The following is a 56,415-nucleotide window of genomic DNA, read 5'->3' on the forward strand; positions in this document are numbered from 1 at the left end:
CGCGATCGAACGCTAGTGTCGTAGCAGGCGAGGTTTGTTAAGGGCGGCGCGGCTTAGGGCGTGTCCGGTGACTCGCCCATGACCCACCGGACAGCCCCTAGTCGTCATAGTGCCGGTGAAGTGGTACCGCCAGTACCTGTCAGTGGAAGCGGTGACCTTGGCGCTGCGCCAGCTGGCGTGCATCATCCGGGCTCAAGCCCCCCTGTGGGAACCGGCGAAACACAATCGGGCCCGATTGACCATGTGCGCTTGAAGCAACCGTGGTTACCCACGCACTCCCGGTCTTCTGTCCTTGCAGGTTGCCCGCATGGAGCGAACTCCCGCCATAGGGGCGGGCTTGCCGCCGTCTGGTGGGCCCTCCTGGCGGTGTGCCGTCGGCCAGAGCGGCTGTGGCGTGCGTCACAGGGTAGGGCGTCGGCTTATGCCGCACGTTTGCGCAAAGGGATGGTTGATCGTTGTCCTTTCTGGCGCTTCAGCAGCTCAGCTGCCGTGGAGCGGGATTGGCCGCTGGGGGGCGCAGGCAGCGCCCGGGGCGTGAAGCCGTTGCTGTAAAGGCAGTTGGGTAACCGGCGCAGAGCCGCGCCGTCAGATTTTCGGCTTGGTCGTTGCACATTCGGGCCGTGGAAACGGTCTTGGGTATCGGAGGCGCACAACGGCGTACTCCCGAGGCTCCTGGGGGTACAGGCCTCGCCTTGCTCAAGGGAGGACCCGAAGGCCCGTGATGATGGAGCTTGCAGAGGACGTGATCATGACGGCGCTCGCGCTGCGCGTGTTTGGTCATGACGCGGCCAGGCTGGTGCGCCGGCTCGCGGCTGCCGGGGTAAGGGCGGGCATCAACGAGATGCACCGCCATGGCCGAGATGAGGGGCAGGCGTGAATCAGGACCAGGACACTCCGTACCGCTCGCCAGGCGCCAGGCCGATGACGACAAAGCTGCCGGTGGACTTCTCCGCCTTCCATCAGATGCACCGCCCGTCCTACATCGGCTGGGCCGAAATAATGCTCAACAACCGCTCGGATGCAGAGGAGGCGGTCGACGCCACCTTCGAGCAGCTCCTCAAGGTCTGGCCGAGCGTCCTGAGCAAAGAGAACCCGGCCGGCTACGCCTGGCGGGTTCTGCGCAACATCACCATCGACGCGGGCAAGGCGCGCGGTCGGCGGCCACTGCCCCTGGATATGGCCGCCTTCGAGACCGCGGCTCTGGTCCAGGCCGTGGACCCCATCGGCCAGCTGGAAGAGAGCATGAACCTCTTCCACGCCATCGGCGATCTCCCGCCGCGCCAGCTGGACGTCGTGCTGCTGCTCCACCTGCACGATCTCAGTGTCGACCAGGTCGCCACCCACCTGGGCATCAGCCCGGCCGGCGTGCGCTCCAACGCCCGTCACGCCAAACGCCACATGCGTCGGACCCTGGGTCTGGATGCCACCACCAAGGAGGGTCACGCTGATGACGTCGCCCATTGAGGACCTGCTCTCCCGGGCGCGCTTGCTCCACCGGCCGTACACCCAGGCCGAGATCGACGCCGCCGAAGCCCGCCTGGCGGCGCGCGCTTCCGGCGCTTCGACACAGACACCGGCGTCCCATCTGCCGTCGACCGATGCAGTCCCCGCGGCGGCGGAGCGGTGTGCCGCGCGGGATCTGCGGACCCTCTGCGAGACCGTGGTGACACATTCCGGCGCGCTGGCCGATCTGAAGCTCTTCTTCAGCCGGGCCCTACCGGAGCCGTCCGGCGCGCGGGTGCTGGGCTGCCTGCTCCAGATGTCGCACCGGGAGGAGTCGGCCCGGTTCTGGTGGCAGTACGCCGCCGGCGCGGGCGACAGCGCCGCCACCTACTGCCTCTATCTCCACCATCGGGCTCTGGGGGAGGACGGCGAGGCCGACTGGTGGCACCGCCAGACCGCCAAAGTCGCCACCGACCACGAGGACATCAACATCCCCGCCGCGCTGCGCATCCTGCGCCGACTGAAAACCGGCACGCCGTCGGTCCCGGATCCCGTCACCGCCGTGCTGGACTATGTGCCCATCGCGATCAGGTACGTCGACGACGACCTCGACCTGCCTCTGCCCGACCCGGACTTCACCGAACGCATCCAAGCCCTCACCACCACAGCGGCAGCGCACAACACCACATCACGCTCCAGCGACCGCTCCGACGCTCTGCCGGAACGCACCTTCCCACGCCCACCCTCACCAGCCAGCGCGCGGCGTCACCTCACCGCCCACGAAGAACTGCTGCGCTGCTTCCTGGCCAACCCCTGGTAAGCCGCTGCGCTTGCAGGGAGGTTGCCTGGCCTGGCTTCGTTCACTTCAAGCGGCTCTGGCCCAACTTCTGGATGCTGTTGGTGATCTTGTCGGGACCCGTTGGAGCCGTGCTGTTACCCCCCGCGCGGTGTGCCGGGCTTGTAGCCAATGAACGTGCTCTCATGATGTCTTCGGCCAGCGCCCTGGCTTCCCGGGCCGACGGCTGACCAGCGACCACTGGAACGCAACGGCGCTCGCGCCGAAGATCACCAACAGCATCACTTCTGTGGTCCGTGACCGTGGGTCACCAGGGAGGTCAGTGTCAGCCGGCAGGGCCCGCTCTCACTCCGCTCGCGCTGCCCGTCGGCGCCGCCAGGCGAGCGCCGGTGCCGTGATGGCCAGGGCGAAGAGGACGGCCGCCATGATGAGGTGCGGGACCGTGTGGCCCTGCGCGAGCGTGTAGAGCCCGCAGGCCGCGCCGCCGGCAGCGACGCCCAGGGCGGGCGGCCATCGGCCGGCGGTCAGGCCGGTGCCGACCACGAACAGCGTGGGCATCGAAGCGAGGAACAACACCCAGCTGCGCAACTCGTAGCCGTCGGCGGCGACGCAGCCGCCCCTGGGCCCGCGCTTGCAGCCGCCTTCGACGAACCCCAGGAAGCCCCAGGTCGCGGCCGCCAGGACGACGACGACCAGTGGAATCCACCACCCCCGCGACCAGTTCTTCTCATCGAGCGACCACCTGCGCGTCGAACGCCCGCCGTCCATACCCCTACCCCCATGTCGATGACCGCCGAGATCATAGAGCGCTACATCGTGTGGAGTCGGAGAGGACGATCCAGGCGGCCATGGTGGTCGCTGGCGCCGACTACCTGCTGCGGTTCCCGCGGAAAGGCAAGGTAGACCGGCTTGGTCCTCGATCCTCGGGGGTGTCGCCGGACCGTTCACCTCGCCTGCGGCGCACCTCCGTGGTGCGATGGAACGGGGGTAGGAAGGAGAGAGTGATGGTCCCACCAGCAGCGGAGAGCAAGAGTGGCGCGGCCCCGGTATCAGTCCGCCCGCTGGATGAGGCGGACCTGGATCGGGCCGATGAGATCTGCAGGGTCGCCTTCGGGACCTTCCTGGGGGCACCTGATCCGTTCGGGACCGTCGACTACGTCCGCACCCGCTGGGCGGCCGATCCACAGGCGGCGTTCGCGGCGACGGTCGAGGGCGAAGTAGTTGGATCGAACTTCGCCGCCAACTGGGGCAGCGTCGGGTTTTTCGGACCGCTGACCGTACGTCCGGATCTGTGGGACCAGGGCATCGGCAGGCGTCTGATGGAGCCGGTCATTGACTGCTTCGACGCCTGGGGGAATCGCCACCTCGGCCTGTTCACCTTCGCGCACAGTCCCAAGCATCTTGAGCTCTACCGCCGGTACGGTTTCTGGCCTCGATTCCTCACAGCCATCATGAAGAAGCAGGTCACAGACGGTGCCGCAGTCCCCGGCCGGGTGCTCTATGGCGAACTGCCCGCCGCCGAGCGGCCCGACGCGCTTTGCCTCTGTCGCGCACTGACCGGAGCCGTGTACGAGGGCCTGAGCCTGGAACGCGAGATCGTGGCCGCGCACGCGCAGGGACTCGGTGACACCATCCTGCTCCATGGCGCTGGCTCCGAGCTCGACGGCCTGGCCGTCTGCCACTGCGGAGCCGGGTCGGAGGCTGGCGTGGACGTGTGCTTCGTCAAATTCGGCGCCGTACGTCCTGGTCCGGAGGCCGCCGACCGGTTCGAGCGACTGCTCGACGCATGCGAGCGGCTGGCCGCCGAGCGCGGGCTGGGGCAACTGGACGCTGGCATGAACCTGGGTCGCCCGGATGCCTACCGGCGCATGATCGACCGCGGTTTCCGCACCTGGTTGCAGGGCGTGACCATGCACAGGCCCAACGAACCCGGGTACAGCCACCCCGACGCGTATGTGATCGACGACTGGCGTTGACCACCGCCGCGCTCGGCCCGCTAGGAAGGCCCGGTGCTGTCAGAACTCGGGCTCTGGCTCAAGTTCTGGATGCTGTTGGTGATCTTGTCGGGACCCGTTGGAGCCGTGCTGTTACCCCCGCGCGGTGTGCCGGGCTTGTAGCCAATGAACGTGCTCTCATGATGTCTTCGGCCAGCGCCCTGGCTTCCCGGGCCGACGGCTGACCAGCGACCACTGGAACGCAACGGCGCTCGCGCCGAAGATCACCAACAGCATCAGTTCTGTGGAGCGGCACGCTGAGTGACGGCGAGCATCGGGCGAGGCGTCTCAGTCCCTGTCACCGCGCGCCAGGCTGCTGTTTCCCGACGGCAAGTTCCTGTTCGCTGCTCCGATCGAGCGGTGCGGGCCCACTCATGCCGTCAGGTCCCAGTGACCAGCAGAAACGGCGTTACGCTCCCTCTGGTCGCACCGGACGACACGGAGAGCGCGCATGAGGTATGGCCTCTATCGGATGGCCCGCGTCGGCGTGTTCGCGGCGTGCCTTGGGCTTGTCGCAGCCTGCGGTTCGGGAGGGGGACCCGGCGAGGACGACGCATCCCCCACTCCGCCGTCTCCGAGCCTCACCACATCAACTCCGAGCCCCACCAGTTCAAAGACGAGCGCGACACCTTCGCCGTCCGACGGTTCTCGTTCCTATGGCGGCGAGTCGGTCCCTCCGCCTCCGCCTGTTCCAACGCACACCGGACAGTCGAAGAAGACGGATCCCGACATCGCTCCGTCGGCCACGCCTCCTCCTCCCGATTGTCCTGGCGCTCCTGGTTGTCCGCCGTCTCCTGGGAACCGTGAGCCTCAGGAATTGCCTGCGCCGGACGGTACGTGAGCGAAACGGAGCCTCGCCCTGCGCGGTGGGCCAAGCGAGCGGGCCCAGACCTGGCGTCGCCGACCGCGCTGGTCAATATCGTGGTTGCCCAGGCGTCGTTCATCGCCGCATTGATGTTCTACGTGGGCGTGATCTATACGAGCGCGTATTATGGCCATTTCCACCTTTCCCCCTTCTCTCTCGGCTTCGGCTTTGCTGAATTTGTCCTGCAGAGCTTGCAGCTGATGACCTTCCCGGTCCTCGTGGGTGCCGTCGTGCTGCTCATCGCGGTTGCCATTAGTGGGCGCCGACCGCGACAAGCACTACCCAACGGCTTGGTGCGCGGCACGTCGCGGGGCACGCAGGCACTGGCCCGCTACTACTTGGTCATCGTGGCCGCAGGCCTGCTCCTGCTCATCATGTGGTGGCAATGGCAACTGCTGCTGCCGTACCGCTGGGTCGGCCCGCTTCTCATCGCCATCGGCCTGCTGCTCGGTCAAGCGCGGCCAACTGACGTGGATCGCCCGAGGGGCCTGCTGGACACAGCTGTGCCGATTTTCGCCGCCGGAGTGTTCCTGCTCTGGACTGTCACCCTGGCCGCCGGCCAGCTCGGCGAGCAGAACGCCAAGAACGACGCCCGCGATGTGGTCGAGCGCACCGGCCTGGTGGTCTTCAGCGGGCAGCGACTCGGCCTCAGCTCACGATCACCGGATCTCCACTTTGAGGATCTCGGCGAGAACGTCCACCTTCGCTACCGCTACACGGGCCTGCGACTCATCACGGCACGCCAGGGGCGCTACTACGCCGTGCCTATCGGGTGGAGGGCGAAGACCGATCATGTCTACGTCATCCGGGAAGCCGACGATGTGCGCATCGAGTTCACGCCCGGCGTGCAGTAGCCGCAGGATCCGTCGCGACGTCCAAGCAAGCGCCGAGCTACCGCAGGTCAGAAGCGTGACAGACGGCCTGCAGCGGCATGGACTGTGTGGACAGGCCCCGGCCCCCCGTGACGGGAGGCGGTACGGCCAGGGGTCGCACCCGCCGCCGCGCCGCTGCCAGCACCACCGACGTCTCGTTACGGCCGACCGACAACGCCACGGGCCCCAGGGAGACTTGCCACGACCGGGAGAGCCAGCGAGGCCCACCGGCCGCACGAGGCAGCCCCGCAGTTCAACCCGCGACACCTTCACCGGCCCCCCGCTCCGCCTCAGCTGTCACTCAGCGTGCCCGCGCCACGGAAGTGATGCTGTTGGTGATCTTGTCGGGACCCGTTGGAGCCGTGCTGCTACACCCCGCGCGGCGTGCCAGGCTTGTAGCCAATGAACGTGCTCTCATGCTGTCTTCGGCCAGCGCCCTGGCTTCCCGGGCCGACGGCTTACCAGCGACCACTGGAACGCAACGGCGCTCGCGCCGAAGATCACCAACAGCATCCGGAAGTTGAGCCAGAGCCACTACTCGTGAATAAAGCCACCTGGCCTGACGCTCTACTCCGTCGACCTGGGCGAGCAAGGCGGTGAAGACCCATTACCAGTGCCGTCGACTGCCCAGTTCCTCAGCCGCGTGTAGGCGCCCTTCCACGTGCCGTACTTCTCCGGCGGGTGGCCCACTGCAAGTCGGTCTGGAACTTCCAGGCGATCGCGTCGATCACCTCACGGTGACAGCGTCGGTTACCGATGTTCCTCAAGGCCAGTTAACGACGCCATTGGCACGGGTGTCGGGTCGTGGTTGACGAAGAAGTCCGGCCGTGGACCGGTGGGTGCGACGGGGGTGTTGGACGTGGGGTTGTACGTGATCAGGCCGAGCGTTCGGGTGTGCGGGGAGCGGTTGGGGGACGAGCTGTGGACCAGGTTGCTGTGGAAGATGACCACCGTGCCGGCGGGGCCGGTGGCGTGGCGGACGCCGTGGGTGCGGGCCATCTCCTCCGCCGTGGCCTCTGGGATGGCGTGGGACAGGCGCGTCGAGACGATCCAGGACCAGTCGCCGTCAGCCGTCTCGGGTTGGGCGGCAGGCGGCTTGTGATGTGCGCTGAGGGTGTGACTGCCGATGATCAGCCGGAGGGGGCCGTTTTCGGGCGTGATCTCGTCCAGGAAGACGGCCGCAGTGAGCGCCGCCGGCTTCGGCATACCGTCCGCGACCTGCCAGAAGTCGAAGTCCCGGTGCCACTCCCAGCGTTCGCCGAGCCGGGCGGCCTTTGGGTTGATCTTCCACTGGTAGACGTACATCTCCTCGCCCAGGAGTAGTCGCGCCAGGCCCGCCAGCGGCGAGGACTGCGCAAGCTCCCGCCATGGGCCCTCTTTGCGGTGCAGTCCGTAGACGGCCCGTACGGTCTTGCCATCGTCCTCGAAGAACCGCTGCGGGCCGTCCTCGGCGAGGACGGACGGCAGTTCCCTGTGCAGGGCGTCCCAGATCTCGGGGGGTGTCATCGGTGGCACGACGACGAAACCATCGCGCCGGAAGTCCGCCAGCATTTCCTCAGTCTTCATGGCTCCAGGGTTCCTGGCGGTACACCGAGCCGCCAGAGGGCACCCGGACCGGTTCCCCATCTGGTTATGTACACGAGTTGGGGGTTCTGGCACAGATCTTGGGGAGTCGTCGCGGAGTGTCACTGAAGCAGGATCATTTTGCGGAGTAGTTCGAATCCGGCTCGACCGTAGAGCTGCCTCTTGATCTTCTTGATGCGGTTCACGGCGCCCTCGATGCTGCCGGAGCTCCAGTCCAGGGTGAGCCCGGCTGTCACGGCGTCGAGGTCCCGGAGCAGGTGGAGTGCGAAGCTGGTGAGGCCGGGTAGCCCGGCTGGCATCGACTGCGTCGATCCAGGCAGGGAGCGTGGCCCCGAGGCGGCCGGTGAGGATTTCACCGAAGTCGCGGACATGACCGGCGGCCGTGTCCAGTTCGGGGCAGCGGGCCAGGACGTCCTTCAGGGCGGCGCGGTCCTCCGCGGTCAGGGCGGTGGGGTGACGGGTGAGCCAGCCAGCCACCTGCCGCACCGTCGGTGGCCGGGGCGGCGCGCTGGCCGGAGCCCTGCGGAGGGTGGCGATGTGGGCGCGGACCATCTGGTAGGTGACGGGTGCGTTGTCGGCGAGGAGTTCGCGGTGGAGGTGGGTGACGCTGGTGCATCCCGCGGCGAATCGTCGTTCCAGGTAGGGCTTGTAGGGGTCCAGCCTGCTGGGCCGGGGCCGGTTCTCGCGGATGGTGTCCTGCCAGCGTGCGGCGTTCGCGTACCGGAGCACGGTGTTGAGGCCCCAGCCCAGGTGTCGGGCGATTGCCCGGCGTGAGTGGCCTTGGGCGAGCATCTCGTGGACCAGGGCGTGTGCGGCCTTCTTGCGTTCGGCCCGTCGGCCGAGGGGTTCGCAGTCGTCCTGGGGCCGGCTGGACTCTGGGAGGGTCGTCTCCGGCAGTGTGCGGCTGGGCGGCGGGCTGCGCAGACAGTCGCGATGGGAGGCGATGCAGGTCTCCACGGCCCGGCCGAGGCCCTGCCACAGATGAAAGCGGTCAGCGACCTGCAGGGCGTCGGGGGCGCCGCGCCGGGCACCCTCGGCGTAGGCGCCCGCCCGGTCCCGGCAGATGATCTCCACGCCAGGATGACGGATCAGCCACGCGGCCAGCGGCTCGGCTTCGCGCGTCGGGAGCACATCGACCACGCGATGGGGTTCAACGCAGGTCAATACGGTGGAGTAGGTCTGACCGCGGCGGATCGCGAAATCGTCCACGCCCAGCACACGCGGCGTGCTGAACTGCGGATCAGGCAGCGCCATGACCCTGCGTAATAAGGTCATCCTTCCCGCGCCGAAGCTCAGCTGGGCCGCCAGCCGAGCGCCGGCACGCCCGGCCAGCGCGAGCCCCACTCGCTCCAAGGCGTGGTTGAGCCGAGTGGTGAACCGTGCGTACGGAGTCGTCAACCGGGAGAACGGCTCGGCGAACGTCCGACGCGGACAGTCCGCCGCCCCACAGATGAAACGCCGCACCGCCAACCGGATCACGAAGCCCTGCTCAGGGAGCGGAAGATCCTTCAACCTGCGCTGGTAGCGGTCGTGCACCCGATCCGAGAAGCGGCCGCAGTCCGGACACTCCGCCCCGGCCACCCGGCCTCTCGCCACCACCTCGACCGTGCCGAACGCGGCCGTCACTGCCTCGACATCCACGTCGTCGGTCCCGTCGAACACGAGCGAGTCCCAGAACGATGCATCGGTCTGCATGACCAGCACCATCACCGTCCACAGCTGACCATGGCAGAGACGACTGGCCACTTGACGGAGCGTCATTTTCGGATGCCAGACGACAGGCGTACGCGGTCTCACGCGACCCCGACCCTCACAATCGAACATCTTGGCCCTGTCCGGGCGGCTGGGGCAGCGCGTGGCATGCCAGGGTGACGGGCAACGGCACGGGAGCCGCGTCCGCTGCGGATACCGCACCTCACATGGTCAGCGGCTGCGCCGATCGACCTCCTTCATTCGGCCCAAGATTTGTTTGCACCGGCGGAAATCTCAGGCAGGCTAGAGATTCCGATATACCGAATCTCTAGTCTGCCTTCACTTCGACCCCATCCGACGCAATGCCATGAACACGGAACTGATTATCGCTTCCCTATCCGGCGCTGTGGCCCTGGTAAGCGTAGCCTACAGCTCCCAAGCGAACAGGAAGAATTCCTTCCTCAGAGACGATCTGGATCGACAGGCCGCTGAGCGCAATCGCATGCTGGAGCGGCAGGACGCCATGAGCCGCTTTCGCGACCCCCTACTCTGGGCCGCCTTCGATTTCCAGTCACGCCTCTACAATATCGTCGGCCAGGGATTTTTGAGAGTGTACTTCGTGCACCCTCACGACCAGCTGTACGCAGTGCGCAGCACCCTGCACGTGCTCGCCGAGTATCTGGGATGGGTCGAGATCCTCAGGCGCCGTATCTATTTCCTTGATCTCGGCAACAAAGACGCAAACCGGCGAATTGTGGCGCTGCTTGCACGCATCGGTAGTGTTCTGAATGATGACGCCTATCCGGATCAACACTTCCAATTGTTTCGCAGCGATCAGAGGGCCATCGGGGAACTCGTCATCAAGGAGGGAGAAGACGCCGACAGCTGCATCGGATACGCGGAGTTCTGCGCACGACTGGAATCTGACCCAGGGTTCGCCACTTGGTTCACACGTCTGTCCGACAGCATCGCCGCACTGGCTTCACGCGAGGGACGGCACCCACGCCTGATAGAGCTACAGGTAGCCCTGATGGACTTGATCGACTTCCTGGACCCAGAGCAAGAGCGCTTCCCACAGAAACGCCGATTCCGGTTGAACCACTCGTGAAAACCAGCTCACGCCCACACTTCCAACCAGTCAACCGCTTCACGCGGACCAGGTAGGCGGCAACAAGCCCGCCGGGCACTTAATGGATAAAATGGGAATCGCGCAAGCCCCAGCCCAGCGAGGTGGTGACTGATGGAACGCCCTCCGGATCACAGCGGACCGCATGACGGTCGCCCTTCCGCCCCAAGTCGAGCACATATTGCAGGTTACGAGTTGGAAAGCGAGATCGGCCGCGGAAGGACAGGGGTTGTCTATCGGGCGAAGGATCTGAGGCTGGACCGTACCCTGGTAGTGAAACTGCTGGCGCCGGAACTGGGACGCAATGAAACGTTCCGCCGACGCTTCGTGCACGATATTCGCATCGCCGCTGCGATCGACCACCCGCATATTGTGCCGATATTCGAGGTGGGAGAAGCCGATGGATTGCTGTACATCGCCATGCGCTACATCGCCGCGCTGAACCTGAGGGAAATACTGGACCAATACGGAGCGCTTTCGGTGACTGGTGCGATACGTATTGCCGGGCAGGTCGCGTCGGCTCTGGACTCCGCGCATGCGCACGGCGTGGTGCACGGTGACGTCAGCCCCGGGAACATCCTCGTCGCCAGAAGCGCCGACGAGGACCGTCCGCAGTATGCCTACCTTACGGACTTCGGAATCGACATACGGACACTGACGGAGAATTTCACATGCACGGGTCCGTTCGCCGGCACGCTCGATTATGTGGCGCCGGAGCAAATATCTGGCCAGCCGGTGAACAGGGCCACTGACCTCTACGCCCTGGCCTGCGTTGTCTACGAAGCCATCGCTGGCGATCCAGTTTTCCCCCGCGAAGAAGACACGGCGCTGATGCGGGCGCACAAGCGCAATGAGCCGCCGCCCCTGTCCCAGAGGCTTCCCGGGATCACGGCGCATGTCGATGATGTGATGCGGACTGCTCTGGCCAAGGCCCCTGACGACCGCTACGGCTCCTGTCTGGAATTTACGGAAGAGCTGAGGGCTGCCGTCGGCGGGCCTGAGGTGTTGCCCACCTGACCGTGTGACTACTCCGCTCGCGGGTCGTCGGTGTGGACATGAGGTGAGGTGACCTTTCGGAGGCCGACCAGGGGAACGGCCTCGGCCCTGCCCCTGGTCGACAACGACGCGTTGTGCGCGCACGACGAAAACCGCAGTGGCCAGCACCGCGACCACGGCGGTGCCGTAGCCCTTGCCGCAGGAGAACGGCAGCAGCCCCAGCCCGATGGCGCGGACCGGTTGTGGTTGTCGATGTTCCACAGCACCGCGGTGCCGACCAGCGTGCCGCCGTCCAGCTCCAACTCAGAAGACGGGGCGCGCGCCGCGTTCGTGACCGGCCGGACAGGTCCGAGGTGACGCTCCGCGACCGCTCCCCAAGATCTGTGCCAGAACCGAGTTGGGACGTCGTTTGTCGATGAGCGCGGGAGTCACCCCGGCGGCGGTGAGGTCGATGTTCACGACTTCGGGAGGCACCCGCGAAAGGTGGCTCTCGTGGCCTAGAAAGCCTGTGTCCGAACCCTCGCTCGGCCCGAGGGGTACATGTACTACCGGCCCGTTTCGGAGGGCCTGATCCCGCACACTCCGCCGACATACCGGCGTCTGTCCGCGCAGCTCGCCGAAGCCCGCCGGGAGGAACGCTTCCTCGACCTCATCGACCCGTTGCGCGAGGTCCATGTTCCGCCCGCCTGGCCAGACGCCACCGCGTTCCTTCACGCCGCGGCTGACTGGTTCGCCTGGACAGGACCGTAGGCCCAGAAGGCCGCCCTGTAATTGGCCTGCGAGAAGGACACGCTGCGGGCTCAGCTGACTGGCTGGTTGGAGCGTACGGGGGTCCCTGTGCTCGTTGTCCGGGGATTCGGCAGCCAGAGCTACGTGCATGTCGTCCGCGAGCGCACCGCCCGCGTTCACGCTAGGCCGTGCTGCTCTACCGCCCGGACCAACGCCCCAGACGAGCGCCGATGAAACTGGCTGAACGGCCGATGAGCGCCCGTCTCCGATGATGCGGCCCTGGTGGTCGGCGAGGGGACGGCGTTGCAGGTGTGCTGCTGTTCCGCGAAACCGCCCTGAAGGGGTGGTGTGGGGGCTCGGGACTGGCGGGGGTGCGTTTGCGTGCTTCCACTGGGAGGGCATGCGCCGTTCCCGCACGACCATCTGTTCTGTTGCTGTTGGTTCAGTTCATGCAATTGGCTGATGAGAGGCCCGCACATGGCCGAACTGCCAAGCCAGAGTGCCGTCCCCCGCCCTGCCGTGCCCCGGGCACGGTGTTCGGGTGTTGAAGACGCGGAACAGACCGGTGCCCAGCAGCCCGCGACGTGGGGACCGACTAAAGACCCCAAGCCCCAATCCTGCTTGCCGGGGCCACGACACTTGGCGGTGATCCTGGACGGCAACCGACGGTGGGCGACAGAGCATCAGCTTTCATTCGCCGAGGCATACCGTGCGGGAGCGGTGAGGGTGAACGAGCTGGTGGCCTGGTGCGAAGACGCGCACATTCCAGTGGTCACCGTATGGGCGTTGTCCCAGCAGAACCTGCACCGCGGCGCGGCATCGGTGCACGACATCATGTGCGCTGTCACAGACGGCCTGCAGACGATGGCCTCCACCGGACGTTGGCGGATCCGTCCCATCGGCGCTCTCGAACGGCTGCCCCCCGAACATACCTCCGCCCTGCGAACGGTGGAGGCCGACACCCGGCACAACCACGGAATCACCTTGAACGTGGCGGTCGCCTACAGCGGTCGCGACGACATCCTCCGGGCGATCCTCTTGCTCCTGCGCCAGATCCAGCACGAGCCTCACGCCACACCGGAGATCACGGAGCAACACGTGGCGCAACACCTGTCCACGGCCGGACAGCCCGATGTCGATCTGGTCATCCGAACCTCAGGCGAACAGCGGCTGTCAGGGTTCATGTCCTGGCAGGCCGGCGAGGCCGAGTTGTATTTCACCGACACGGCGTGGCCGGCCTTCGACCGGAGCAGCTTCGACCGGGCCCTGCGTTGGTACGCGGGCCGCGAACTTCGCAGCGGCCGCTGATCCTGGCGCGCAAGGCAGCCGCCGAATCAGGAGAGACCATGCCCCAGACGGTAGACCTGGCCTTCGACATCCCGTCCCGGATGAGTCCCGACGTCGTCTCCTGCCTCACACGCACGCACGCGTGGCTGGGCACGTGCGGTTTTTGCCCAGACGAGGAGGCGGTCGCCAAGTTCGAGGCCCAGAAGCTCGTGAGCGCGGTGGCGCGGGTGTGGCCCTGCGCAATCGGCGACGACCTGCTGTTGGCGAGCAAGTTCTACCACTGGTACGCCATTTTCGACGACCTGTTCGATACGGTCTCGGACGCCAAGGCCACAGCCGCCCTGTGCCATCTCCACATCGCGATCCTGCACCGTCCCCCCGGAGACCCGGCGGCGGCAAAGGAGCCGCCCACGGTCACGGTCTTCAGGGAACTGTGGGACGAGGCCAGGGACGGCATGTCACCCGCATGGCGACACGTCGCGATCCGGAACTGGACGGACTACATCACGGCATACGCGGCCGAGGCCAGGGCGCGCGCCGGTCGGCGTGAGTTCCCAGGGGTCGAGGACTACCTGGCCTTCCGCCGCATGTCGATCGCGATGGACACCTGCTTCGACCTGACCCAGCGGTTCTACCACCTCGAACTTCCCGAAGCCCTGCAGTACGACCAGCGCCTGTGGACGCTGCGGGGCTGGGCCACGGACGTCATCTCCTTGACCAACGACCTGTTCTCGGTGGAGAAGGAGGAGAGGCAAGGCTCCGCCTACAACATCATCTTCGTCGTGGAGCGCGCCCTGGGACACAGCCGCGAGGAGGCGGTCGAATACGCACGACAGCTGCTGTACAGCAAGCTCGCCCAATTCCACCGGGCAGCCAAGGAGTTCCTTGAGGAGGGAGACCACCGGGGCTGGACCGCCAGCGAGGCCATCACGATCTACCGGATCGTGGACAACATGGCCGACTACATGCGAGGCCTGTACGACTGGCAACTCGAATCCTCCAGGTACGCCCATCCGCTCCCCGACCTCTACCCCGACCATCTGTTGACCAGCATGTTGCAGGACACTCAGGACGACCACAGACGATGAGCATTGCCGCGCCAACGGTTCAGTGCTCGGTCCTCAAAGCTGCCCTCCTGGCCACCGCCGGGCCCGGTCGGCGGCAGGCATGGGCTTCGGGTGGCCACCCGCCCGGATGTATCTAGACGCACCGTTTCTCCAGTACCACTTGTGTGCTCGCGCGGGTGACACCTTCCGGGACCAGCCGTGACGAGGGGCCCGGGCTGATATCCAGTCCTCGTGATCAAATTGACTGGACGCGCCCTCGTTGGCGCCGCCCTCGCCCTGTTGCCCCTGATCGGCACTACGCCGGCCCAGGCCGCCGCCCCTCGCCTTGTCAGCCTGACCGAGGGCATCCGTGCCATCCCGCTCGGCGCTGAGAGTCGGGAGGGCTACACGCGCACCAGCTTCCGCCATTGGATCGACGAAGACCGCGACGGATGCAGCACCCGGGCCGAGGTGCTGATCGCGGAGTCCCGTGCGGAGCCGACCATCGAAGCTGGCTGCAAGGTCACGAAGGGGGTGTGGTTCAGCTACTACGACGAGCTGATCGTCACAGACCCGTCGGGCCTCGATGTGGATCACATGGTCCCGCTGGCCGAGGCCTGGGATAGCGGCGCTTCACAGTGGACGGCCGACCGCCGTCGGGCCTACGCGAACGATCTCGGTGCTGACCAGTCCTTGGTAGCGGTGACCGCCAAGACCAACCGAAGCAAAGCAGATCAGGACCCGGCGCAGTGGCTGCCGCCGTCCGCTGACGCGCGCTGCACCTATGCCAGCGAGTGGACGGCCACCAAGCTCAGGTGGCATCTGACCGCCGACCGGGACGAGCAGGCCGCGTTGCTCGAACTCGCTGAGGGTTGTGGGGACACCCTGGTCGAGTACGAGCCTGCCCCGTAAGTCTCCCCGTCTGCGACTGCGCCCGCTCCTCGTCTGGTCAGGGGCGGGCGCCCGTGACGACAAGGCGCCACCGGGTGCGCTTATGTCGCAGAGGTCCCGGGGCCGGTGCGGTGGCCACGCAATGATTGCGGCCCTTCATGACGTCGTCAGCTCAGCCAGCCGACGTCGAGAATCTCGATGCCGTCCCTGTACGCCACGTACACAATCCAGCACCGCGGCCCGAAGGCCTCGCCCAACTGCTGGCCATCAGGCGGCGGCCAGGTCTCTGGCTCTCTCCAGACGGTCTCGATGAGCGCGGTGATTTCCCACCGGGCTGCGTCAGTTGGCAGCTCCGCCATGACCTGCTCGGCCGTCAGGTCCAGATCGACTCGGTACCGCATCGCGCACCCCCGTGATCGACAGTGCGAGCACGCTACGGCGGAGCCTGGCCGGTCCGCGACCCCTGTGGATAACGGGACCGTGCTGCCTGCTGGCGGACATCTGGACCGAGTCGTTCCTACTAGGGTGTGGAGCCAAATTCACGGCTACGGGAGGTCACAGCGGGCACGCCGCGTGCCGTTCACCGCTTGACGCCCAGGGGCCTTACAGATGTGGTGTCACAGGTGGCCACTGGGGCGATACAAGGCGCAGGCCCGGGCAGCGTCGATGGGCTCGTGTTCAGGCACATGCAGAAAGTGGTTCAACTGCCATGTCTGCGTGTTGCGGGCTTGCCGGCTGGTGGTCGTCACCCACGGCGGATAAACGCGGAACGCCCGCTTCCCGCCGGATCCGTTCCTTGACACGATGCCCCGTTCACAGAGCACGTCTCGCGGAAGCACGAACTGTCCGAACCGTTGGCCTTCGCGAGTGCTGATGACGAAGAGATCAACGGGATCTTCAGCGTCGAAGGGCTGGATCGGCCCGCTCGCGGACCTCTTCCACACAGTGACGAACTGGCCGTCTTTCGTCGGGGTTGTCTTGGCCACGCGAAACGTGACCGAGAAGCCATCCAGCGTGAACTCGCATGCCCCGTACTCAGCGCTCTCCGCTTCAGGCACCGGCTGTGAGCACGTGAACCCACTGGGGTCATACACCAGTTCCTTTGCCACCAGCAGATCGCCGGGGATCCCAGCCGCACTCGGCCAAGACCCAGGATCACGGGCGCCAAGCTCCGAAGAGACATCACGTTCCATCGACATTCCTGCATCCTGCCACCACCAGCCATCGAACACATGGCCGACCCGGTCTGTCGGCCATCGTCACGCAGGGCCCCAGACGACGAACCCAGTCGAGCGCAGACACTCGTGGGCGGCAGGCCCCCCGCTGTTCGCCCGGCTGGACCGGTCGTGCAGGCCCGACTCCCCTTCCGCCGGCCAGCGGCGGACCCACTTGTGGGCGGTGGACCGGGAGATCCCCATCTCGGCGGCCACGTGTGCGACCGGCCGCCCGGAACAGACACGATCGACGAGAAGCCGTTTGCCGTGAACGGTCAGCCGGGCATTACGGTGGGACACGAAGACCTCCGTGCGGTGTGTTCCTAGAGAGCTCCACCACATCGGAGGTCTTCGCCATGTTCAAGACCTGCAACTGTCAACAACGCTCGTGATCAATACAGCTAGGGCGTGTCCGACGGGTCATGCCTAGGATGTGGCGCGCTCGCACACGTGGGCATCTTTCATCCCGACCTGCACCCTGACCTGTGCCGAGGCGAACTTGCGAGCCCTCGGGAATGGATCTCGGGATCTCGCGGCTGTCGTAGGTGGATCAAGTCGGGAGTGATCGCAGCTACCCGGCTCCGTGTGTGCAGCTTTGAGGGAGAGTCAGCAGCATGTCCGTTACACAGCCTGCCGCCGAGCGTGAGCGCGTCTCCGCGGAACCCGACTGGTACGAGTCGGCCGGTATCTCGCTCGGCATCCGGGTCGGGAACTTGGTCTTCACATCGGGGCAGGCGCCGATTGATGCCCAGGGGGCCACGGTCGGCGCCGGGGACTTCGAGGCGCAAGCCCGTCAGGCGCTCGCGAATCTGTCGACGGTCCTGACGAACGCGGGCTCCAGCCTCGCTGACGTGGCCAAGGCGACCGTGTTCGTCACCGACATCGCGCAGCAGGACATCTTCGCCAAGCTGCGCGCGGAACACTTCCCGGACAAGCCCCATCTCGCGGAGTCGTTCGTGGAGGTCTCCTCACTCGCCGACCCTGAGTGGATGATCGAGATTGAGGCAATCGGACTCGTCCGGTGAGGCTGAGTACTGGGAACCCTCTTGCCCTTTCGCAGAGAGTGACCAGAATCAGCGCGTGCAGATTCTGTCGTCCCCCGAAGAGGCCACCCCGTTCGATCTGCGTGTGCAGGTTCAGCAGCTCCAGGAGGAGGCGTGGCCGTCACCGCCTGGAGAGGTTGCTCCTCCCAAGGCTCCGGCCCACGACCCTGCCTTGCGGCCGTTGTCGATGATGCTCGTGGATGATGGGATGGTGCTGGCCGCGCTGGACATCCTGTCCAAGGAGATCGTCCACGCAGGACGACGCTTCGCCGCTGGCGGGCTCAGCACGGTAGTGACGCGGCAAGAGGCCCGTGGCCACGGGCATGGCCGGCGCCTGGTGATGGCGGCCCGGGAGATGATGATCGCGCGGAAACTGGACCTGGGGTTGTTCACGTGCGACAGCTCGCTGCAGGCGTTCTATGAGTGCGCAGGCTGGCGCGTTCTTCCTGGTGCGGTGCTGATCGGCGGGACGCCGCAGGATCCGTTCCCCAGCGACCAGCCCGGCTTTGACAAGATCACCATGGCCGACTTCTTCTCGCCCAAAGGCCGGCAGGCCGAGACGGCTTTCCGCGACAGCCGTATCGGGTTGTATTCCGGACAGATCGACAAGCTCTGGTGACGTTGACCGAAGTCAGGCGTCTTGCGGAACCCCGTGCAGGGGGACAGGCAGGCGGTCGACTCGCTTGGTTGCGCGGGTGATGCGGCGGTCATCAGCGTGATCGATGCCCAGATGATTAAAGGTCTCGGATTGCTGGACGAGCCGTTCCTAGTCGCGGGCATGCCTTCATGGACACCAAGAGGGGCCAGCGCGATACGACAGTCAAGTCTGACGGGACATTCCAAACCGAGGTGGTGTTCCCCGCGGATCGGTCTACAGTTCGTAAGGGCTCTTGGGCTCACCAGCGAGATTACGGCGGACATGCCGATCCGCGTCACCGGCTGACCGTCTGGGGCCCGTTGACCAGCTCCCCAACAGCGGGCACGCCGCGTGCCGTTCACCGCTTGAAGCCTAGGGGCCCTAAGCCATGGCGCTGTCGGCGAGTGGTGAACAAAGCCGCGTAACGCTCGTCCCTTGCTCCCGTGTTGGCGTACTCGCCGTTCACGTGTACGCCGACAACGGGGCCAGGTGCCGATGTCGCGATTCAGTATTTCCGACCATCGGCCAGGGTGGTGAGGATTCCCCGAGTTCGGCGTGCCGCAGGGTGTTGTGGGGATATTTCTTATTAGCCTCCCATAACTGTACGAAGTCGATCTATCGCAGATCGCATTCACCTCACTCCACCGGAGATGAAATGCACAAGCTCCGCAAGGCTGCCGTCCTGGTCGCCGCCGTCACCAGTGTCGGACTCCTGGGTGCCGGCACTGCCCACGCCGACGGGGGTGGGTACGGCCACGGCGGCAAGGGTGGCGACCACTTCAACATCAACCAGAGCTCCAACTGCAAGTCGCACGACCTGAACCTCAACATCCTCGGCCAGGTCGGGCTGCTCAACGGCGCGCTGGGCAACCTGCTCGGCGGCGAGGGCAACCCGGGCGCACAGAACACCCACATGGGTTCGACCATGGGCTGCAACAACACCGCCTTCTAGGCGCGTGACGGTCGCATAGACGGCCGAGAGCGGGAAAGTGGTCCCGGCACCGAGCCCCAGGCCCGGCGCCGGGACCCTCTTTGGAGACGGCAACGTCACACACGTGCATCCACGGCCCCCCGCCCTGGCGGCATTGGCTGCCCTTTTGGCTGTTGTGGTCGTCGGCGGCCTCATCCTCTGGCGCTATGGCGACGGCGATCCGGACACTCCTCCGCTCAGTCCTCGCTGCCGATGCTTCCTTGACGCTGTCTCGTTACGTTGCGTCGGCACGCTATTACCGGAGTAGCCCGGCCTGCGGAGCGAAGCCTGCCGATTCCTGGCCAAGGCGTCGTGCAGCCCTACGGCAGGGCCGTCAACGTCGGCGGACTGTCTACTCACAGCCCAGCTGGACGGGCGCAAGGCGCTGTGGTCAGGGCTTGGCGAGGCGGGCCAGTGCTGCGGCGAAGCTCAGGACGGCGGCGAGGACGGCGAGGGCGAGGAGTAGGAGCCGCAGGGTGTACAACGCACGCGGCAGCCTGCCCGCTTTGGTCTTTGGGTTTTCGGCTTGGTGGGCGTGTGCGGGCCAGTTGTTTACGGACTCGACGGGGTCGCCGTCATCTCGGTTCACCCCATGACAACGTCCGTACAGCGGCGGGAGGATGGCGGCACGGGGACTGTCACGGAATCGGTACCAGAGGGAGACCTCTAAACCACCCCGTGGGGAGGGGCATCGCAGTCCGTGGTGGATGCAGGGGTGGTGGCGTCCAGTAGGCGGCATGGTCTCCCCATCCGTCGGAGTCGGTTTCGGGTCCATGGAGGCGGATTTCATCGCACAGGGCGCACCGTTGGGGTTTGGTTCCTAACGGTAGGCAGTGAAATTCGCGGTCGTCGACAGACAGCGCGTAGGGCTCGATCATGTGCCGCTGGTTCCCACGCCAGCGGGACTCAAGCGCACCTCTCCGTCCCCGTTGGGGTGACGGCGTTTGCGGGACCGAACCCGGAACGGTTCAGTGAGGGCCCTGAAGGACAGGGCCCTCACAACGCGGGTCCGCTCACAACGCGGGTCCGCGGGGGCGGACATGCGCTCCCGCGTCAGAGAAGCAACGACCGTCAGGCGTCGCGGTCACTGCCTCCGCATGCTTCCCCTTGCCCTCCGGCTGGGTTCAACTCGTGTGTCGTTGCGTCGTGTAGGAGGTGTTCGAGGGTGGGGAGGTCGTTGAGGGAGCCGTTGCCGTCCGGCAGGATGAGCCATCGCAGGCGTTCGCGTGTGGGCCGTGGCCATGGGGTGGCGATCCAGGCTCCCTTGCCGGCGCAGCGGATTCCGGAGGCGAGCCAGCAGGTGGTGGCGCCGGGGGGCACGAAGAAGCCTATGAGCCTGGCGCAGGTGTCCAACAGGACCGGGCCGGGCCGTAGTCGACAGGCACTCAGGCCCTGTAGGACGGCAAGGCCCAGGCGCTCGGGCGTGATCACGACATCCCACCGGCGGCCGGCTGGTAGCAGGGTGACGTCTGGCTCGTGACGCCGCCACTGTCTGGCGCAGTCGGCCGGATCCAGCGCCGCGTCGGCTAGCCATTCCATCGCACCCGTGGTGTTGCCCATACGGACCACCCCTGCATACGGGCCGGACAGAGCGAGCAGCCACGCTCCGACCAGCAGCCATCACTGTTGGTCACATCTTGTCACCACCTGTTACGGGTGACGCAAGGGCCGGGCACCAAGAATTTCGCCGGAATGCCGCGGTTGCTCAAGCGAGTTGAACCGGTCAGCGCCTTCGGCCCGAGCTAACGGCGGTCATGCAGGAAGGGCAGTAGCGTTCCGCGGTTGTCTCGTTCTGGGGAAGCGGCGCGGCGGGGGAGGACAGTGTCACAGGGCGTCCGCACAGGGTGCTGTCGGTCGCCTCTTTGCTGATGACATGCCAGATCAGTTCGGCTTTGCCGACGGTGGACTCGGCGCGCATCTCATACATCGGCGTGCCCTTCTGCGCTGACAGCAGGCGGGATTGGCCCGCTGTGTCCATGAGGCGCCACCGCGGCTGAAAGGGCGACTCGGCTAGGCCAGCAGGAGGAACACGCGCAGCGGGAGGTTTACCGGCGAGCCGCGCTGGCGCGGTAGCGCTGGTGCAGCTGCACGACCGAACACTTGGGGGCAGGCTGGAAGGCATGGAAAGCGCGCCGATCGTCGTGCACCGGCCCTCTGCCAACGGCGGCCGACGGGTGACGGTGCACCGGCACGGCCGTGACGAGATTTTGGGGACGGCGTACTCCGACCATGACCTGGTGGTGTTCCTGGAAGCGGCCGGGGTTGCCGAGCCGGACGCCGTCACGGATGATCCCCGCTGGGTGGAGTGGCGAGGTGGCGACCCGCATCAGTGGCACGCGGCCTGACCAAGCCGAAACCCCCGGTACGCCTGTCACGTGTCCGGGGGCTGTCATCGCCGCACTATTTCAGTGGGCGGCTTGGTACCTCTCCAGCAGGTCAGCCGGGATGCGGCCGCGACTGCTGACTTCAATGCCCTGGGTCTTGGCCCACTCGCGGATCTTGGCAGCGTCCGGACCGACAGCCTGCGCGCGCTTGGCCGTCCGACGACCGCCGCCGACTTTGCGGCCAGCTCCCATAAACGGCCCCAGGGCGTCCAACAGCTTCTCGTAGTTGTCCGGCCCCAGGTCGACCTCGTACTTGATGCCGTCCAGGCTAAAAGCGTGCGTGGCGATGTCTTCGCCTTCGGCTCCGGTGAGGTCGTCAGTGTAAATCGTCACGGTGCGCTGAACCATTGTGGTAGGCCCTTTCGTATGTGTGAAAAAGAGCCTACTCGCCATCTCAGCAACGCGTTACCGGTTGGGGACGCCTTCCACAGCGTCACGGGCCGCCTGCCGTTCCAGCTCCGTGTAGCGCTTCAGTGGCACCGGCTCACACTCGGGAATGGGGTATTCCCGGTGCTCGTTTATCCCGGTCAACATGTAGCGAGTCAAGACTTTGAAGCAGGCCCGCTCGGCCGCGGTGCTGGGCGCGGGGATGGGCTGGCCCTTGGGGGCCGGCCGGTTCGGTTGGTCGTCGACAGGTGGGCTGGTCGGTTTCGTGGGAACAGTTGGCCTGGGGGTGTCGTCGGTTCCGCAAGCAACCCCGCCCAGCAGCAGGGCTAGTCCGAGGAAGACGGTGGCGAACAACGAAAAGCGCGGCCGATTTGGCATGACGGCTCCAAGGGGGCATTGGCGTCATGGGTGCTCGCAAAAGGCGGAGCTCATTCACCGTACGACGATGGTCCAGCCTTCGGAAGAGGCTCCATTTGTTACCAACTAAAGTGGCTGTTTCGGTGCTTTGGTTGGTAATAAACGAATGAGTTCGTGCCGAGGTCGAAGATGCGGGAGAAGCTGGCTAGGCATCGTGTCGCCTCGGTCCGGGCGATCGAAGCTGCCGGTGCCGATCTGCGAGCGGCCGTGCGACCGACCTATCTCTTAAAGCTTGCGGTCGCGACGGAGTCGTGATCGGTCGTTACTGATTGCTCACTACGACAGCGCTGGACGAGTTCGCCATAGTGATAGGCGCTCGGCCGGAGCTCGCGCTCCAGGGTGGCATGATCGACCCGCACGAGGCCAAACCGAGGCCAGAATCCCTCATGCCACTCGAAGTTATCCAATAGGCTCCAGTGGAAATAGCCGCGACAATCAACGCCGTCGGCCAAAGCCTGCTTGATGCTCGCAAGCGAGGCTTCGATATACCAACTGCGGTAGCGGTCCCGAGCGTCAGCTAGGCCGGATTCTGTCACAAACAGAGGCTTGCCAAAGCGGGCTAGCCGGCGTAGCAAGATCGCATGCCCCTCGGGGTATAAATCCCAACCCAGATCGCTTTTCGGCAAGCTGGAAGACCAACCCACGCTGCGGCGGAAGTAGTACTGCAATCCAATCCAGTCGGCTTGACCCGCTAGGCGCGCAGGGAAGTAGTCATTAGCCAAATGCGCCAGCCAATTAGCCACTGGGCGCAGCACCGCTGGCGACGCCACGAATACAGTTTGATTCGTACAAAAGCCGACCTGGAAGGTCGGCTCTACTGATTTCAGCTTCTGATATGCACCTCGGTGTGCTCGCATGAGCGCTCGCCGGGCCCGACTAAACCGCGTTGGGCTGCGGTAACCAGGCGGCCACACACCAGCCAGATAAGCCTGGCCGGCATACACCTCGGGTTCGTTCAGAGTTGCCCAATACCGCACGTGCGGTCGCAACCCCTGGCCCATGACTTCCGCAAAGGCCACGAACCGTTCAACCACCTCGGCCGACTCCCAGCCGCCTGCCTCCGCCGCCCACACCGGCAGCGTGAAATGCCACAGCGTAACAAATGGCTCCTGGCCGTACTTATGGCAGGTCGCTGCCATCTCGGCATAATGCCGGATCGCCGCTTCGTCGTACTGACCGCGGCGCGGCTCAACCCGCGACCACTCGATGGAAAAGCGAAAGGCGTTCAGGCCAATCTGGCGGGCCAGCGCTAGGTCCTCGCGGTAGCGGCTGTAGTGATCGACGGCCTGGCCAGAGCGGTAATTCTCGGCTTGGCGCGCCTCAGTTTTAACCTCATCCCACCGCGGGGTTGGTCCTTGGCCGTAGTTGGTGGATCGATGGGCTTCGCGCGCCAACTTAGACGCTTGCTGCTGCTCCCAGCGCGTCCAGTCATTCATGTTTCCACCTTCAACCTGATGGGCGGAGGTGGAACTCCCAAAGTAGAAGTGGGATGGAAAGTGTGTCATGCAGTCATTCTAAGATGAAGTATGCATTTTGGCCATGATGACTCGACGTGATACACCGGCTGGATCGCGCGTGAAAGGTGGACTGATGGCAGAGCCCGACGACCAGTCTCGTCAATTCAAGATCATTGATATGTATATTGAGGAGTACCGGGCCCTGCGGACCGAAATCTCCGACCGCGTAAAAAATGAGTTCATCATCGTAGGGTCGAACGTGACTCTGACAGCTGTCGGAGTGGCACTCCTTAATGTAATTCATACTCATCGCGTGATAGTGCTTTTTGTAATCCCATTGGTGTCGCTGATCTTTGGATTGTTGTACCTGGCGCAAGAAAGCTCGTTGGCTGTGGCTGCTCAGTATCTTAACAAGAAAGTGAAACCTGCGGTTGTGAGTTTGTTGGAAAGGAAGGCGGGCGGGGGGGATAGTGCTGACGCGTCTGGGATTTTTGGCTGGGAAGAGTTTCGTGCCGGTAAGCTCTATAACGTGTCGCAGCCATGGAAAGCTCTGGGTGGCATGTCTAGCTTTCTCGGTGCGCTGCCGGGTCTAATGGTGATTCTGATCTCCCTTGGCTTCGTTGCGTTCTCTCCTGACTTTCGTGACGAGTTTAACGGCGGAGAAATCTCCTTGCTGATCGTCGACGTCGCTGCGTACGTTCTCTTTGGTTTTTCCGGGTGCTGGCTGAAGGATCTCTACTCGGGGATCACCTCATAGCCTTGATTGGTTTACGATGTGATGCCGAGCATTACCAATAGTGGCGCTGTCGGCACCCGCCATGTCGCACCAATCCGCAGAACGGGCACCCGGGAACTCGCCGCGGCGGGCCAGCTCGAACACCAGGGGTGACCAGGTCTGTGACCGCCGGTAGCTGGAGGAGTTCGGTTCGGCTCATGCTGCCCATGGGGCTCACCTGGTCGATAGTGCTGTGGCTTTGCGAGCACATGATGCCCCAACTTGTAACGAATGCCTAAGGTGGCGAAGGGGAAGAGCGGGCGATTCGGCATGACAGCTCCAAGGGGGCATTGGCGTCATGGGTGCTGGCAAAGGCAGAGCTCATTCACCGTACGGCGATGGTCCAGCCTTCGGAAGAGACTCCATTCGTTACCAACTGAAGCGGCTGCTTCAGTGCTTTGGTTGGTAACAAACGAATGGTCTTCCCTGTCGGGCTTTATCCGCTCTACCGTTATGCGCCCAGTCTTCTTTTAGGGGCGCTCATGAATTCGTCTCCGCTGGACCTGTACGCCGTGCTGGGCGTGGCGCCGGACGCCCCGGCGTTCACCATCCGTCGGGCGTACCGGCAGCAGCTCCTGCGCATCCACCCGGACCGCCGGCCAGCCAGCAAGCAGGCCGCCGCGCACGAGGAGATGACGAGGCTCAACCTGGCCTTCGACACACTGAGCGATGAGGCGAAGCGACGGGCCTACGACCTGGACGAACGAGCGCGGAGGCGAGCTGCTGGCCGCACGACGGCGGACCCACCCCCGAAACCACCACCACCGCCCGAGCCACCACGACCGCCACCCGCTCCGAAGCCGTCACCCCAGCCTGAGCCCTCATCCGCAGCCCCCAAACCGTCGTCCAGCACTGGCTGGAGAGTCCTGGTTGGAGCGGTCCTGCTGGCGGTCTGCCTCGCCTTCGGCAGCGTTCATCTGCTGGGGCTGTCATTTCCGGATAGCGACCGATCGGAGCCATATTGCTTCGAGAGTAGCTCTGACGGCCAGAGCATTTCGTACTTCCGGGCCAAGCCGGGGTCAAGGACGGAGACCAGTGAGGTCATCTGGTCAGTGGCCGACCTGAGCGAAGACGACTACGTGGTCTGGCGGACGCCCAAGTTCCCGTACTGGGAGCGAGCCAACGCCGAACCTGGTCTCCTCCGAGAGGGCTGGACCTACGGGCGGTACGAATACGTCGAGGTCTTGGTCGAGAAGCAGGCGGGATGGGAACCATTGGAGGGGCTGTTCGAGCGCCGGCCGCAGCTGGACAACGTGGCCGAGCGCGAGCAGCGGTGGGCTTTCCTCACGGATTGGATCGGCCACCTGGACGCGCCGTGGTGCGGCTGAGTGGCAGGCCCAGGCTGGCGTAGCGCTCGCTGAGCGGCGAGATTTCCCGGCGTTCGAAATGTCCGGAAGTGGCCGATCAGTAACGATGGAGACGTAGGGCAGCTACCGAACGAGTGGGAGACGTGAAATGGCTGAGGACCCATTGAGCCGACGAGGCGGGCGCCAAGCGGTCGTGATCGTGCACGGCATGGGCGAGCAACGTCCCCTGGATGCGCTGAACGGGTTCGTAAAATCCGGGCTGCCAGCGGGGCAGCGACGCTTCTTTTCCCGTCCCGACATCGTGACTGGCTCGTATGAGTCTCGCCGCTTCCTAGCGCCGGCGACCAAAGACCGGCCCCAGACCGAGTTCTTTGAGTACCACTGGGCTCATCTCATGCAGGGCAACCGGCTCAGCGATCTACGGCCGACCTTCCTTCGAGTGCTGTTGAAGCCGCTATGGCTGGTACCCCGGGGGCTGCGGTTGCTGTGGTTGTTGTTCTGGGCGCTGGTGGCCGCCGGGGCCTGGGCCCTATGGGTTTGGCCCCCGGCCGAGCTGTTGCCTGAGGAGGACCTCAAGTCTTGGCCCCTCAAACTGCTGGGCGTGCTCGTCGGCACTGGGGTATGGAGCACTGTCCTGACGTTTCTGCTGACCAAGGTGGGCAAGATCCTTCCCGGTGTCCTCACCAACAGTTTTGTCGATGTGGTGCGTTACCTCGACACATCGCCACGGTCCTACCAAGTGCGCCATGAGATTCGGAAGGGGTTCGTGGAACTCCTAAAACGACTCCACACGTCCGAATACGACGGCAAGCTCAGGTATCAGCGCGTCATCATCGTTGCTCACAGCCTTGGCGCGTACATCGCGTACGACGGGATCAGCCACCTGTGGGGGACCATGAACAACCGGGCGTACAAGGGCACCACGGAAGCCCCAGACGGGTTGCAGGACGTCGAGGTGGCGGCGGCCAACCTCCCGTCTCGCGGCTCGAAGGTGGCTCCGACCGACCAGCAGATCAAAGCCTTCCGTGAGGCGCAGTACAAGCTATGGTCCGGGTTGCGTGCTCGGGGCAATCCATGGCTGATCACTGACTTCGTCAGCGTCGGTACCCCGATGTACTGCGCCGACATCCTCTACACGCGCACGCGCAAGCGCTTCGAGGAGCGGGTCAAGAGGCGCGAGCTGCCGACCTGTCCGCCTCAGAACGAAGAGGGGCTAGACGACGCCCCAGAGGCGCCGCCTAACTATTCCTATCCCTGGCGGGGTCGGCAAGTGCTTTACGACGGAGCCCCATTTGCCGTTGTGCGGTGGACCAACCTTTGGTTCCCGTGCTGGCCGCGGCGGTTCGGGGTCTTGGGCGACTGGTTCGGCGGACCGCTACAGCTTCTGTTCGGCAACGGCATTCGCGACGTCCCTATTCACGGTAACGGGTGGAAGCGCCACATCCCCGGCTTCGCTCATGCGTTGTACTTCAAGTTTCCCGACGATCGGTCTCCCTGTTCCGTCACGAAACATCTGGATGACGCACTCGCCCTTGGTGAGTTCCATCTGCCGCCCACCGACAAGCAGGTCGCGTACGCGCTCAAACTCCTCGGCCAGGCTGGCTTCCGTACCAGGAAGATGGCCGAATCCCACGCCGAGCTCATCGACCCTCGGCGGTCTGTGCCAATCGGAAGCAGCGTCCAAGAGTGGTTGCGTTCCCTGTCGCGATCTGAGGTCTCCTGCCTCATCGACGACTTGCGAAGGCGCCAAAGCCAGTAGGGGCTGTCAACGGCCCTTTTGGCTCCGCAGGGACCGCGTCGGACTTGACTGCGACGAAAGCGCGCGGGCGGAGGTGTATGTCCGTCCCGCCGAGCGGTGCGCTGGGCAACTTCGCCACGTACCAACGCGTCCTGGACACCGAGAAGTACCGGATGGCTATCACCGCCTGACGCCAGACCGTGCTCCGGGGTCCTTGGCGACCCCGGAGCACGGCCACACCCCACCCTGGAGAACCCATGGACACGCCCGCCTCCTCCTGGGAGTGGACCAACGACTACGACGACCTCGGCTTGTGTATCACCTTCACCAGAAGCCGCAGCTCAGAAGATGTCTTTCGCGCCTACGGAGCTCCCCCAGGCACCGCCAGGCTGCTGACCGAGCACGAAGAGCTCACGGCCGTTCCTGATGGAGAGATGGGGGCTGTGCTGCGGGTGGGGTTCTCGGGTGAATGGGTCTTTTGCTTTGAGACACCCACCATGTCCGGCGGCAACCCCGCCACGCTGACGGACCTGGCTGTCGGCACCGAAACCCTCGCCGTGACCGATTCAGGTGACGGCATGACGGACTTCAACTACTTCAAGGACGGCCAGCTCGTCAGCGCCTTCGAACCGGACGCTGTAGAGGGAGCCCGGTACGCGCGAGGCGCTCATCCCCATCTACTGGACGACGCCTTGCGCCAGGCATCTGCCCCTCTGGCAGCTGGAGAGGAGCCGCTCACTCCGTCCGAGGTCGCGTTGCGCCTGATCCGAGACCACTTCGGTCCCTACGTCGACCGCACGATCCTGAGTGGGCCCCTGGAAACCGTCTTCATCCCGGACAGCCGTCGTCGCCCCCTGCCCCAGCCGGAATATCCCCCGGCTGGTCCGGGGAGTCCTGCCATCGGGAGGGCGCTGGGCGCGGTCACCCCCATGGCCAGCACCAGCGGAGCACCCGTCCTCTACACACCGACGACGGGTCCCATTGGAACCACCGCACGTATTGAGTAGACGCTGAACCTGCCGCCGAAGGAGACGATTCCCGGCGGCGACCGCTGGCAAATGGTTGGGGCTGAAGCGTCCGCGGCCTCAATCGGCTGTGCCGAGCGCCCGACCACCCACTACCCAACAAAGATGGACGAGAACGCGCTGAAGCCCCGCGCTCCTGGTGCTGCGGTCGGCAGGCGATTGTCGCTCAATGACGGCCTGTAGGACCCGACTCATGCGACATGGGCGTTGTCGTGGTGAGGGCGTAGCTGTCCGTGTAGCGTCAGGGGGAGCTGTCATGGTTCCGACGTACCGATCGCCCGTGAACGCGAGTTCGCGGGCGTCTTGCTGTTTTGGATTCTCTGAGGACCAGGGCGATCACCTCTGGTTCCCGCGCGGTGCGGGAGCCGACTTCGAGTCCCCTTGGAGGACGAATGGCCAGCGGAACTGTCAAGTGGTTCAACTCGGAAAAGGGCTTTGGCTTCATTGAGCAGGACGGGGGCGGCCCGGACGTGTTCGCCCACTACTCGAACATCGCCGCCCAGGGCTTCCGTGAGCTCCAGGAGGGTCAGAAGGTGAACTTCGACGTCGTCCAGGGTCAGAAGGGCCCGCAGGCGGAGAACATCACTCCCGCTTAGCCGTACCTGGCACGACGCCCGCCCCCGGTTAGGGCGGGCGTCGTGCGTCTGAGCCCAGGGTCCGTCCCCCGGATGCGGCAGCAGGCGTTTGCCGCCGGTCGCGGCGTGATGCCGGAACCGTGCAGGAGGCTCAAGGTGGCGGGCCGCCAGGCCCTTCGGGGGGTCGGCTGCGATCAGGGCTGGACTGGAGCGTTGGAAGTCGATGCAGCCCATGACCGGACGCCTCGGAGTGGATCACCAGCAGTTGCAGCAGTTCATGACGACCTCGACCTGGCCGGTGGAAGCGGTCCGGGCACGACTGGCCCGCCAGGCGGTGGCCGTGGTGCGTCCGCAGGTGTGGGTCGTGGACGACACCGGTTTTCCCAAGGACGGGGCCTCCTCGTCCGGCGTGGCCCGTCAGTACTCCGGAACGCTGGGCAAGGTCGGCAATTGCCAGATCGGGGTGAGTGTCCACGCCGCTTCGGACACGGCTTCGTGCCCGCTGTCGTGGCGGCTGTTTCTGCCCCGCAGCTGGGACGGACCCGATGCAGCGGGCCGGCGGGCCCGCTGCCGGATCCCCGGTGATGAGCATCACCGGCCCAAGTGGTAACTCGCGCTGGACATGCTCGACGAACTCGCCGCCCTGCGATTACGGCCCGCGGTAGTGGTTGCGGACACTGGCTACGGCGCGAATGTCGATTTCCACCGGGCTCTGGAAGAACGGGGCCTGGCCTACGCCCTGCAGGTCAAGGGAGAGCTGACTGCTCACGCCGTATCGGCCGAGCCTTACGAGCCGCCTTACGGCGGGCTCGGGCCCAGGCCGTTGCCCCGCTACCGCACCCGGGCCGCTAGCCTGCGCGAACACGCTGACCGCCGGGCGCGAACGGGCCGCGACGGTGACCTGGCGCAAGGGCTCCAAAGCAGCCATGACCTCTCGCTTCGTGTTGTTACGCGTCCGGCTCGCCGGGCGGCGGCCGAAGCCCGCCATGGACGGTGTCATTCGAACTTGTCCACCTGATCGCCCAATGGCCCGAGGGCCACGACGAGCCGGTGAAGTACTGGATCTCGAACCTGCCCGCCGACATTCCCACCCGCGACCTGGTGAGGCTGGCGAAGTCACGCCGGCGCATCGAGCACGATTACCGGGAGCTGAAGACCACCCTCGGACTCGACCACTTCGAAGGACGCTCGTTCACCGGGTGGCGCCGCCACGTCACCCTCGTCACCGCCGCCCATCTCTTCCTGACTGAACAGCGGACCTGCCCAAAAGCCCCTGCCAGGCCTGACTCTCTATCAGGCCCTGGACCTGCTCCCGCACCTCCTGGCCACCTGGGCCGGCAGTTGTCCCACCTGCCGACAACCCAGCCCATGGCAGCCTTACGACACGACCTAACAAAGCTCTACTAGTAGACGATCATTGGGAGCGGGACCACTCGTCTAGCTTGATCCTTACCTGACAGTTGTGCTCGGCGTGGCAGACGACGACCCCTGCGCGGGGCCCCGACAGCTCCATACCACGAGGCATGCCGGTGATCTCGGCCAGCCCCACGGCGTTCGGTACTGCGTCGAACCAGATGACTTCGAACGGTCGGCGACTGACGACCCGTCCACTGACGCCGGGTCCCACAGGTAGGGCAGAGACTGTTGCCTCCCGAGATCGTGTTACGAGCTCTTAGATCACCTCGTCATCCGCCCTGTCCAAAAACGCCTCGAAGGCTTTCTCGTACTTTTTCATCCAGTGGTCAAACTTGTCGACGTCAAGGGGCTCGACCCCTTGCATGGAAAATGCCACCATCTCGCTGAGCCTCTCGCGGGGTGGAACTGTCCGGGCCAACATTTTCCTGGTTTCTGTCGTGCCGACCAGCCGCGACGTCTGCTCTGCCTGTACCAGCTTGGTGAGTGCAGGGACGTAGTGGGTGTTGTGCCGTTCCTGAGTTTCCTCGTCCGTCGCCTCGCCGATGAAGTTCACCACGCTGCCGATCTCAGTCCTGAAGGACTGGGAGCTCGTCCCCACCTCTGCGTATGCGTTCCGTCGGACATCGGACTGTCGCGCATGCTCCGTCGCATCTTGCGCTCTCTCCGCTTGGATGAAGACCAGGACGCTGCCCACCAGGCCGACCGCGGCCCCGATCAGAGCTCCGCCCAGCGCGGCAAAAGCAGGGCTTTGCCGCGCCGATCCCCTGCCGTTCGGATTTCCTTGATCTTGTTGCATGGAGCTAGATGTACATCTGAATGCGAACCTCAACGCCATGGACGCGCGGTCATTCGGCTTTCAGACGAACCTCAGGGCCCTAGGAGTTGTCGTCAACGCATCACGCCCACATGAGGAGCGATGCGAGGGTGACGGCTGCTTGGTAGGACTCGGCGGTCTTCTCGTACCGGGTGGCGATGCCACGCCATTGCTTCAAGCGGTTGAAACACCGTTCCACAACATTGCGGTGCTTGTAGACCTGCTTGTCGAAGACCGGAGGACGGCCGCCGAGGCTGCCGCGCCGGAGACGTGAGCGGGCCGCACCCGCGGCCGCCCCGAGCTGTCGGCGTACACGTGAACGTGGCTCTGGCAAGATTTTCGTAGCCGGCGACAAGGGCTACAGCTCGAAAGCCATCCGCGCCTGGCTGCGGTACCGCAACATCCCGCACACCATCCCCGAGAGGGCCGACCAGGTTCGCAACCGTGCGCAGATCATCTCGGTGACACGGTGGGCAGGTCCGCATAGCGGGCAGCCTGTGGCTGTGCTCTGTTGAATTGGCAAGTCTGTTACCTCAGTTGGCCAATGTGCTGGTGGTCTCGGCCGATGTCTCCGATGCTGTCGTGGTGGTCCGCGCCCGCACGAGGTCCGGTGTTCCAGCGGGATGTACCGGATGCGGCCAGACCAGCGCGTGGTGCCACAGCCGCTATGTATGGCGCCTCGCCGATGTCATTCGGGAGGTCGGCCTCTGCGCATTGACTTGTCCGTACGCCGCCTGTACTGCGAAAGCCCGACTTGCCCGAAGTGACCTTCGCCGAGCAAGTGCCGGGGCTGACCGTGCGTTACCAGCGGCGCACTCCACAGCTGCAGCGCCTGGTAGCGGCCGTCGGTGTGGTGCTGGCCGGCCGGGGCGGTTCCCGGATGCTGCGGATCCTGAACGTCGCGCTCGCGGTGCACCGTTCCGTCTCAGCTGATGCGGGTGCCGCTTCCGCCGCTGGAGACACCGCGGGTGCTGGAGGTAGAAGACTCGCTGGGCTGCGCCGTCTGCATCCCGTCCGCCGGGGGATCGATGACGCAGCAGGTGCGGCCGGTGTCGTGACCATCGTCGATCTTCCCTGCGGATCCCAGCCACGTGACGCTAGTACCGACGCACTGCTCGAAGTCCCGGTTTGCCAGATTGATTCGACGAGGACCTTGCTGCCCTTGGTGGCCCAGGAAGACCGCAGCTGCGTAGTCGCTGCGGCTCCATTAATCAGCGCATTTTCGAGAAAAGGTCATCCGGAGGCCGAACTGTCGATTCACCACCATATTTTCACCACGGCCCTCCTGTAACGCGCCTGTAGGGCGGCTCTCGAGCCACCAAGAGTGCTGGCCGCATCCGGCCGCAGCCGCGTAGGGCACGCGCCCACCAGGTGCCGGGATTGCCCGCCCTCGACGGGGTGCTCCGCGCTCGGGGAGCTGGCCTATCGAGGTTCACTCGAATGGGGTAATGCCGCGAAGTGCGGTCTCGCCGCGTCTGCAGCAGATGCGGCCCTGGTGATATGCCCGCTCGGTTTGCCAATTGCATGTTCCGGTGTAGTGATCGTGTGGACGGGGTGTTGCTGCTTCGGCGTGCCCGAAGCGGTGTGTTCACGGGTGACCTCGCCTTCGTTGATTGGTCAAATACCGAACACGCCCAATTCTAGGAGTCTGATATGGCCCAGCAATCGATTGCCCACCCCCGCACGCCGCGGACTGCGGACTTGTCTCCGCGTGCGGTGCAGCGTGCGTGTGAAGAACTGACCAAAGCCGCCTCCCAGGCGCGTTTCACCTCCATGCTGCTGGAGCAGCAGCGGAGCGTGACCGGCCTCGTCGAAAAGGCATCGGACCGGGGCACCGTGGAGGACCTGCAGCACAAAATGCGCGGGTACGCGCGGGACTTCCTCGGCACGCATGCGAGCAACGTTGGCAAGACACTAGACGCACTTCAGGACGTGGCGCTGGACATGGGAACCGCGCTCGGCCGGCAGGAAGCTCCGGACCTGCAGTCGGCCTCGCAATCCGCCGGCCGCGCCGGCGAGGAGGTCGGGCAGGACGCAGAGGAACTCGAGGGGCACCAGCAGGATTCCCAGAAGGCGGCGAAGCAGCTCGTGGACGTCCTCGATGCTGGCATCAAGCGCCTGGAAAGCGACAGCATCAAGAACCTCGAAGAAGAGATCCGCTCCCTGGAGCAGAAGATCCTGGATGAGTTCGACAAGATTTGTGAGGCGTCGGCGAAGTTCGGTCGAGGGATCAGCAAAATTCTGGGGTTCGTAGTCAACAGCATCGCCGAGGCCCGCGCCGCCATTTCGGGCAGCGCTGCGGGGGCGGCGAAGGAGAAGAAGCCGGACGCCAAGTTCCCCGGGCTTCCAGTGGACAGGGACCCGCAGAAGGGCGCGAAGGATACCAACGAGGCAAATAAGGAAATCGCGGATGCGGAGGCGCGCATTTACCGCCACACCCGACTTCTGCGGCAGAAGTACATGGAACTGGCGCGCGCCAACGAAGCGCTCTCGGCTGGCGTCGGGCTGCGGATTGCGTTGTCGGCCCATAAGGACACCGTGCAAACGGTGCTGCGCCAGCAGCATGCCGTCGCCCATGCCTGCTCCGCCCTCGAAAAGACGTTCGCGGAGACGGCTGCCAGCGGGCAGCAGGTGCCCAAGGACACGTTGCACTCGGCTCAGACCCAGTGGGATGGCTTCGGGAAGCGCCTGCTGGGGCTGACCAAGTCCCTCAGCAACGACGACTGATCTCACACGCCCGGCGAGGGCCGGGACACCCGGCCGACCTCACGAGAGAAGGCACGCGCATGAGCACGACTACCACCCCCGCTAAGGCCACCAACCCGGCTGGAAGCCTGCACCAGGGGCTACAGACCAAGGGCACCAAGCTGGCGGCGATCCAGACCTACGCCAAGAGCCTTGAGGCCCAAGGGCACGCCGTGTTCCGGCCCGACCTGGTGCCGCAGACGGTTCAGGACAAGCTCAACCAGACCCTCGATCAGGCCAAAATCGACGCGGCCGAACTGCTCGGGCAGACCATGAGCCAAGCGGACCATACCCTCAGCGCAGTGGAGGACTTCTGCATCAGCCACAAAAATCTCGTCGACCGGTTCCGGCACGAGAACAACCCCGAGCGTATCCGTGACGACATCGAGAAGATGCGCACCGCGATCGAGGGAGCTCCAGGAGCCACGGGGTATGCGCAGGAGGCAGAAAAATTGAAGAAAGCCCTGGAAAACGCTCGCCAGAAGTTCTCCGGGCATGCGGTGGTATTCCAGGACTCGGCGGGCGCCATCCGGATCGCTATCGAGGTCCAGCAGAAGACTCTCGACCGATTGGATGTGGAACTGGCGGATCTGGAGAAGAAAATCCAGGCAGCAGTGAAGAAGCTCGTGGAGGGCGGAGTGCTGGCAGCTGGCGGAGTCGTGGTCTTCGCTATCGGCGCCTGCATGGGTCCGTGGGGCGCCCCACTCATGATCGCCGGAGGCGTCTTGGTGGTGATCGGTGCCGGCAAGATCGCCGACGCGGTATATACCATGATCAGCCTGCAGAAGCAGAAGGAGCAGCGCCTGCGGGACAAGGCCGCCGTCCAGGCGGACAAGACGCAGCTCGAAGCATTCAAAAAGACCCTGGAAGAACTGTCGACGAAGGCCGCCGAGGCAGCTTCCGCCGCCCAGGACATGAAGATGGCCTGGGGTGGTCTGCAGAGCCAGCTGGGCAGGATGGCCCGCCGACTGAACACCCCCAAGGACATCAAGGACATCGCGGACAGCGCTGACGTGCGCGCGGCCGACGAGTGGCGCAAGAAGCTCGAAACGCAGACCAGCGTGATCCGCAAGCAGTTCGACGGCGACGTGGTCACCAACACCAAGAAGCAGACCAGCGAAATCATGGAGGAGCTGGTGGGCACCAAGGCCTGAAATACCCCGACGGATCGGCGCCACCGCATGGTGCCGACCCGTCGTGTATCTCGCGCACGGCCAGCAGGGTGGTGGCACGCACCAGGCAGGAGGACCTGCCGCGGGTGTTGGAGTCGGTGGCGCCACAGCGCGGCCGGCGGGAAACGCAGCGGCCGCATCGGGTGGCCGCTCACAGCACATGCAGACAGATACCGGATCCGAGTGGGAGACGGTCTTCGTCGACCCCATCGGGCAGGTGGTGCAGCAGCGGTGGGCGGACGCGGTTCTCGCGGTGGCCTTCGAGGAGCTGGAGCCGGTGTCGGCGTTCCCGGTGGTACCGGGGCGGCGGTGGGGGCCGGTCAGTGGTGGTCGGCCACGACCGGCCGGGCATGTGGCCTGCGGGTCGGCCGCGATGCGGGCGCAGCTGATGGTGCTGGACCGCGAACCCGAGGTGGTCGGCCTGGCCGGGCGGCCGGCCCGTCTGCTGTGGCGGGACGCGCGCGGCCAGGTCCGCTCGTGGGTGCCGCAGCTCTTCGCCCGCCACCGCGACGGCACCGCCGATCCCCGGCAGAGTCAAGCTGAAGCGGTTCATCACTGGTTGTGATGGTGCGCGAGCATCAGGACGGTGCCCTTCTCGCATACAGGGAACAGGGCTAATGAACACGTCGAGAACGCCTGCTTTCCGACAAGGAGTAGTGCAAAGCATGATGCGTACCCTTCGCAGTCTGCTGCCTGTTGCAGCGATGACCCTGCTCTGCCTGGGTGCGGCCGCCCCGGCCGCACCAGCCGCCTCTGCCTACACGACATCCACGCCCCATTCCGTCACCATCCCCTGCACACCATCCGCCGCCCAGGGCTCCATCGCTGTCGGCCCTTGCCCTCTCGACCCCCTTGCCTGCCACAGGGCATGCAGGGCGAGGGGTAGTACAGGCGGGTTCTGCGGCGGGCTGCTTAAAAGGGAGTGCATTTGCTACAGGGCTTGATCAAGTTCCGTAGGTGTCCGGATCGTTGGTGATACCCAGGACGGGGAGTGCTCGTTGGGGCTCGTCGCGGATCGCCCGGGTGGTCTTGGCGATGTTGTCGGATCCGAGGGTTTTCAGCACGCCGATGGCGAGGTTGCGGAGGGTCGCCATGGCCCGTGGTGCGGTCCCGGCGTGGACGGTGGAGGCGTCCTCGGCAAAGGTGACATCCCTGATGTGGTGCGAGGAGTTCTCCACTCCCCAGTGCCCAGACAGCGGAGCGAGCTAGGAGTTGTCGTCAACGCATCACGCCCACATGAGGAGCGATGCGAGGGTGACGGCTGCTTGGTAGGACTCGGCGGTCTTCTCGTACCGGGTGGCGATGCCACGCCATTGCTTCAAGCGGTTGAAACACCGTTCCACAACATTGCGGTGCTTGTAGACCTGCTTGTCGAAGACCGGAGGACGGCCGCCGAGGCTGCCGCGCCGGGCACGGTTGCGAACGTGGTCGGCCCGCACCGGGATGGTGTGCGGGATGTTGCGGTACCGCAGCCAGGCGCGGATGGCTTTCGCGCTGTAGCCCTTGTCGCCGATGACGTGAGCGGGCCGCACCCGCGGCCGTCCCGAGCCAAGGCGCGGCACCCGTATCGCATCCATCACGGCGGTGAACTGGGTGCAGTCATTGGTATTGCCACCCGTGACCACCAGGGCCAGCGGGCGGCCCAGGCCGTCACAGGCCAGGTGAATCTTGCTCGTCAGCCCGCCGCGGGACCGTCCGAGTGCCGGGTTAGGGTGCCCCCTTTTCGAGCGCCGGCCGCATGCTGGTGGGCGCGGACGATGCTGGAGTCGACCGACACCAGCCAGTCGATGTCCCCAACCGCGTCCGCCCGCGCCTGCGCGGCTCGCAGCATCCGGTCGAACGTGCCGTCCGCAGCCCAGCGGCGAAACCGGGTATGCAGGCTGGCCCAGGATCCGTACCGCTCGGGCACGTCCCGCCAGGCCACCCCGGCACGGAACTTCCACACGATCCCGTTGAGCATCATCCGGTCATCCAGCCGAGGCCGCCCCATCACCCTCCGGGGCAGCAACGGCTGCACGAAGTCCCACTCGACATCGGTCAGTTCATGGCGACGTATCACCCGACCATGATCCACCAACCAAGATCACATTGACGACAGACCCTAGCGGACGTTGAGGGCGAGGGCCAGGAGTGCCGCCGAGACCTCGCGGATGATGTGTTCCGCCTCCGGGTATGGGGGCTGGAACGAGGTGCCGCATTCGATCGTGTAGCCGAGGGTCTTGGTGGCGGTCGGGGTGGTGAAGTGGCGGCTGTAGGCGTAGTCGTCGCTGGTGCCGGAGGTGGGGTAGAGGCCGTACGCCGCCTCGACCCCGTAGTCGACGCCGCGCACTCCGTGTACCGCGTCGTTCATACGCCCGGCCAGTTCGACGGCGGTCTTCAGGTCCTGGTGGGGGATGAACTCGCCGATGTCGTCGTCCTTGCGGCCGCGTACGGCGTCGAGGGCGGGGTTGCGGAAGTTGTCGGTCGGGCTGGTGGACTGGTTCCGGTCCGAGCCCCAGTTGTGCAGGATCACGGGTACGGCGCTGTGGACGTCGACGAGCCAGCGGATGCGCGGGTGGGTGTCGAGCGCCCAGACGATGTTGCGGGTCTCGGGCTCCGAGGCGGCGGACGGGCCCCGGTACATCTGCGGGTCGCAGGGGTTGTCGGAGGTGTGGACGTCCGCATCGGGGGCGAACTTGGCGGTGTGGTCCCAGAGGAAGTCGAAGTTGCGGTTCAGGTCCACGCCCGCGCAGGACGGGCCACCGTGTCCGTGTCCGTGTCCGGCCGGTGCCGGGCGGCGGTTCTTGCGCCACATCGCGTTGGCCGTCTGGCTGTAGGCGCGGCCGTCGGGGTTCACGCACGGGTAGAGGAACAGGTTGAGGCCGTCGATGACGTGCGTGACCTGGGCGGCCGTGTAGGACGTCGAGCCGTAGCCGAGGCCGGTGCCCAGGCTGTGCGCCTCCAGGAGGTCCGCGGCGAGTGAGACGAGCGCATCGGGCGGCACCCATTCGCGGGCGTGGACCCCGCCCAGGATCAGAATGCCGTCGACGTCGTCGGCCGGCCGGGCCCCGATCCGCTGCAGGCGTGCCGTGCGGCCCTCGTGGGTGGGGTGGGGCGGGGTGAGGACCTCCGTCGCCCCCGGGTAGCCGGCGTGCAGGTTGCTGATCGCCGATTCGATCTCGGCCACGTTGAGGTACACGGTCACTCCGTCCGGACGCGCGGGTTGTCGGGTCGCGGTGTCACTCCTTGCGGCCGAGCCCTCGGGGCAAGGCACCCCGGGCCGCGAAGCGGTCGCCCTCGCCGACCTCCTGCTTCCTGGCGTGCCAGTTCTCCGTGATGTTCTCGACCGCAGTGATGTTCACCCGTGGTGCCGACCTGGCGGATCTGGCCGAGTCGAGTTGGTCCTGGCGGAAGTAGAGGTCGAGGCCGAGGCCGGCCGCGGTCTCCCGGGCGACGGGGCGGCAGCCGGTATCGGGCCGGGTCTCCTCGATGAACTTCCGCAGTGCCTCGGCGTCTTCGGCGACGACATGGCAGCGGAAGACCGCGGGGACCTCGTCCGTGCCGCCCGTGTCGCTCATCGCGTCGGCTGTCCCGCTCGTGCCGCTGGTGCCGTACGCCCCGCGACCAGTTGGGCGAGCGCGATGGCCTGGGCGGCGTTCACCCGGCCGAAGCCGTAGTCGTCGTTGTGGCCGTTGCCGTCGTAAACGACACCGGGGCCGCCGATCTTGTCGGCCGACTGGTGCATGATCTCGCGCAGCTGGTCGCGGGTCAGGTCGGGGTTGGCCGCCAGCGCCAGTGCCGCGCAGCCGGCCGCGCAGGGGGCGGCGAAGCTGGTGCCGGTGCTCGGGCCGAAGCCGCCTCCGGACGTCGCGCTGAAGACATCGACTCCGGGGGCGATCAGTTCGACCTCGGGGCCGCGGGCCGCGTTGTCCTCCCGGTCCTTGTTGTTCGACCGGACCACCGCGATGACATCCGGATGGGAGACCACCTCGTCCAGCATGATGTCGACGTTCCTGCCGTTGCTGGCCGCCCAGAAGATCGGCAGCCCCTTGCCCTGGCGTCCGTCGGCGGCGGCGAATTCGAGGGCCAGCTTCAGCGTGTCGGTCAGGTCCCACTCCGCACCGTTCGGGCCCAGGCTGCAGACCAGGATGTCCGCGCCTTGCTGTGCGCCGATTCCGGGCTCGGTCGAGGGGTCGGCGGCGTACGCCACGGCACGGGCCAGGGTCGTCTGCGTGCCAACCTGGTCCCCCAGGCACGCCACCAGCATGAGCTCGCACTCGGGGGCCGCACCGACCCCGCCGCTGCCGTTGTGCCGGGCGCCGACCATCCCGGCGCAGAAGGTGCCGTGGTCCTCGTCGGGCATGCCCGCGGTGTTCTGGGTGAAGGTCACGCCTACCACGCCGCTGCTGTAGAAGCCCGAGCTCGGGTCCAGCCCACTGGCGAGATCCTGGTGCTGTACGTCGAAGCCGTTGTCGATGACGGCGACGCGGATGCCGTCCCCGAGAGTGTGGTCCCACGCCTTCTCGATGTGGACGTCGGCGCGCGGCTTGCCGCCATTGGTGCCGGTGTTGTTCCACTGCCACTGCTTGGGGTACTCGGGGTCGGAGGGTTGGAGCCGGGTCGGGACGTGCTCGATGAACGACGGTTCGGCGAAGATGAAACGGTCGTTGTCGTGCAGCTCCACGGAGGCCGCGAGGGCGTCCTCGGCGGCCCTGGCCCGCACCTCGTACAGGTTCGTTGCGAAGCCGAGTTTGTTGACGACAGCTAGGCCGGCCGCCTCGATCTCGCGCTCTGCCTCCTCCTCCGAGAGCGACGGCTGCAGCTGGACGTTCAGCGCGTCGGTCGCGATACCGATCCTGCCGTTGGGCCGCCGGATGACCTTGCCCGCTGCCTCCGCCCCGGAGATTTCCTCGCCTACGTCGACCGCCGCTCGGGTCTGCCGGTTCGGCCTGACGAACATCCAGTGCGCGCGGGCGAAGGCGGCGGCGGTCTCGTCGTCGATTCCCGCGTCGCGCATCGCTCCCCGTGCGCTCGTGCCCAGCTCTGCCTCCGCGTCGGCGGCTGCCCTGACACCGTCCGTCTCCACCTTCACCGCGACAACATCGTCGAGTTCCTGCGCCTCGACGAGGTTGCCACGTTGGTAGTACTGACGCGACATCGCACTCGCCTCTTCTCATGGGCGTGGCTGTCCTCAGGGGCGCGGCTATCCTGGCCGGATACGTCACGGCGACAGGACGCGGCCCGAGAGAGAAAGCCCCGTTGAGGTATAAATCCCCCTTTCTCGCCAGTCTCCTCGCGTCTTGGAATGGGGGCAACCGCACGGCCGCGGGGGAGTGCCGTCCCGCTGCCAGCGGCGGAACAAGTCATCGAGCTGCGGCCCGGCGAAGGGGCGTTCTTCGCGGCGTACGCGCCGCTATCGGTACATGAACGTCGGGATTAGTCCGTTCTCATGGAAGCCGGTGATGAGTTCGCCGGCCTCGCACTTCGGCGCAGCGTTCGCGACGGCGACCACGTCGTAGGGGCTTCCGTAGTTACCCATCCAGTGCCACTGTCCGGTCGCTCTACTCTCGGCGATGCGCTTCTTGAGCTCCATCCCTTCCTCCACAGAGAGGACTCGGTCGGTAGGGATCTCTTGCGTAGTCATACAAGGCTCCTTCTACAGAGGGGATTTAATTCGCAGGATCTGCACTCTTCGCCCGTTTGGCCACTTCACTCACTGTGGTTGCATGGGCAACGAGTGAGGCGTGCCTGCGCCGAGGCATCAGTCGTAGCTACACGATGATGTCCTCGAACCTTTCCAATTGCGTCCACCGCTTCTCGGCGCGCACTCGTGAAGGCAGCCGGTCAGCGGCCGGCAGCGGGCCCAGGCCCAAGCCGGTGATTTCCGCGATGTTGGCCACCGGCACCTGGAAGGTACGGAAGGCGCCAAGCGGCGGAGGGTCTCCAGCTCTCGCCGCTTCGGCCAGAGCTCGCGCGGCCGCGTCGCGGGTCAGGTCAGGGCTTTGGTCAAGGACGTATGCGGTGGACGCCAGCTCCCCGTTCTGCATGAACGCAGCGACTTTCCAGAAGCGCAGCGGTACCTTGATGCCCCGGTACGGTGGGTCGGAGTCCTCAAGCACCGGTCCGGTGAACACCGACAACTTGCGGTCGAACGCCTCGGCATGGTCGAGCAGGAAGTTTTCCAATCCCTGCCACAGCTCCTTGCCCTGGTTGAAGATGTCCATCTGCGGCGCGGCGTTCGTGTAGTGGAACGTGTCGCTGTTGGCCGCTTCTGCTTCGTTTCTCGTGCCCCAGACCGGATCGAGCCTGCGCACGAGGTGCCCCTTGTCCAGCGGGTTGTTCTTGTAGACCGGATGGCCTGTCTGCTTACTGTCGGGAAGCCGCGGGTCGAACCGCCAGTCGTCGTCACGGTCTGCGTCGACCAGCTTTCGGCCGTCGATCATGACTGCCGTTGACGCAGCCAGCCGCCGATCAGGGCGAAACACCACGCTGAAGTGGGTGTACGGCAGTACCGTGGTTTCGACGGCCGGATCAGTAGGCACGGGCAACGGCACGGCGGGGCCAAGAAATCGCTCGTCATAGCCCTGGCGGTTCGCCAGGGACGCGCGGCTCATGGTTTCGGCACCTGGTGCGGGCTCAGGCGAAGGAGTCATGTTCCTCTAACTACCGCGTGGCGCGATCCCCATATGCCACTTTCACCCGAATGACCCAATGAACCTGCCTGTCCCCATTCAGGGTGATTAGTTTGAGATCGGGAATCAGACACGCACGTTCTTTCGGCTGAGGCCTTGATCGCCTCACACCTCTCGACGACACCCGCTTCCGCACGGAAGGAGCCCTCATGGCTCGCGGTATCGGACGCGAAGGGTCTGATCACCCGTGACGTGAACGTCGATTCGACCGTCTGCCGGGGCACGCGGTCGAATGCGGCATCAACCGGCTCAAGCGCCGCCGCACGGTCGCCACCAGAGCGTTGCCGCCGCCACGTCTGCCTGTAACCGAGCAGCTTGCGTGTGTCCTCGGCTCGTCACCCAGCAGGCGATCACCGCTGTGCCGCCTGTAAGCACCGCCACCCACAGCCCTGCATCCCCCATGGCATAGCAGTGTGGCTCTTCACGCTTGCTCGTAACAGCCCCAGGTCAGTATCTGCCGCCGTATGCAGTCACCGACCGGTGGGTGGCAGGGCGCGTCGGTGGGCACGATGGCATGTGGCCAGTCGACCGGGACGGCAGGGGGAAACGTGGCATCGCGGCGGTTACATCCCAGACTGCTTGGCATGCTCTGCGGGGTCGCCGTTCTCCTGGTTCTTGCTGTGGTCGTCTGGCTCCCTCGCCTGATCTATCCGTCACTTACGTCGCACGAGCTGGGTCAGGTGGCCAGTCGAGAGAAGCGGGTGGAACTGCGACAAGCGCAGTCCAAGGTCCAGAACGACTTCCGCAGCCAACTACTCCAAGCCCTGGGCGGCTTGGTGGTCGTGGCTGGTGCAGCAGCTGGCTGGCAGCAACTCCGCCTCGCCCGGGAGGGCCAGATAACCGAACGCTTCACGCGGGCAATCGATCATCTGGGTAGTGACACGCTTGATGTCCGGCTGGGAGGCATCTACGCCTTGGAGCGTGTCGCCAGGAACTCCCCGACCGACCGTTACCTACATTCTGGGAGCGTTTATCCGCGAACACGCTCCGTGGCATGTTGGCGCCCCGAACGGGCCACACCATCCCACACCCACCTTGGACAATCAGCTGCCTTGGTTGACCAGTCGCGCTTCCGACGTACAGACCGCTCTACAGGTGCTGGGACGACGGCTGGAGAGCTCTGACGAGCAGGCGCTGTACCTGTCACGAGTGGATCTCCGCCGGGCGCATCTGCCCATAGCGCGGCTGGCAGATGCCAATCTGCGGTACACCAATTTCTCTCGGGCTTGGATGGTGAACGTCAATCTGGAACGTAGCCAGCTCGTGGATGCCGATTTGCGGGAGGCCCGTCTTGAGCGGGCCAGGATGGCGGATGCCGACCTGCGCGGAGCCCACCTGCAAGGCGCTGACTTGCGCCAGGCGGTACTGCGAGGGGCTGACTTACGGGGAGCCAATCTGTCAGACGCTCGCCTGGACGAAGCTGACCTGGAGGGTGTCCGCACCGACGGCTCGACGGTCTGGCCCGATGGTCACCGCCCTGCGTAAAGCCTCGTTACAACTCCCGCAGGCCAACCAGCAGCTGGCCCATCAAGAGCGGGTCGCCCGGTACCGGGCCGGACTGGGCCGCGGAGTCATCGGCGATGGGGACAACGCGTGATGCCACATCCAGCGCCAACTCCGCCCAGACGACCTTTCCCGAGACTGGTGTGGGGTGGTAATAACCCCAGCGGTGACTCATTGTCTCGACCAGCAGCAGCCCGCGTCCGCTGGTGGCCCCGGCCCCGGCCACCCGGAGGACTGGTGGCCGGCGGTCGTGGTCACTGACAGAGATCACCAGCCGCGGCCCCAGCAGCCGCAGCGTCACGGTCAGGGTCCGCGGCTCCGGTGAGCGGGCCGCTGACGGCTGGGGATGCTGGATGGCGTTGGTCGTCAGCTCCGACACGAGCAGGCGGGCCGTTTCAATGGCGTCCGGCGGCACTCGTCAGTGCCGCAGAACATCGACGGTGTGGCGACGGGCCCAGGCGGCGGCGTTGGGGGTATCGGCCAGGGCCAGCTGACTCAGGGCAGGACGAACTTGCGACACGGTGAAGTGCCTCCCAGATAGGGAGTGACGTATGAGGGCGGGGGAAACCGGCACCAGCGCCTGACGGCTCAGCGCGTTAGCAGCGAACTGTCAGCGCGGTAATCAGCGGTGGTTCAAGAGCACGGCGGCGCGCTGGCGCAGAGGCGCTTCGAGGTCGAGGCTGTCGCCTCGGCTGATCGTTTGCAGCAGCTCCGTGATGACGACGAGTTCTGAGAAGCGGCCAGCCGGGGTGTCGAGGATGTGGCCCAAGTGCTGTCGGACCAATGCGCTCACCTCCGGCACCAGCAGGCTGAAGGCGTGAAGCATGGCGGCGTCATAGCCAGCCGGGGCCACGCCCCACCCTTCCCAATCCAAGATGGTCAGGTGGGGACCGGTCAGGTTGGCCCAGTGGAGATCGCCGTGGGCGGTCGACCAGGCTGGCACCGTGGTGTCGATCGGCTGGGCCAGGAATTCGGGCATGGCTCGGTCCAGGTACGCCTGGCGAACCGCCACTCGGTCGGTTGGGACCTGGGCAATGGTGTCCAGGGACCGGCGCAGCGTCACCCACCAGGCGTCATCCAGCGCGGGAGCCGTGCACAGCACCGGCCCGTCCGTCGTGATGGTCAGCTCGACGACGACCTCGTACAGCTCAGCCAGGTAGCCGTCTGCCCCGGCTGTCCAGATCAGATGATCTTGCAAGCGGGGCCGCGGAATTGTTCGTGGCATGGCGGCTTCCGCCGCCCGTGGTCCCTCCCACAGCTTGCCGTCGGCCTTATCGGCAGGAGCGTGGACCAACCGCAGCCAACCCGTCCCGGACGGCGTCTGGACGCGGCGGCTCAAAGTGCGACCACGCCAACCCCAGGCTTCGGCCGGCTCGACCGGCGTGACCGCCAGCTTGGTCGCCGCCAGGGCATGGGCTGCCCGCATCCGCTCCGCCACCTCTGGCTCAGGTACCGAGTACATCCGTGACCTTTCGCAGTGTGTCCAAGGGGACGGGCGGTTGACCGATGACCGTGGTGGCCTCCGACCAGTGTTGCGGCTGGTCGGTCGACACCAGCAGCCGCCGGACGCCCGGCGCGGACGCAACTACCGCTAGTCCGGCCCCAGCGGGAGTGCTGCCAGACCGAATCAACTCGGCCAGCTCTGGCGTGACCAGGCCCGGCACCGCCCCGCCATGCAGGGGAGCGGAGGCGAACACCTCCAACTCGGCCGCGACGGCATCGGCCAGCACGCCCACACCGTCGAGCGCCTGGGCGATGGGCGCCAAGTTGACGAGTGACAACGGCAGTTGGATGGCTCGCAGGTGGTGCTGGGGGCCGCCAGCCTTGGAGGCCAGCTCCAATAGCAGTGGGACATCGAACAGACCGCTACTGAAGCCGCTCCAGGTGGCGACGCCGTAGCCGCGGATCAGCCCGGCCTGGCAGGCTTTCTCCAGCGTGAGGAAGGCCAGGTACAGCCGGTCGGTGATGGCCTCCCGACTACAGCCGTGCTCCGGGTTATGGACGAACACCAGGTCAGGCGTCCGTCCGAGCGTCCGGCGGTTGCATTCCACCTGCCAGCCGATGTACCGGGGCGCGAGGCAGTGGCCCGCCTCGGCCGTACCCGCCGCCACGACGCCCGCCCGCAAAGCCAACCCCCGACTGCCCGGAGCCAGGAACCCAACCTTGGTCGACACCTTCAGCTCAGGGTGTCGGGCCAGGACCGGAGCTAGCGCCCGTTCGGCTTGGCCCTGGGCGTAGTTCGGCGCGGTGTCGATCCAGTCAGCGCCAGCGGCGGCAGCCATGGCGGCGGCTCGGGCAACGTCGCGGCAGCGGTAGGTACCCAGACCCAAGCTGGCGGTCATCCGGCACCGCCTACCGCGGCCACTTCGCCGCTGACCAGTTCCGTCACGACCCCAGCCGCCTGGGCCAGGGTCAAGCCGGAGGCCGTGGCCAGATCGGCCAGGCGGTGACTGTCACCGCGGGCCAGCAGCCCCAACAGGGGTAGCGCCTGAGCCGCGAAGGTCCACTCCTCGCCGCCAGCCGTCAGGCGAACAGCCCCCTCCGGCGTGGCTTGAAGCGCCGGTCGCGCCACCACCAGCTGGACGGACAAATTCGGGTCTGGCGGGATGGCCGCCACGTACGGCAGTGACGGCAGTAGCCGCGCTTGCTCGGTGGCATCCCGAGCGGCCGCGAACTGTTGGATCAAGTCGGCCGATTCCAGTTCCGCTATCACCAGCTTGCGCAGCTCCTCCACGAAGCTGGCTTGCTGCTGGGCGGTGCCGAAGCGGGGTAGATCAGCGCGAACGATTGTGTGGGACCGCAGTGTTTCCGACAGCCAGCTAATGAGGTCGGCCCCGGTGGTGGTCTGAAGGCCACAGGTCAGATGCAGCGAGTGCTGGCCCTCGGAGGCCGCTACGGCGTGCCACCAGCCGCGAGGCAGGTACAACACATCGCCCGCCGTCAGCACCAGGTCGGCGACGGGCTCCGCCGGTGGCTCCTCCGGCACATCAACGTCGCAGTACATCGGGGCGGTCCGGGTCGGTCCGTACAGCCGCCAGCGCTTGGCCCCGTCCAGCTGCACCACGATGACGTCATGGTCGTCCCAATGGACGCCGAAGCCTTCGGTGCTGGTCCACGAGGCGTAGAGGTTGGCTTGGACGCCCGTCCGCAGCCAACGTTCCAGCTGCCTGGTCAGCTGGCCCACGCCGTCATGCAGCTCGTCGACGGCATCCAGCACCAGCGTGGCCCCGTGCTCCAGCTGCTGATGCAGCATGGCCGGTTGGAGTCGCTGCCAGACGGTGCGGCGGCGAGTCACCACCGGTCGTGAGTAGGTATGGGTGGGCAGGGGCTCGCCACCTACGGCCAACCGCAAGCGCGGAGCTTCCAGCCGGTGACAAGCCAGGATGCCGTTGAGGTCATCCCAGCTCACCAGACCAGCCAGTGACGCGGCCTCGCCGCGGGCAACCTGGTAGCGGCGGCCGAAGGCCTGGGCGAGGAAGGTCTCCCCACCCAGGCGCTCCGCCACCGAGAACGTCTCAGTGGTCATGGCAGCGGCCGTTAGTCGTTGCCGTCGCTGCGGCCGGTGCCGCCGCCGTCCGACGGCTGCTCGGCCCGCGATCGGGCGGCCGCCACCTTGCGCCGGGCGACGAGCAGGCCGTCGCTCTCGGTCTCGCTGCTGCTGGTGCGGTAGTCAGGCATGGAACCTCTCCTTGCGTCAGGTAGAACCAGGCCAGCTGCTTGGCTCCGCTGGTGGAACGAGCGCGTCCACCCTTCGCGTTGACTCACCGGCGAAAGAAGGACGGGCTCCACCAAAGCGCTTCCCTTCGCTGCGGAACAGCGCAAGATTGAGGTACCAGTGACGCATCCGTGTCGCATTCCGGGTTGTGGCCTGGCAGAACGTCGCGACCGACGATTTGGCGCTAAGGGGCGCGGAGCCGATGGCAGAGAAACGGACACGGCTCATTGGGCGACGCAAGGCGGTCGGCCATACGCAGGAGACGTTGGCCGAAGCGCTCGATGTGGACCGCACCACCATTGGCCGGTGGGAGAGCGGTCGCGGTGAACCGCAGTCGTGGCTGCGGCCGAAGCTGGCCAGCGCGCTGGGCGTCAGCGTCGATGGCCTGGCCGACTTACTTGGTCCGACCACATCGGAACCAGCCGCCACCACCGTTGGAGTAATGCCGCCAGCCGTCGTCCCGTCGGTTGTGGTGACGCTGACAGAAGCAGTGGCGGCCGACGCGAACGACTCGGCGTTGCTCCTCGGCTTCGCCTCGCAGTCCAACGTGGACGAGCTCGTCCTGGAACAGCTGGAGGCTGACATCGCCCGGTTGGCCGCCGATTACGTCAGCCAACCCGTCGCCACCCTGTTTCGAGAGATCAGCCGCTTGCGCCAGCTGGTGTTCCACCTGCTACAGGGACGCCAACACCCCTATCAATCCACGCAGTTGTACTTGGCCGCAGGCCGGTTGTGCGGCCTGGCCACCCACGTGGCGCTGGACCTGGGCCAATTTCCGGCCGCCGCGACACACGCCCGGGCGGCGTGGCGTTGCGCCCAGTCCGCTGGCCACAACGAGCTGCGAGCCTGGATTCGCTCCGTCCAGTCCCTGATCGCCTACTGGCAGCGGGACTACTGCCAGGCGGCCGACCTGGCGCGGGACGGCCTGCGCTACGCCGATGGCGGCACCATCCGGTCGCGACTGCTGAGTCTGGAGGCCCGCGCCAGCGCCGCCTGCGGCGACCGGGCGGGCACGTTGCGAGCCGTCCAATCCGCTCAGGAAGCCCGGCAGTTGTCGGCTGCCCTGCCGGAGCTGCCCGGCGTCTTCACCTTTCCCGAAGCCAAACAATGGGCCTACGCCGGTACCGCGCTGCTGGCGCTCGGCAGTAAGCGGCACCTGAGCCAAGCCATCGAGGCGTCGTCCCAAGCCATCACGCTGTACCAGTCGGCCCCCGAGCGAGACCAGTCCTCGGGCGATCTCTTGGCCTCACACCTCGACTTAGCCACGGCCCACCTGGCCGGTGGTGATCTCGATGGTGCGCGGGACAAGCTGACGGTGGTGCTGGAAGCTGCCCCGGAGCGGCGGACCGCCAGCATTTCCAGCCGCTTGCAAGTCTTCGGCGACCGGCTTGCCCAACCGACCTACGCCCGGTCGGTCTCGGCCCGTAGCCTGCGAGACAGCCTTCAGGAGGCGTGCCGTCGCCCCGCCCTCACCAACCTTCCGGAGTCCACGCAGTGAGCAACACTGACCAGCAGAATGCCGCCGTGACCGACGCCAAGCTGTTGGCCAACAGCGCCTACGGTGATGAGCGTCATCTGGCCGCCCGGCAGTCGATCTATCGCTGGCAGCAGCCGCAGTACGACCTGCCCGGCCTGGTGGCCGAGCAGCTGGGAGACACCACTGGTCGAGTGCTGGACGTGGGCTGCGGCAACGGCAAATTCGTCAAGCGGCTGCGGCAAGACCGGCCCGACTTGGATGTGATCGGCCTGGACATCTCGGCGGGCATCTTGGCCGACGTGCCGGGACCGGTGGCGGTGGCGGACGCCCAGGCCCTGCCCTTTACCGACGACACGGCCGAAGCTGTGCTGGCGCTGCACATGCTCTACCACGCTCGGAATATCCCGGCCACGGTCGCGGAGCTGGCCCGCGTACTGAAGCCGGGTGGACTGCTGGTGGCCTCGACCAACAGCGACAGTGACAAGCGGGAGCTGGACCAGCTGTGGCGGCGGGCGGCCGGTGACGTGCTGGGCGTAGCGGAAGGGCCGGCCCGAGTGTCGCTGAGTGCCCGGTTCTCGCTGGAGAAAGCCCCGAAGCTGCTGGGCACGGCCTTCCGTGACATCCAGGTGCTGGAGCTGCCCGGCGTCATTGAGCTGACCGACCCCGCCCCGATCGTGGCGCACCTGGCGTCGTACGAAGCCTGGGCCGAGCAGCTGGGCGTGCCATTCATCGAGACGATCCAGCGGGCGGAGGAGTTGGCCGAGCGCGTCATCCAGGACAAGGGCGCGTTCAGCATCACGTGTCTGGGCGGCATTCTCGTCAGCCGTAGAAACGTAGAAGGACAGGGCGGACGTCGCGTCCTAGGTCGTTGGTGCTGACTTGAGGACGCCCTTAAACTTGCCTATTACGCAGCGACCGAGACCATTCGATCCAGGACGACTCAGTGTCCCGTTGGCCGATTGTTTCGAGGCTTATGTGACCATCGAATCCCACGTCATTGAGCAAATCCAGAATCTTGGGCAGCTCCAAATCTCCAGCTCCAAATGCCAAGTGCCCCTTGCCGCCACGCTTCGCGTCGTGAAGGTGCATGTTGGCAATTTTTGAGTGATGGCTTTGAAGGAAGTGTTGGAAATCGTCCTCATTCTGGATGCAGTGTCCGATATCCAGCGTAAACTTCAGCTGTGGAAGATAGCCGGAAAGGGATTCCAAGTCGCGAACCTCAATTAGGCATTCCCGCGACGCTCCACCTCGACGTGGCATGTTCTCGACGGCGACGATTGGACCGTCTCCAACCATAATCTTAGCCAGTGGCTCCACGAGCTGCTCCAACACGTCCTCGTGTTTTTCCCATACGCCGTAGGTTCCTGTGTGGTAGGTAATCACCTTCGCGTCGAGGTCACTCGCTACCTGTCGCGCGCTAAGGCAGCGTTCGAGGGACAAGGTTCTGAGCTCCGCCCACGGTGCTGCGAGCGCTACACCTATGAATGGGGCATGAACCGTTATGGGCATGCCGGCGAGCAACGACCGGAATCCTTTTATTTCGTCCTGAGTTGGCAGATATTCGAGCCACAATTCGACATGCTGCAACCCGTCAAGCCGCTGTAGCTTTGTGTACTGCGTATTCCACTCTTGAGGATCGGAAGAGAGGATGTTTAGGAAAGCGCCGCGACTGTATTGGGTGAGGTCCAGATCCATTGTGTCTCAATTCTACGACTCTATGGAGTAATTGTCGACACGGCTGCGGATATGTGGCGCGAAGATTCCGTAACGCATGTGAGAAAGGCTGAGAAGTTGCACTTCATGCGGCCGTTCTGCGCGCTCCTCCCTCAGTCTCTCTAGTACCTTCCATCTGAAGTAGATTACGGGCAGCCTTAGGGAAAGGGGCTGGTCGTCCCACCTGACTTCAAATTGCGGCATAATCAAATTTTGATGGAGTCCGGGCTTGAATCTTCCTTCTGCGCTGTCGCAGATCCGGACGTGCGAGACAAAGCCGGTTGAGGCGGGAGTGTACTCCTGGTCTGCTGGTACGTCTAGGCCGTTGAATCCACGAACAAAGTACGCACGGGTGGGCTCATCTGCACGATAGTCGTGTATGGACACGAGCATGCCATCTCTAATTCTAGGGATTTCGGCAAGGATAATCTCGTTGAATGTGTCGAGGCTAGCGATATGCAGACTAAGATCATATTCGGATTCAAAGCCCCGTTGACCCAAAAAAGGATCACTGTGTTTGTGCCACATGGGTATCTTTTGGCTGAGCAGAACGTGATTCCCGTAGGTCGCTGTAAGGGACTCATGGACTGTTGACCGGTCCCTAAGGAGCGTGACGGCATCCGAGTCCATTGCGGGCATGTTTAGCAATGCCTCACATAGCTTGGGTACTTCCTTGAATGTGGGCACAATCAACAATAGGTCGAGATCGCTCGATTGCGATTTGGGTTGAGGTCGTCCTTTTACATTATAAAAACGTCCGTAGCTGGCAGAGCCGCCGACTATACCGGCAGTGGCTACGCCCGCTTGAGCGGTTATTCGTCTAAAGTCGTTGAGGTCTCGGAGGCGTCGGCTGGTCTCGATTGCAGCCTCAAACGGACGCGGGCGACGCCTTTTGGTGTTATCCCTCCGGTAGGGGGCGTGCTGGTCGCACCGAGTGTCCAAGTAGAGTTTGCGAAAACGGTCGATGTCATCACCGGTTAGGGAATCCACTTCGGACATCACGGTGAGGAGATCCTCGCCGAATGTATCCTCCTTTCCGGCATATGCAGCAAAGACTCTGCCAAAACGAAGCGCAAGTGGCCCAGCAATGATGTCCGGAAGTTCCCCCATTGGCTTTTCGGGGCTCGCCTCGTCGAGCAACGAAGTCATCTGGCGGTATAGGCCCTCGATTTGCCGCCAATCGGCGCGGCGGTCTGCTTCGATCCGGCGCTGTGATCGTCCTGGAACGTTCATGATCTTGTCCGTGTCTGCTGACGGCTCTGCCGAACTGGTCGCGCAGGGTTGAGCTGACGATCTACGAATAATCATGGCACGCAACGGCGCCGATCGCAGGTGCACTGAGGGCGCCCAGATGAATCACTATGCGGCCTTGTTGCGTCTGTCATTCCCGGCGGCGGAAGCAGAGATAAGCGCTCGCTTGTTGAGCCGCATACAACCGGCCGAATCCATGCCCCGCGGATCGCTTGAAGAACGTGTGTCTGGAGTCGTGCACCCCGCAGTTGGATGGTGTCAAACTCTCCACTCAATCTCTATGAACTTCGGATTGAAGCGGTAGCCCCGCCACCTCTTGCTGCCTGGATGGCCGGGCTTGATGATCACCTTGTCCACCACCAGCTGGACGACGCTGCGCCGCCACTCCAGGCCAGAGGTGTCCCAGGCTTCCCGGATCGTCTGGTCAGCCGGGACGCGGGCGGCTGCCGACTCGTCTTGGTAGTGGGCTAGCGCCTCTTGGGCTTCCTGCACGGACGCCTCAGCGATGCCCTTGGCCTGGATGAACTGGTCACGGCTCAGCACGTCGGTGGCGTAGTCGGTCACCAGCTGGTCGAGCTTGGCCTTACGCCGCTCGTACTCCTGGACCAGGAGTCGAACCTTGTCCTCATCCACCTTGGGAGCCAGCGTCACGGCCACCTTCGGGTCGTCGAAGACGTGACAGACGGCTTCCTTGATCAGCAGCTCGACCGGCTCGGCCACTCGGAAGCTCTTGCCGCAGCCGATGACTCGGCCGTGGTTGTCGGTCCGTCGGCAGCGGTATCGCATCTGCGCTGGCTGTCCCGACTCTCTCGTCCGGCCACTGCCCACCATGACGCCACCACACTGGCCGCAGTAGATGAAGCCGGTCAGCAGGTACTTGCGGACGCCGGTCTGGCCCTTGGGCCAGCGGTGCTTACGGCTGAGGCGACGGGCCTCCATCCGGTCCCACTGCTCGCGCGTCAAGATGGCGGGCCACACGGCTGGGTACTCCTGGCCGCCGTACTCGCGCACCCCTATATAGCGCTTCTTCATGATCGTGCGTTGGAGGTTCTCGATCCGCCACTCACAGCCCGTGGCGGTACGGGCGCCCCGAGCGTTGAGGTCCACGACGATGTCACGGATCGACTCGCCGGCGATGAAACGCTGGGCGCACTCCCGGATGACGGCGGCTTCCGACTCCCGGACGGTGACGCCGTCCTTCTCGTAGCCATACGGCCGACCGCCACCGTGGGTCTTGCCGGCCAGGGCGCGCGCCTTCTGCTTGCGCTTGACCCGCTTGGAAATGCGGCCGGCTTCGAGCATGGCGTTGTTGACGGCGTTGATTGCCGCGTGGATGCCTTCGGCCGTCGACAGGTCGTAGCTGATGCCATCGGTGGTCTGGATGCGGCGCAATCGGGTGGTCTCTGCCAGCTTGATCAGGTCAAGCAGCTCTTCCAGCCGCCGGTACAGGCGGGGCATCTCCGTGATGAGGATGATGTTGATCTGGCCCCGGCGGATCGCCGCCAGCAGCCGGTCGTAGTCAGGGCGCGGCTTGGTCGAGTACTTCGAAGCCGAGATGTCGTTGTCCTTGTAAACACCGACGACGGGCCAGCCCTGCTCGTCGGCGTGGTCCCGCGCCTCCGTGATCTGAATCTTGACGTTCTCGCTCAGCCCGCTGCGGTCACGGCTCAGGCGGGCGTAGATGGCGGTGTCAGCATCGTGGGCGGGGAGGAAAGTGGACGTAGGGGACATGGACTCCTCCAGTGAAGCGTCTAAGACGCCCTGGCGGTAGCCCTCACCTGCAAAAAGGTGATTGGTCCCGGGGGTGCACAGCCCGTCCGTGGCGGAGGCGCCCGAGTTCAGCGGGCGGGCCCTGGATTCGCTCCGGCAGCCTCTTGAGTCGGGATATGTGGTGGTGGCGCGCAGCGCGGGGGTGGTGCGGCTGCCCGCACGGTTCCTGATGGTTCTGGCGGCCAATCCATGTCCGTGCGGACGGCACACGCTGCACGGCGCGGGCTGCGAATGCCCGCCGTCGGCGATCCGCAGGTACCAGGCGCGGCTCTCCGGTCCACTGCTGGACCGGGTGGACCTGCGGGTCGGGGTCGAACCGGTGCAGCGCGCCGACCTGCTGGGGCAGGGCGGGCGCGGCGAGTCGACGGCGGCGGTCGCTGGGCGCGTGCGGGAAGCGAGGGAGCGGGCGGCGGCGCGGCTGGAGGGAACACCGTGGACGACGAACAGCGAAGTGCCGGGCCACGAGCTGCGTACCCGCTGGCAGCCCGCGCCCGGAGCCCTCGGCGCCGCCGAGCGGGACATGGAACGGGGCCTGCTGACGGCCCGCGGGCTCGACCGGGTGCTGCGCGTGGCCTGGACCGTCGCGGACCTGGCCGGCCGCGACCGGCCCGACGCCCGCAACGTCGACCTGGCCCTTGAGCTGCGTACCGGCATCGCCCGAGGCGCACCGGCACTGACCGGGGCCGGGCCATGAGGAGCCGGGCCATGAGGCGCCCGGCCGTGAGGCGAGGGGCATTCGCGTCCGGGCCGCGCGGTGGGGGAGGCGTGCGGTGAACGGGGAAGCGCGGGAGCACGAACGGCTGGCCAGGGCGGCACTCACGCGGGTCGTCGAGCCGGGGGACGAGGTGGGTGGCCGATGGCTGCGCGAGTGCGGCGGCGTGGAACTGATGCGCAGACTCACCTCGGCCGACCCCGACGAGGCGGCCCGATCCCTGACCGGCGTAACGGAGAAGCGGCTGGCCGGCTACCGGATACGGGCGGCGGCGGCCGATCCCGCTCGGGACCTGGCGGCCGTGGCCGCGGTCGGGGGGCGCTTCGTCTGCCCCGGCGATCAGGAGTGGCCCGGGCAGCTCGACGACCTGGGCGACGGCAGGCCGGTCGGGCTGTGGGTGCGCGGGCGGCCGAATCTGCGGATGTGGGCGCTGCGGTCCGTCGCCGTCGTCGGGGCCAGGGCGTGTACGTCGTACGGGGCGCACGTGGCGGCGTCCCTGGGCGCCGGGCTCGCGGAGCGCGGCTGGGTCGTCGTGTCGGGGGCCGCGTTCGGGATCGACGGCGCCGCCCATCGCGGGGTGCTGGGCGCGGGCGGGGCCACCGTGGCGGTGCTGGCCTGCGGCGTCGACGTCGTCTACCCGCGCGGGCACGCCGAGTTGATCGGACGTATCGCGGAACAGGGGCTGGTCATCGGAGAGTTGCCACCCGGCGGGCATCCCACCCCCAGCCGGTTCATCCTCAGGAACCGGGTGATCGCCGCGCTCACCAGGGGCACCGTCGTGGTCGAGGCGGAGTACCGCAGCGGGTCGCTGGTCACCGCCCGCAGCGCGCAAAAGCTCGGACGCTTCACGATGGGCGTGCCGGGCCCCGTCACCAGCGGACTCTCCGCGGGGGTGCATGAACTTCTGCGGGGTGAGGGTGTCCTGGTCACCGACGCCGCGGAAGTGGCGGAGCTGGTCGGCGACATCGGCGATCTGGCCCCGGCGCGCCGGGGGCCCGTACTGCCCAGGGACCTGCTCGACCCGGTGGCCGCGCAGGTGCTCGAGGCACTGCCGGCGAGGGGGCGCGTCAACGCGCGCCGCGTCGCTCGCGGCGCGGGGACGACACCTGACGACGCGCTCGGCAAGTTGTACGAACTGCACTCCTTGGGGTTTGTTGAACGGCAGGGTGACGGCTGGCAGTTGACCCCCGGTGCCGGGCGCCCTGCCGACGCGCGGCGAGGCGGTACTTGACCAGCGGCATTCGGGTGAAAGGGTGATGGCGATGACTTCCACAGCCCGCCCGGCATCCCCTCCGGGGCTGTCCCGCGCGGTGACGGCCCCGGCGGTGGGATGTGCCCCAGGGCGTTCATCTGGAAGGGGGCAATCCCATATCCTGCGCGGACTGCGACGCTCCAGTCACGCTACGCTCACGAGGTTTCCCGCCCAGATGCACGATTCCCCGCACGTCACAGCAGAACGGCTCAAGGCAACGCATGCCCCAGCACACCTCCGGGTCTGACCGCGCGGCAGTGCCACACGCCGCCTGCGGCAGTGTGCGGCCCGCCGCACCCTCGTCGCTCGACGAGTTGTGGCGTTCGTACAAGGCCACGGGCGACGAGCGGCTGCGGGAGCAGCTGATCCTGCACTACTCGCCGCTGGTGAAGTACGTCGCCGGACGGGTGAGCGTCGGGCTGCCGCCCAATGTCGAACAGGCCGACTTCGTCTCCTCCGGGGTCTTCGGGCTCATCGACGCCATTGAGAAGTTCGACATCGAGCGGTCCATCAAGTTCGAGACGTACGCGATCACGCGCATCCGCGGCGCGATGATCGACGAACTGCGCGCCCTGGACTGGATCCCGCGCTCGGTGCGGCAGAAGGCCAAGGCCGTCGAGCGTGCCTACGCGACGCTGGAGGCGCAGTTGCGCCGTACGCCGTCCGAGAGCGAAGTCGCCTCGGAGATGGGCATCGTCCTGGAGGAACTGCACGCTGTTTTCAGTCAGTTGTCCCTGGCGAACGTGGTCGCCCTCGAAGAGCTGCTGCACGCTGGGGGCGAGGGCGGCGACCGGCTGAGCCTCATGGACACCCTGGAGGACACCGCCGCCGACGACCCGGTCGAGGTCGCCGAGGACCGGGAGCTGCGAAGGCTGCTCGCCCGCGCCATCAACACCCTCCCCGACCGGGAGAAGACCGTGGTCACGCTCTACTACTACGAAGGCCTCACGCTCG

Annotated in this window: 53 protein-coding genes and 6 pseudogenes (2 of these 59 running past the window's edge); 33 read left to right on the forward strand and 26 right to left on the reverse strand. The window is 65.7% G+C overall.

Annotated features, from left to right (window positions below; genetic code table 11):
* The 4 genes from PXH83_RS22875 to PXH83_RS22890 all read left to right on the forward strand — a co-directional run.
* Window positions 1–16, forward strand: partial view of an ester cyclase gene (locus tag PXH83_RS22875; protein ID WP_274562405.1) — the end only. It extends 680 nt beyond the left edge of the window; 16 of the gene's 696 nt are visible here — the last part of the coding sequence; its start codon lies beyond the left edge, outside the window; its stop codon occupies window positions 14–16.
* 702 nt (window positions 17–718) lie between these two features.
* A complete protein-coding gene (locus PXH83_RS22880; protein WP_274562994.1) occupies window positions 719–877 on the forward strand; it encodes a hypothetical protein in 159 nt (52 codons plus the stop codon).
* Complete coding sequence (locus PXH83_RS22885; RefSeq protein WP_274562407.1) at window positions 874–1,464, forward strand: RNA polymerase sigma factor; 591 nt, start codon at window positions 874–876, stop codon at window positions 1,462–1,464. The genes PXH83_RS22880 and PXH83_RS22885 overlap by 4 nt, the downstream gene beginning before the upstream one ends.
* Window positions 1,448–2,263 (forward strand): hypothetical protein, encoded by an 816-nt coding sequence (locus tag PXH83_RS22890; protein ID WP_274562409.1) that lies wholly within the window; start codon window positions 1,448–1,450, stop codon window positions 2,261–2,263. Before PXH83_RS22885 ends, PXH83_RS22890 begins: the two co-directional genes overlap by 17 nt.
* 321 nt (window positions 2,264–2,584) lie before the next feature.
* Here PXH83_RS22890 and PXH83_RS22895 read toward each other — a convergent pair whose 3' ends face one another.
* The gene (locus PXH83_RS22895; RefSeq protein WP_274562411.1) at window positions 2,585–3,007 is read right to left on the reverse strand and encodes a hypothetical protein; all 423 of its coding nucleotides are present in this window, start codon (window positions 3,005–3,007) and stop codon (window positions 2,585–2,587) included.
* Window positions 3,008–3,243: 236 nt separating this feature from the next.
* Between PXH83_RS22895 and PXH83_RS22900 the strand changes: the two genes are divergently transcribed.
* Both PXH83_RS22900 and PXH83_RS22905 read left to right on the forward strand, forming a co-directional pair.
* A complete protein-coding gene (locus PXH83_RS22900) occupies window positions 3,244–4,215 on the forward strand; it encodes a GNAT family N-acetyltransferase (protein ID WP_274562412.1) in 972 nt (323 codons plus the stop codon).
* An 855-nt stretch (window positions 4,216–5,070) separates the two neighbouring features.
* Window positions 5,071–5,952 carry a hypothetical protein gene (locus PXH83_RS22905; RefSeq protein WP_274562413.1) on the forward strand — a complete coding sequence of 294 codons (882 nt, stop codon included), beginning with the start codon at window positions 5,071–5,073 and terminating at the stop codon, window positions 5,950–5,952.
* A 768-nt stretch (window positions 5,953–6,720) separates the two neighbouring features.
* On the opposite strand, the gene PXH83_RS22910 is transcribed toward PXH83_RS22905, so the two are convergent.
* The gene (locus tag PXH83_RS22910) at window positions 6,721–9,300 is read right to left on the reverse strand and encodes an ISL3 family transposase (protein ID WP_274562414.1); all 2,580 of its coding nucleotides are present in this window, start codon (window positions 9,298–9,300) and stop codon (window positions 6,721–6,723) included.
* Between the two features lie 313 nt (window positions 9,301–9,613).
* Here PXH83_RS22910 and PXH83_RS22915 point away from each other — a divergent pair, with 313 nt between their 5' ends.
* From PXH83_RS22915 to PXH83_RS22945, 7 genes are all read left to right on the forward strand, one after another.
* A complete protein-coding gene (locus tag PXH83_RS22915) occupies window positions 9,614–10,354 on the forward strand; it encodes a hypothetical protein (protein WP_274562415.1) in 741 nt (246 codons plus the stop codon).
* Between the two features lie 213 nt (window positions 10,355–10,567).
* On the forward strand, window positions 10,568–11,389 hold the full coding sequence (locus PXH83_RS22920; RefSeq protein ID WP_274562416.1) for a serine/threonine-protein kinase: 822 nt from the start codon (window positions 10,568–10,570) through the stop codon (window positions 11,387–11,389).
* 48 nt (window positions 11,390–11,437) lie between these two features.
* Window positions 11,438–11,725 carry a hypothetical protein gene (locus PXH83_RS32545; protein ID WP_420803204.1) on the forward strand — a complete coding sequence of 96 codons (288 nt, stop codon included), beginning with the start codon at window positions 11,438–11,440 and terminating at the stop codon, window positions 11,723–11,725.
* Window positions 11,726–11,908: 183 nt separating this feature from the next.
* Window positions 11,909–12,118: a hypothetical protein gene (locus tag PXH83_RS22930; RefSeq protein ID WP_274562417.1), complete on the forward strand. Its 210-nt coding sequence runs from the start codon at window positions 11,909–11,911 to the stop codon at window positions 12,116–12,118.
* Between the two features lie 618 nt (window positions 12,119–12,736).
* The gene (uppS, locus tag PXH83_RS22935) at window positions 12,737–13,405 is read left to right on the forward strand and encodes a polyprenyl diphosphate synthase (RefSeq protein ID WP_274562418.1); all 669 of its coding nucleotides are present in this window, start codon (window positions 12,737–12,739) and stop codon (window positions 13,403–13,405) included.
* A 38-nt stretch (window positions 13,406–13,443) separates the two neighbouring features.
* Complete coding sequence (locus PXH83_RS22940) at window positions 13,444–14,472, forward strand: terpene synthase family protein (protein ID WP_274562419.1); 1,029 nt, start codon at window positions 13,444–13,446, stop codon at window positions 14,470–14,472.
* A gap of 210 nt (window positions 14,473–14,682) precedes the next feature.
* The gene (locus tag PXH83_RS22945) at window positions 14,683–15,342 is read left to right on the forward strand and encodes an HNH endonuclease family protein (RefSeq protein WP_274562420.1); all 660 of its coding nucleotides are present in this window, start codon (window positions 14,683–14,685) and stop codon (window positions 15,340–15,342) included.
* A gap of 146 nt (window positions 15,343–15,488) precedes the next feature.
* Here PXH83_RS22945 and PXH83_RS22950 read toward each other — a convergent pair whose 3' ends face one another.
* From PXH83_RS22950 to PXH83_RS22960, 3 genes and pseudogenes are all read right to left on the reverse strand, one after another.
* Window positions 15,489–15,722 (reverse strand): hypothetical protein, encoded by a 234-nt coding sequence (locus tag PXH83_RS22950; RefSeq protein ID WP_274562421.1) that lies wholly within the window; start codon window positions 15,720–15,722, stop codon window positions 15,489–15,491.
* Between the two features lie 216 nt (window positions 15,723–15,938).
* Window positions 15,939–16,514 carry a MepB family protein gene (locus PXH83_RS22955; RefSeq protein ID WP_274562979.1) on the reverse strand — a complete coding sequence of 192 codons (576 nt, stop codon included), beginning with the start codon at window positions 16,512–16,514 and terminating at the stop codon, window positions 15,939–15,941.
* Between the two features lie 138 nt (window positions 16,515–16,652).
* Window positions 16,653–16,835: pseudogene (locus PXH83_RS22960) on the reverse strand (helix-turn-helix domain-containing protein); the annotation flags it as partial.
* 314 nt (window positions 16,836–17,149) lie between these two features.
* On the opposite strand from PXH83_RS22960, the gene PXH83_RS22965 reads away from it, so the two are divergent.
* From PXH83_RS22965 to PXH83_RS22975, 3 genes are all read left to right on the forward strand, one after another.
* A complete protein-coding gene (locus tag PXH83_RS22965) occupies window positions 17,150–17,560 on the forward strand; it encodes a RidA family protein (protein ID WP_274562422.1) in 411 nt (136 codons plus the stop codon).
* 55 nt (window positions 17,561–17,615) lie between these two features.
* The gene (locus tag PXH83_RS22970) at window positions 17,616–18,197 is read left to right on the forward strand and encodes a GNAT family N-acetyltransferase (protein WP_274562423.1); all 582 of its coding nucleotides are present in this window, start codon (window positions 17,616–17,618) and stop codon (window positions 18,195–18,197) included.
* A gap of 673 nt (window positions 18,198–18,870) precedes the next feature.
* Complete coding sequence (locus tag PXH83_RS22975) at window positions 18,871–19,167, forward strand: hypothetical protein (protein WP_274562424.1); 297 nt, start codon at window positions 18,871–18,873, stop codon at window positions 19,165–19,167.
* Window positions 19,168–19,576: 409 nt separating this feature from the next.
* On the opposite strand, the gene PXH83_RS22980 is transcribed toward PXH83_RS22975, so the two are convergent.
* Both PXH83_RS22980 and PXH83_RS22985 read right to left on the reverse strand, forming a co-directional pair.
* Window positions 19,577–19,774 (reverse strand): hypothetical protein, encoded by a 198-nt coding sequence (locus PXH83_RS22980; RefSeq protein WP_274562425.1) that lies wholly within the window; start codon window positions 19,772–19,774, stop codon window positions 19,577–19,579.
* A 1,134-nt stretch (window positions 19,775–20,908) separates the two neighbouring features.
* Window positions 20,909–21,163, reverse strand: coding sequence for a hypothetical protein (locus PXH83_RS22985; protein ID WP_274562427.1), 255 nt, complete (start codon window positions 21,161–21,163; stop codon window positions 20,909–20,911).
* A gap of 142 nt (window positions 21,164–21,305) precedes the next feature.
* On the opposite strand from PXH83_RS22985, the gene PXH83_RS22990 reads away from it, so the two are divergent.
* Window positions 21,306–21,530, forward strand: a complete 225-nt coding sequence (locus PXH83_RS22990; protein ID WP_274562429.1) for a hypothetical protein — start codon at window positions 21,306–21,308, stop codon at window positions 21,528–21,530.
* Between the two features lie 60 nt (window positions 21,531–21,590).
* Here the strand turns inward: PXH83_RS22990 and PXH83_RS22995 are convergent, their stop codons facing one another.
* Both PXH83_RS22995 and PXH83_RS23000 read right to left on the reverse strand, forming a co-directional pair.
* Window positions 21,591–21,962 (reverse strand): histone-like nucleoid-structuring protein Lsr2, encoded by a 372-nt coding sequence (locus tag PXH83_RS22995; RefSeq protein ID WP_338054727.1) that lies wholly within the window; start codon window positions 21,960–21,962, stop codon window positions 21,591–21,593.
* 629 nt (window positions 21,963–22,591) lie between these two features.
* Window positions 22,592–23,878, reverse strand: coding sequence for a glycoside hydrolase family 1 protein (locus tag PXH83_RS23000; protein WP_274562434.1), 1,287 nt, complete (start codon window positions 23,876–23,878; stop codon window positions 22,592–22,594).
* 85 nt (window positions 23,879–23,963) lie between these two features.
* On the opposite strand from PXH83_RS23000, the gene PXH83_RS23005 reads away from it, so the two are divergent.
* The 6 genes and pseudogenes from PXH83_RS23005 to PXH83_RS23030 form a co-directional block, all read left to right on the forward strand.
* Window positions 23,964–24,587: a hypothetical protein gene (locus tag PXH83_RS23005; RefSeq protein ID WP_274562436.1), complete on the forward strand. Its 624-nt coding sequence runs from the start codon at window positions 23,964–23,966 to the stop codon at window positions 24,585–24,587.
* Window positions 24,588–25,087: 500 nt separating this feature from the next.
* Complete coding sequence (locus tag PXH83_RS23010) at window positions 25,088–25,933, forward strand: DnaJ domain-containing protein (RefSeq protein WP_274562438.1); 846 nt, start codon at window positions 25,088–25,090, stop codon at window positions 25,931–25,933.
* Window positions 25,934–26,120: 187 nt separating this feature from the next.
* On the forward strand, window positions 26,121–27,671 hold the full coding sequence (locus PXH83_RS23015; protein ID WP_274562439.1) for a hypothetical protein: 1,551 nt from the start codon (window positions 26,121–26,123) through the stop codon (window positions 27,669–27,671).
* 236 nt (window positions 27,672–27,907) lie between these two features.
* The gene (locus PXH83_RS23020; protein WP_274562441.1) at window positions 27,908–28,657 is read left to right on the forward strand and encodes a DUF6461 domain-containing protein; all 750 of its coding nucleotides are present in this window, start codon (window positions 27,908–27,910) and stop codon (window positions 28,655–28,657) included.
* Window positions 28,658–29,067: 410 nt separating this feature from the next.
* A complete protein-coding gene (locus tag PXH83_RS23025; protein WP_069931829.1) occupies window positions 29,068–29,271 on the forward strand; it encodes a cold-shock protein in 204 nt (67 codons plus the stop codon).
* Between the two features lie 190 nt (window positions 29,272–29,461).
* A pseudogene (locus PXH83_RS23030) lies at window positions 29,462–30,531 on the forward strand (IS701 family transposase); the annotation flags it as partial.
* Between the two features lie 391 nt (window positions 30,532–30,922).
* On the opposite strand, the gene PXH83_RS23040 reads toward PXH83_RS23030, so the two are convergent.
* Window positions 30,923–31,462 carry a hypothetical protein gene (locus tag PXH83_RS23040; protein ID WP_274562445.1) on the reverse strand — a complete coding sequence of 180 codons (540 nt, stop codon included), beginning with the start codon at window positions 31,460–31,462 and terminating at the stop codon, window positions 30,923–30,925.
* Window positions 31,463–31,562: 100 nt separating this feature from the next.
* Window positions 31,563–31,754 (reverse strand): annotated as a pseudogene (locus PXH83_RS23045) (transposase); the annotation flags it as partial.
* 489 nt (window positions 31,755–32,243) lie between these two features.
* Between PXH83_RS23045 and PXH83_RS23055 the strand changes: the two are divergent.
* The 4 genes and pseudogenes from PXH83_RS23055 to PXH83_RS23070 form a co-directional block, all read left to right on the forward strand.
* Window positions 32,244–32,771, forward strand: coding sequence for a hypothetical protein (locus tag PXH83_RS23055; protein ID WP_274562446.1), 528 nt, complete (start codon window positions 32,244–32,246; stop codon window positions 32,769–32,771).
* Window positions 32,772–33,133: 362 nt separating this feature from the next.
* The gene (locus PXH83_RS23060; RefSeq protein WP_274562448.1) at window positions 33,134–34,207 is read left to right on the forward strand and encodes a hypothetical protein; all 1,074 of its coding nucleotides are present in this window, start codon (window positions 33,134–33,136) and stop codon (window positions 34,205–34,207) included.
* A 59-nt stretch (window positions 34,208–34,266) separates the two neighbouring features.
* The gene (locus tag PXH83_RS23065; RefSeq protein ID WP_274562450.1) at window positions 34,267–35,379 is read left to right on the forward strand and encodes an HBL/NHE enterotoxin family protein; all 1,113 of its coding nucleotides are present in this window, start codon (window positions 34,267–34,269) and stop codon (window positions 35,377–35,379) included.
* A gap of 178 nt (window positions 35,380–35,557) precedes the next feature.
* Window positions 35,558–35,917, forward strand: a pseudogene (locus PXH83_RS23070) (TnsA-like heteromeric transposase endonuclease subunit); the annotation flags it as partial.
* Window positions 35,918–36,341: 424 nt separating this feature from the next.
* Here PXH83_RS23070 and PXH83_RS23075 read toward each other — a convergent pair.
* The 7 genes and pseudogenes from PXH83_RS23075 to PXH83_RS23105 form a co-directional block, all read right to left on the reverse strand.
* Window positions 36,342–36,575: a hypothetical protein gene (locus PXH83_RS23075; RefSeq protein ID WP_338054728.1), complete on the reverse strand. Its 234-nt coding sequence runs from the start codon at window positions 36,573–36,575 to the stop codon at window positions 36,342–36,344.
* Window positions 36,576–36,623: 48 nt separating this feature from the next.
* Window positions 36,624–37,453: pseudogene (locus PXH83_RS23080) on the reverse strand (IS5 family transposase).
* Between the two features lie 45 nt (window positions 37,454–37,498).
* Window positions 37,499–38,575 carry a M14 family metallopeptidase gene (locus tag PXH83_RS23085; RefSeq protein WP_274562453.1) on the reverse strand — a complete coding sequence of 359 codons (1,077 nt, stop codon included), beginning with the start codon at window positions 38,573–38,575 and terminating at the stop codon, window positions 37,499–37,501.
* A 40-nt stretch (window positions 38,576–38,615) separates the two neighbouring features.
* Window positions 38,616–38,954, reverse strand: a complete 339-nt coding sequence (locus PXH83_RS23090) for a hypothetical protein (protein ID WP_274562454.1) — start codon at window positions 38,952–38,954, stop codon at window positions 38,616–38,618.
* A complete protein-coding gene (locus tag PXH83_RS23095) occupies window positions 38,951–40,534 on the reverse strand; it encodes a S8 family peptidase (RefSeq protein WP_274562455.1) in 1,584 nt (527 codons plus the stop codon). Before PXH83_RS23095 ends, PXH83_RS23090 begins: the two co-directional genes overlap by 4 nt.
* 255 nt (window positions 40,535–40,789) lie before the next feature.
* The gene (locus PXH83_RS23100; protein ID WP_274562456.1) at window positions 40,790–41,020 is read right to left on the reverse strand and encodes a hypothetical protein; all 231 of its coding nucleotides are present in this window, start codon (window positions 41,018–41,020) and stop codon (window positions 40,790–40,792) included.
* A 127-nt stretch (window positions 41,021–41,147) separates the two neighbouring features.
* Window positions 41,148–41,990: a DNA/RNA non-specific endonuclease gene (locus tag PXH83_RS23105; RefSeq protein WP_274562457.1), complete on the reverse strand. Its 843-nt coding sequence runs from the start codon at window positions 41,988–41,990 to the stop codon at window positions 41,148–41,150.
* A gap of 1,113 nt (window positions 41,991–43,103) precedes the next feature.
* Here PXH83_RS23105 and PXH83_RS23110 point away from each other — a divergent pair.
* Window positions 43,104–43,553 (forward strand): pentapeptide repeat-containing protein, encoded by a 450-nt coding sequence (locus tag PXH83_RS23110; RefSeq protein ID WP_274562458.1) that lies wholly within the window; start codon window positions 43,104–43,106, stop codon window positions 43,551–43,553.
* Window positions 43,554–43,560: 7 nt separating this feature from the next.
* Here PXH83_RS23110 and PXH83_RS23115 read toward each other — a convergent pair whose 3' ends face one another.
* From PXH83_RS23115 to PXH83_RS23135, 5 genes are all read right to left on the reverse strand, one after another.
* Window positions 43,561–43,950 (reverse strand): ATP-binding protein, encoded by a 390-nt coding sequence (locus PXH83_RS23115; protein WP_274562461.1) that lies wholly within the window; start codon window positions 43,948–43,950, stop codon window positions 43,561–43,563.
* A gap of 243 nt (window positions 43,951–44,193) precedes the next feature.
* Window positions 44,194–44,997 (reverse strand): hypothetical protein, encoded by an 804-nt coding sequence (locus PXH83_RS23120; protein ID WP_274562462.1) that lies wholly within the window; start codon window positions 44,995–44,997, stop codon window positions 44,194–44,196.
* 19 nt (window positions 44,998–45,016) lie between these two features.
* Window positions 45,017–45,913 carry an aldo/keto reductase gene (locus PXH83_RS23125; protein WP_274562463.1) on the reverse strand — a complete coding sequence of 299 codons (897 nt, stop codon included), beginning with the start codon at window positions 45,911–45,913 and terminating at the stop codon, window positions 45,017–45,019.
* Window positions 45,910–47,097: a cupin domain-containing protein gene (locus PXH83_RS23130; RefSeq protein ID WP_274562464.1), complete on the reverse strand. Its 1,188-nt coding sequence runs from the start codon at window positions 47,095–47,097 to the stop codon at window positions 45,910–45,912. Before PXH83_RS23130 ends, PXH83_RS23125 begins: the two co-directional genes overlap by 4 nt.
* Window positions 47,098–47,108: 11 nt before the next feature.
* Window positions 47,109–47,249: a hypothetical protein gene (locus PXH83_RS23135; protein WP_274562465.1), complete on the reverse strand. Its 141-nt coding sequence runs from the start codon at window positions 47,247–47,249 to the stop codon at window positions 47,109–47,111.
* Between the two features lie 185 nt (window positions 47,250–47,434).
* Between PXH83_RS23135 and PXH83_RS23140 the strand changes: the two genes are divergently transcribed.
* The gene (locus tag PXH83_RS23140; protein WP_274562466.1) at window positions 47,435–48,784 is read left to right on the forward strand and encodes a helix-turn-helix transcriptional regulator; all 1,350 of its coding nucleotides are present in this window, start codon (window positions 47,435–47,437) and stop codon (window positions 48,782–48,784) included.
* Window positions 48,781–49,641, forward strand: coding sequence for a class I SAM-dependent methyltransferase (locus PXH83_RS23145; RefSeq protein WP_274562468.1), 861 nt, complete (start codon window positions 48,781–48,783; stop codon window positions 49,639–49,641). The genes PXH83_RS23140 and PXH83_RS23145 overlap by 4 nt, the downstream gene beginning before the upstream one ends.
* A 13-nt stretch (window positions 49,642–49,654) precedes the next feature.
* Here PXH83_RS23145 and PXH83_RS23150 read toward each other — a convergent pair whose 3' ends face one another.
* The 3 genes from PXH83_RS23150 to PXH83_RS23160 form a co-directional block, all read right to left on the reverse strand.
* A complete protein-coding gene (locus tag PXH83_RS23150; RefSeq protein WP_274562470.1) occupies window positions 49,655–50,458 on the reverse strand; it encodes a sugar phosphate isomerase/epimerase family protein in 804 nt (267 codons plus the stop codon).
* A 12-nt stretch (window positions 50,459–50,470) separates the two neighbouring features.
* On the reverse strand, window positions 50,471–51,709 hold the full coding sequence (locus PXH83_RS23155; protein WP_274562472.1) for a hypothetical protein: 1,239 nt from the start codon (window positions 51,707–51,709) through the stop codon (window positions 50,471–50,473).
* Between the two features lie 276 nt (window positions 51,710–51,985).
* Complete coding sequence (locus PXH83_RS23160; protein ID WP_274562473.1) at window positions 51,986–53,458, reverse strand: recombinase family protein; 1,473 nt, start codon at window positions 53,456–53,458, stop codon at window positions 51,986–51,988.
* A gap of 94 nt (window positions 53,459–53,552) precedes the next feature.
* On the opposite strand from PXH83_RS23160, the pseudogene PXH83_RS23165 reads away from it, so the two are divergent.
* The 3 genes and pseudogenes from PXH83_RS23165 to whiG form a co-directional block, all read left to right on the forward strand.
* Window positions 53,553–54,191, forward strand: a pseudogene (locus PXH83_RS23165) (ATP-binding protein); the annotation flags it as partial.
* Between the two features lie 40 nt (window positions 54,192–54,231).
* A complete protein-coding gene (gene dprA, locus PXH83_RS23170; protein ID WP_420803237.1) occupies window positions 54,232–55,440 on the forward strand; it encodes a DNA-processing protein DprA in 1,209 nt (402 codons plus the stop codon).
* Between the two features lie 242 nt (window positions 55,441–55,682).
* Window positions 55,683–56,415, forward strand: the 5' portion of a protein-coding gene (gene whiG, locus PXH83_RS23175) for an RNA polymerase sigma factor WhiG (RefSeq protein WP_274562476.1). The gene runs 104 nt beyond the window's last position; 733 of the gene's 837 nt are visible here — the first part of the coding sequence; the start codon lies at window positions 55,683–55,685; its stop codon lies off the right edge, out of view.

Source organism: Streptomyces spiramyceticus, from assembly GCF_028807635.1.
Classification (GTDB): domain Bacteria; phylum Actinomycetota; class Actinomycetes; order Streptomycetales; family Streptomycetaceae; genus Streptomyces; species Streptomyces spiramyceticus.

Coding starts and splice junctions, on each gene's coding strand:
- PXH83_RS23060 (WP_274562448.1), top strand. CDS start 33,134: ATGGCCCAGCAATCGATTGCCCACCCCCGCACGCCGCGGACTGCGGAC.
- PXH83_RS23105 (WP_274562457.1), bottom strand. CDS start 41,990: ATGAGCCGCGCGTCCCTGGCGAACCGCCAGGGCTATGACGAGCGATTT.
- PXH83_RS23000 (WP_274562434.1), bottom strand. CDS start 23,878: ATGACACACTTTCCATCCCACTTCTACTTTGGGAGTTCCACCTCCGCC.
- PXH83_RS23040 (WP_274562445.1), bottom strand. CDS start 31,462: ATGCAACAAGATCAAGGAAATCCGAACGGCAGGGGATCGGCGCGGCAA.
- PXH83_RS22895 (WP_274562411.1), bottom strand. CDS start 3,007: ATGGACGGCGGGCGTTCGACGCGCAGGTGGTCGCTCGATGAGAAGAAC.
- PXH83_RS23065 (WP_274562450.1), top strand. CDS start 34,267: ATGAGCACGACTACCACCCCCGCTAAGGCCACCAACCCGGCTGGAAGC.
- PXH83_RS23015 (WP_274562439.1), top strand. CDS start 26,121: ATGGGCGAGCAACGTCCCCTGGATGCGCTGAACGGGTTCGTAAAATCC.
- PXH83_RS22965 (WP_274562422.1), top strand. CDS start 17,150: ATGTCCGTTACACAGCCTGCCGCCGAGCGTGAGCGCGTCTCCGCGGAA.
- PXH83_RS22990 (WP_274562429.1), top strand. CDS start 21,306: ATGGAAAGCGCGCCGATCGTCGTGCACCGGCCCTCTGCCAACGGCGGC.
- PXH83_RS23150 (WP_274562470.1), bottom strand. CDS start 50,458: ATGGATCTGGACCTCACCCAATACAGTCGCGGCGCTTTCCTAAACATC.
- PXH83_RS23020 (WP_274562441.1), top strand. CDS start 27,908: ATGGACACGCCCGCCTCCTCCTGGGAGTGGACCAACGACTACGACGAC.
- PXH83_RS23130 (WP_274562464.1), bottom strand. CDS start 47,097: ATGACCACTGAGACGTTCTCGGTGGCGGAGCGCCTGGGTGGGGAGACC.
- PXH83_RS22950 (WP_274562421.1), bottom strand. CDS start 15,722: ATGCGGTACCGAGTCGATCTGGACCTGACGGCCGAGCAGGTCATGGCG.
- PXH83_RS22915 (WP_274562415.1), top strand. CDS start 9,614: ATGAACACGGAACTGATTATCGCTTCCCTATCCGGCGCTGTGGCCCTG.
- PXH83_RS22930 (WP_274562417.1), top strand. CDS start 11,909: ATGTACTACCGGCCCGTTTCGGAGGGCCTGATCCCGCACACTCCGCCG.
- PXH83_RS22975 (WP_274562424.1), top strand. CDS start 18,871: ATGCACAAGCTCCGCAAGGCTGCCGTCCTGGTCGCCGCCGTCACCAGT.
- PXH83_RS22995 (WP_338054727.1), bottom strand. CDS start 21,962: ATGGCGAGTAGGCTCTTTTTCACACATACGAAAGGGCCTACCACAATG.
- PXH83_RS22890 (WP_274562409.1), top strand. CDS start 1,448: ATGACGTCGCCCATTGAGGACCTGCTCTCCCGGGCGCGCTTGCTCCAC.
- PXH83_RS23125 (WP_274562463.1), bottom strand. CDS start 45,913: ATGACCGCCAGCTTGGGTCTGGGTACCTACCGCTGCCGCGACGTTGCC.
- PXH83_RS23160 (WP_274562473.1), bottom strand. CDS start 53,458: ATGTCCCCTACGTCCACTTTCCTCCCCGCCCACGATGCTGACACCGCC.
- PXH83_RS23005 (WP_274562436.1), top strand. CDS start 23,964: ATGGCAGAGCCCGACGACCAGTCTCGTCAATTCAAGATCATTGATATG.
- PXH83_RS22985 (WP_274562427.1), bottom strand. CDS start 21,163: ATGGACACAGCGGGCCAATCCCGCCTGCTGTCAGCGCAGAAGGGCACG.
- PXH83_RS23025 (WP_069931829.1), top strand. CDS start 29,068: ATGGCCAGCGGAACTGTCAAGTGGTTCAACTCGGAAAAGGGCTTTGGC.
- PXH83_RS23100 (WP_274562456.1), bottom strand. CDS start 41,020: ATGACTACGCAAGAGATCCCTACCGACCGAGTCCTCTCTGTGGAGGAA.
- PXH83_RS23010 (WP_274562438.1), top strand. CDS start 25,088: ATGAATTCGTCTCCGCTGGACCTGTACGCCGTGCTGGGCGTGGCGCCG.
- PXH83_RS23095 (WP_274562455.1), bottom strand. CDS start 40,534: ATGTCGCGTCAGTACTACCAACGTGGCAACCTCGTCGAGGCGCAGGAA.
- PXH83_RS23090 (WP_274562454.1), bottom strand. CDS start 38,954: ATGAGCGACACGGGCGGCACGGACGAGGTCCCCGCGGTCTTCCGCTGC.
- PXH83_RS23155 (WP_274562472.1), bottom strand. CDS start 51,709: ATGAACGTTCCAGGACGATCACAGCGCCGGATCGAAGCAGACCGCCGC.
- PXH83_RS22955 (WP_274562979.1), bottom strand. CDS start 16,514: ATGGAACGTGATGTCTCTTCGGAGCTTGGCGCCCGTGATCCTGGGTCT.
- PXH83_RS22900 (WP_274562412.1), top strand. CDS start 3,244: ATGGTCCCACCAGCAGCGGAGAGCAAGAGTGGCGCGGCCCCGGTATCA.
- PXH83_RS22940 (WP_274562419.1), top strand. CDS start 13,444: ATGCCCCAGACGGTAGACCTGGCCTTCGACATCCCGTCCCGGATGAGT.
- PXH83_RS23135 (WP_274562465.1), bottom strand. CDS start 47,249: ATGCCTGACTACCGCACCAGCAGCAGCGAGACCGAGAGCGACGGCCTG.
- PXH83_RS23120 (WP_274562462.1), bottom strand. CDS start 44,997: ATGCGGGCAGCCCATGCCCTGGCGGCGACCAAGCTGGCGGTCACGCCG.